Source organism: Streptomyces sp. NPDC059003 (assembly GCF_042740445.1).
Classification (GTDB): domain Bacteria; phylum Actinomycetota; class Actinomycetes; order Streptomycetales; family Streptomycetaceae; genus Streptomyces.
Genome location: NZ_JBHYJH010000061.1, coordinates 1 through 50350, shown reverse-complemented (window position 1 = coordinate 50350; position 50350 = coordinate 1). Strand labels below are relative to the sequence as shown.

Genomic DNA, 50350 nt, shown 5'->3' with positions numbered 1-50350 from the left:
CTCCCCGGCCAGACCGCGGGTTCCGGCACGCTGTGTGACTAGACCGCGCCCTGTGCGCTGCGCGCCGGAGGTCTGGCTTCGAGGCCCGCGCGACAGGGGGGGAGGGGACGCGCGGGCCTCAGCACTGTGTAGTACGTCGGAATGGCTGATCTTGTTACACCTGAGCCATGCGGGGCGCGGCAGCAGCGGGAGGGCGGCTGGTGACGGCGTCCAGGAGCACCGCGTGCTCCTCGTTCGCCCGCCGTACCGCTTCGAGGATGATCGCGGCCTCGGCGACCGCTACGTCACGCTCATCGCGGGTGAGCTGAAACCAGGGGGTGACCTGCGTCCCTGCCACGGCCAGGACCTCGCGGCGGATCTCGTAGTAGTGGCGGGCCAGGGACAGGGTGTTGCCGGGCATGATCGTCATGCTGAAGGGAACGCCACCACGCCGGATTCTGTGACAGTCGGCCCCTCGTCGGAGCGACGGACTGCCGTCGGGTTCCCCCGGCGTGTGGTTCTGTACGGCCGCGACCGGCCGCACATGCAGCGAGCCCGGCCGACTCCTAGGCGACCGGGCTCGTGAACTGCGCGGAGGGTCTGACTCTGGCTGGTACCCGGAGTCGGGCCCTTCATCGTGAACGGTAAGCCTCGCTCACGACGCTTCGAATGCTACTGGATGCGGCACCTCCCGGCTAAGGAGTTCGCGTCATTGCTTCCTGTACCGGAAGGGCCCCTCGTCCAGCGAGGCCGGGGACGGGCCCCCTCCACGGACGTCAGGGCGACCCGCAAGAGACTCCTGAACAAGAAACCCTGAGGCCACAGCGGTTTCCGTTGCCGCTTCGGATTGGCAACGGAAACCCCTGTTGCGGCGACCCCACGGTCCCCACACTCGGCTGCATGCAGACCACCATCCTCCCCGGGCTCACGGCCGACGACTCGATGTACGAGATCGCTGCCGAAGAACTCGCCTTACGCGTTCCCGCTCTGCCTCCGATCACGTGGGAGCAGTTCACCGCGCCCACCTCCTGGTGGCTGGTACCAGACGAGTCCGGACTCGCGAGCCGGGCCGAATTGACCGTGTTGGAGACGCAGCAGTCCACGATCAGGATCAACGTCTGGATGCGGCCGGACCTGCGCGACCCCGGTGGCAAACCGCTCCCGCACTCACACCCGTGGGGCTTCGATTCGTACATCCTGATGGGCGCCTATGACGAAGACCGCTACCGACTCGGCGGCAACCAAGTGCACACCGAGCGCGGCGTGACACACCAGTTCGGCAGCACCAACCGCGTCGACCGCGCCCTCTACCACGAGGTCACCCGCGTCCATGCCCCGGGCGCGACCATGAGCCTGATGGTGTGCGGGCGTGGCGAGCGGGGCGCGTGGGGGTATCTGGATCTGTCCACTGGGCGCCACCTGCCGGTCACTCCTGACCCGGCCTTCCGGGCGAAGCTGCGGAACCTGAACCCTCAGCACCGCTGAAGGCTGCTCACCGGGGCTCAAGCTTCCGTGGCGCACGTCCAGCCGAGTGTTCTCAAACGCCGAGCCCTCACGTGGGGATGCCGACGGTGCCTGAGCGAAGCGAGGGCACCGTAATTACGTGATGGTCTGGGTTGATGTTCTTACTAAAGGGGCCTGATCTGCCGGAACCCGGGTCACCGGAAGCCGGTTTCACCGGCGCCGGTTTTTCAGGCCCCGGTGACCGGCGACTGAAAACCCGGCCCCGGTGGTGCTTCGAGGCCGGGCTGGCGGGCTGGGATGGGTCAGTGGCCGCGGCGTCGCTTCGCCGCGTTCTTCGCGTCACGGGCGTACTTCGGGGTGACGTCACCGAACTCGGCGATGCGGTCTGTGGACCACTCGTAGGGCTCCTCGGTGAGCACGAGCGCGGCGTCCTGCAGGAACGGCAGCGCTGCCTTCCGGCGGGCGTTCGCCTCCGACACGGTTGTGGCCAGAGATGGCAACCGGTCGGCAGCGTTCTCGGTGTGCGGCACGCCCGCCTCCTCCGCGGCCGCGCGCCGCTCATCGGCGGTCATCCGGGCGTTGAGGTCTCCGCCGGGGTTGATCGTTGCCTTCTTGTCGCCGTGCAGGGCGATGCGGCGCATCTCGGAGTACGCGTTGCTGTTCATGCCGAGGACTTTGTCCAGGCCGCGGACGCCGTCGTAGAACCACAGCGACAGTGCGGCCTGGTTGCGCTCCTCGGCGTGCGCGGCGATCTCGAGGTCGGCCTGCTGGACGATCTCGCAGGCCCTCTTGAACCGGTCGTCGGGGCGGGCGATGGCGCCCAGCTCGTCCTTGACCTGGCGCCCGGCCTCCTTGCGGAGCGTCTGGTGGTCGGGGACGGTGAGTTTGTGGTGGCGCGCAGCGGGCATGACTGGCCTCCGGGGTCGGGCACCGGTCTGGTGCCGGCGAAGGCTGGGGCAACCCCATGCCAAACGAACCCGCAAATAGTACAGCGCAGGGCACAGCCCTGTCATCGCGGCTACTCGACACCCCTCCTGAGCAGGGCAAACCCGAACCGGCCGAACATGATCACCCGCCCCCCGACGTCACCCGCTGTACCTGGATCGCAAGGAAGCGGGACCTCGGTCAAGGCGACCCTGCCCACCATCGTGCGGGGGAGGGCACCGCGGCGCAGCACCCCGAGTCCGGACAGGCGCCTCACCGCCACCACACCAGCCGCCCGAGCCCACGACGCGGCCGGGGCAGCGGCTGGAACTCCTCGCTCTCCTTCGCCCACGGGTCGCGCTTCCGCACCTTGTACTCGGCGCGAGAGTGCCGGGTGAACACGGCCCAGGTGCGGCGGCCGAACGTGAGGGCGGGCCCGCCGATTCCGTACGGACGCTCGTCGCGGCCATAGGTGTAGCCGATCGCGAACCAGATCCCGGGGGCCTTCGTGGTCCAGGTGCCGGCTGTCCAGCGGCCGAAGTCGACGAAGCGAGACGCCTCGCGGTTCACCGGGCCGCTCCCACGATCACGGCGCGCACACCATCAGGTGCCAGGCGGTAGGTCTGCCCATCCACGTACCGGACTTCGACCTCGTCCGGGACCTGCGGACGGCGGACCTTCCACCCGGCCTCGTACGACGCCTGAGGGTGGTCCTCGAACCAGCCGTTGCACGGCTCGCAGACCAGCAGGAGGTTGTGCGCCTGGTTGACCCAGGGCGCCCGCGCCCCGCCCATGCCCCGGTTAACGCGGTGGTGGATCGTCAGCCGGTGCAGGGAGCCGCAGCGCACACAGCGCCCGCCATCGCGCTGATAGACGAGGTCCTTCACCGCGTCGGTGGGGCCAGTGCGTCGTCGGGCCACGATCGGTCTCCGTCCTGCCCAGCCACCGGCCGCGGGGAGCGGCCACGGGGAGCGGCGGGGCGAGCGACGGGAGAATGGACGGCGCCTTGGGCTTACGTCGCGCCCTCGTCGGACGCACGCGCCAGGGCATCGAGCACCGCCGCGGCATCGGGGATGGTGGCGAAGGAGATGACGACCTTGCCGTGCCCGAGCGCGCCCAGGGTGAACTCGAACTGCGCGGCCGAGGTCTCGCACTCGTAGACGTACGTGCCCGGTGGCGCATCGCGCAGCGGACCGTCTACGTCGTCGAGGTAGGGGAACATGATTCCGTCGACGGCGCGCGCGATCACTTCGTTGGGGACCTGGCCGAACTCGGCATTCGCGCGGCCCTCGTTGTCGACGCAGACCCGACCGCCGCCGTGCCCGTCCTCCTTGTACTCCAGGCGGAGGTCGTCACAGCCGACGTAGCGAGGACAGTCGCGGAGGCGGGGGAACGCGGCCTTCAGCGCGGCCACTGCTGCGTTCTGCGTCTCGTTCCAGTGTTGCTCCCAGGAGTCGATGGCCTGGAGGACGGCGGGCTGCAATGCGGTGCTCCTTCGTTCACCGGGCCGTCGGCCAGCGTGGAGGGCCATGCCCGGCATGGGGGTAGTGCAGCGGCGCAGCATCCCGGCCGAGAGTCTTTTGCGTCGCGCTCAGGTAGCCGTTGCTTCTCGCGGCGGCTGGCACAAGCAGGTCTCGGAACCATCGCCCGGATCGGTGTGGCCGTACACGTGGACACGGACTCCGGGCACGCCGGGGACGCGCCAAGGGGCGCTGGGGCCGGTGACGTTGTGGCAGCGGCTGAGGGCGACCGCCATGTCGCGGACGGTCTGCTCGTCGGCGCCAGCGATCGTGATGGATACGTGGCCCGGTTCATGTTCATGCAGTTCGTTGGTCATGGTGGACACGACGGCGCCTGACCGGCAGCGGGTTCGTACCGGCCGGGCTCTTCACACGATCGAGGGCGAGGCGCCACATGTTCTGCTGTGGTCTTGCGCCGCCAGGACATCGCCGCCATCAGAGGCTGCAGCAGCATGGGCGGTACTCGGTGGGGGCCTGGTTGTTAGGGGGTGGGGTGTGCGGTGAACCAGTCCTGGAGTTCGCGGTGGCGGAACTGGTAGGCCACGCCGGAGACCCGTAGGAGTCCTGCCTCGTAGGCCCAGTGCAGGAAGGCGCCGAGACGCCAGGGCAATCGGCCTCGGACACAGCACAGGAAGATCAGGTAGCGGCGCCCGGCCCCACCGAGCGAGTTCTGCCCGATCGCGAGCCCGGCGACCAGCCCGAACACGAGCCCGAACATGAAAGCCCTGACGAGTTCGAACGTGGGTCCAAGCGTGAACCCGGCCGCGAGCGCCAGCGTGAGCCCCCACAGGAGCCCGCCCATGAGCCCGAACGCGAGCCAGGCTATGAGATTGTCGCGCACTGGATGGCGTGGGTCTCTTGGCGAAGCACCTCTCAGGGGTTCCACGAGCCCGAACGTGGGCCCACCCGTGAGCCCGAACGCAAGCCCGACCGCGAGCCCGAACAGGAGCCCGAATATGAGCCCGTACGCAAGCCAGGGCAGGAACCCGAACCCGAACGCAAGCCAGAATATGAGCCCGAGCGCGAGCCCGATCGCGAGCCCGATCGCGAGCCAGAACTCAAGAGTCCTGGCGAGCTGTGGACGGTGGGCTGGGCTGCGGAGCCGTTGAAACGGGATTGGTTGAGGCTCTGACACGACGGGACGGCTGGCCTTCCGAACAGCCCCTAGGGCGAGCAGTACGGCTGGCGCGATGCCGAGCAGTCGGTGGGGTGAGGAGCCGACGGAGAGTTGGGTCAGGGCCAGAGCAGTGAAGGCGAGTGCCAGAAGGGCAGTGAGCAGAGTGTCTGTGGTACGGACGCGTCGGGGACCTGCCATGGGCCACAGCTGGTGGAGGACGATGTCGGTGCTGCTGGCGGTGGGCGTGATGGTGGCAAGGTGGGAGGCGAGTGCAGCGAGCCAGCGGTGGGCCTGGTCGGGGTGGTAGCGGCTGGGGCGGGTGGGGTGCTGACGGGCGGCTGCGGTCAGGTACCGGGCGAGGAGGTGTTCGCGGACCGCGCGGGGGGAGGCGAGGGTGAGCAGGTGGTCCGGTTCGCGGAGGTAGGTGAGGGTGTCGGGGTGGCGTTCTTCGTAGGCGGTGGCGGCCAGGTTGAGGTGCCAGGGAGTGGCCAGGGCGTGGGCCAGGGCGCCGCTGGGCGCGGTCGTGAGGGTGTCGATGACCGGCCTCCAGCGGTCGGGGCTGGTGCTGCGGGCGGTGAGATATGTGGTGGCCTGGCCGGGAGTGACGGGGGCGAGTTGAATGCGAGTGGCCTCACGCATCCGTAGGTCCAGGGCGGCCAGGTCCTCGTATTGGGTGGTACGGCAGGTGAGGATGACCGGGGCGCTGCCGGTGGGGTGCTGGTAGTTGTTGAGTTCCTGGAGAGCGCGCGCGGCGCGGCGGCGGCCGGCTGGGGTGGTGTCGGTGTCCATCTCGTCCAGACCGTCCAGGACCGGCAGGATGCGGTGCCGGTCCACCAGCACGGCCGCGTCGGCGAGGGTGATGCCCTGGTCCCGGAACTGCTGGTGGACCTGGTGGGCGAGCCATTCGGGAAGGGGTTGGTCGGTGTTCCAACTGGCCAGGGAGAAGCGGACCGGGACGGGGTCGGTGTCGGTGCGGCCGGGGTGGGTCAGCAGGCCGAGGATGAGGTCCAGGGCGACCAGGGTCTTGCCTGCGCCCGGCTCGCCGATGATGGCCAGGCGGGCGGGGTGCAGGTTCTGGTAGTAGGCGACGACGTTGGTGAGGCGGCCGTGATCGGCGGCGCCGGTGGCGTTGTTGGCGGGCTCGGTGTGCTGGTGGAAGGCAAGGTCGATGCGGTGCGCACCGGGCCCGATCAGCTGGGCGCGCTGCCGGGTCTCGGCCGCGGCCACGGCCGCAGCCAGAGTCCTCGCCTTCGCATCGGTGTCCGCTGCGGCCTCCCGGCGGTCGTCGCGGTAGGCGGCCCAGGCCAGGTAGGCGACCGGCATGGTGGGGGCCAGGGCGACCAGCGTGGCGGACAGCTTCGCCACCTGGTACTGCTTGGACAGCCACAGAGCCAGCGCCACTGCCACCACCTGCAAGACTGCGTAGATGATGGTTGACCGGCGGGTCCGCGACCGTTTCATGGGATGCATGGTCGCCAGCCCGCCGAGCAGCGAGCAGCCGATTGCGCCTTCCGGCACGGAATCGTGACGAGCGGGTACATGCCCGGGTTGAGCACCCATCTCTATCGGCGTTGGTCCAATGGCGGAAGGCGTCACGGACGTAGCTGTCGTTAGCGACCGCACTGAGGGTCCGCTCGTGGCCGACGGGCAAGGGCAGCGGGCTGTCAGCCGCGAGCGATTCGCGCGACCCACCCGGGAGGCCGGAGTTGAGAGCGTGCAGGGATTCCGCCCGGCCTGGCACATTTCCCCCTCGGCGGCGTGGAGCGGCCACCCCCTGACCCCTAGCAGCCCTGGTCGCCGCCTGCCGTTCACGTATACGCCCAGGCTCGCCCTTGGCGTACGCCGACTGCGGCGCCGATCAAACCCGATGTCCGGGCGTGCGCCCACGCCCGGACGCCGGGGCGCAGCGACAGGGGCGGCTCAGCTCGCGCCGGGCTTCGGCGCTACGTCGAGCTCGACGCCCTTGTAGAGGTCGCGCGGCCACAGGGGGACCTGGAGGGCGACCTCCAGGAGGAACACGCTGCGAGCGTCGGTGAGCCCGTCACCGTCCAGGAGTCGGGTGATGGTGGGGTGAGTTGCACCGACGAGTCGGGCAACGGCCCGAGCGCTCAGGTCTCGCTCAACCATGACGGCTTCCAGGGAGGCTGCGATGGCCTGCGCAAGGTGAGCGCCCGCTGGCGCCTGCGGACGGAGCGTCGCGCGCGGCCACTGCCCAGCCTCCACGTAGGAGACCGGCGGGCCCTCACTGTTTCGCACTTCGTCCCATCCCGGCTTGATCCGCAGCGTCAGAGCCATGGCTCCACTCCCTCTCATTCTTCCTGGCGGCGACCGTGGATGCGCGCCGCCCCACGACTGGTTAATCCATTTACCACTGATGGTAGATTCATTTACCACCTGAGGCGTGAAGTGCGCGCTCCACACCCGGATTTGATCGCGACGGCCGTAGCCGCCGGGGGCAGGGCGGCGCCAGACGAAGGAGGGCCCGTGTTCGGGGGTATCGACTGGGCGGCCAACTGGCTGGACTGCGCCGTCGTCGGCCGCGATGGACAGCGCATCGCCCACCGGCGCATCGCCGCCACCGACCCCGCCGGACTCGCCGAGGCCTACGTCGACTTTCTCCGCACGGTCAACCGCACCCGGTGGCGATTCATCCCCACCGGCATCGAGGACCAGAACCTCCTCGTCGTCGAGGCGCTCGGCGACCGCGGGCAAACGGTCGTCCACATCGATCCGACGCGCGTGGCTCGAGCCCGCAAGGCCGCAACCGTCGGCCCCGTCAAGAGCGACACGGCCGACGCCTACCTCATCGCGGACCTGACCCGGCGCGGCATGAGCACCCCGATCATCCCCAGCAGTCCGCAGATGCGCTCCGTGCGCGTCCTCGCCCATGCCCAGGCCCGAGCGGTCGAGGATCGCGCCAGCACCATGAAGAAGCTGCGGGCCTGCCTTGCGACCTACTATCCCGCCGCTATCGACGCCTGGCCCAAGGTCGGCCTCCGTCACGCCCAAGCCCGTGCGGTGCTGGCCGCCGCCCCCACTCCACGGGCCGCCGCCGCTCTCGACCGGCAGCGCTTCTACGAACTCCTCGTCACTGCGGGCCGATGGCGCACCGTCCAGGACGAAGCCGACCGCCTCCTGGTCCATTTCCGCCGCCACCCGGCCCCCAAGCGCCACCCTCTGGAGGAGGCGGCTCGGGCGGAGGAAATGCTCGCCCTGCTCCATCGCCTCAACACGGCCATCACGCAGGCCGAGACCCTGGCCCGCCGACTCGACGAGGCCTTCGCCCCCCACCGCTATGCACCGGTCATTACTTCGGTCCCCGGGATAAGCACGGTTCTCGGCGCCCGGATCGCGGCCGAGGTCGGCGATCGGGTCCACGAACGCTTCGGCGACCCCCGGGCGCTGGCCGCCTACGCTGGCGTCGCCCCGGTTACCTGGGCCTCGGGAGCCGTCAGCAGGATCTCCATGCGCCGCGCCGCCAACACCACGCTGCAGACGACCCTCTACACGGCCGCCTTCAGCTTTCAGATGCACTCACCTGGCGCCCGCGACGACTACTTGCGACGCCGTGAACGCGGCGTCGCCCACGGCACCGCACTGCGTGCTCTTGGCGGCCGCCTCGTGCGCATCCTCTATCACTGCCTCGCACGAGGGCTGCTCTACGACGAACAACTCGCCTTCCCGAAGCCCCGGGCGCAAGCGCCCGCGTAAGGCTGCCGCCCCCGGCCAAGGGCGGCATCAGGGCGGTCGGCGCGAACACGCCTGTTCCATCTCCGGGCCACGAGCCCCTAAGCGGGAATGGCGCCGCGCCGACCGCCTCAACACCCGCGCAACTTGGCCCGGTTCACGGCTGATGTGGTGCCGAACGCACCCCAACGGTAAGGTTATTAACCAGCCGATGGGGTGCGGTCCCGCACTAGTCCCCGCTCGCGCGGGGGTGGCTCCAATAGCGCGATCACCGACATCTCGGTCCTGATGTGGTCCCCGCGCGTGCGGGGGTGATCCGCAGTTCCACACCACCTGCGTCACCGACGGTGGTTGCTGCCCGCGGAAGCGGGCGTGACGCGAGGCCAGACTGGCGTCGCGGCATCGCATGGTCGCCGCCCCCATCGGCAGGCACGAGTCGAAGTCGTTCCGCGCTGCCGCGTCGCTCACGTCGTGATCAACTCCGTTGGGGGCATGCGGGTGCGCATCGAGCCCACACGCCCCCTTCGGGGCCGGGTCAGGCGGACAGGGAGTACTCCCCCCACAAGCTGTCGTAGTGGTACAGGCCGAACAGGTAGTCACGAACGAGCGGCTCCCAGTTGATGCCGTGGATCGCAGCGAGGACGAACGCGGCGACGGCAGGGCAGACGACGTCTGCGGCCTGCTGGAACTGGGAGGAGCGGGAGCCCCGCCACGGGTACGTGGCCCGGAAGGACACCAGGAGTCCGGCTTCGGCGGAGGTGAGGCGCAGCCCGTCGCGTTTGCGGACCCAGGTACGGGCCTTGCCGGTGAGGCACCAGGACGGCTTGTCGGCGGAGAAGCAGTTGCCGCCCTTCGCGCGGCCGGTGGCCGGGTCGAGTGGGCGCTGCCCTCGGGTGTTGATCCGCTCGCCCTCATCCCAGCCGAGCGCTTCGGCCATCGCCGTGACCGGCAGAGCCTCGGTGGGCGGTGTGATGTCGGCCCACTTGTGCCGAGTGGCGATCATGAACGTGCGCTTCCGGCGGGAGGCGACGCCGAGGTCGGCGGCCTCCAGGACGGCCCAGGACGTCCGGAACCAGTCGGCGCACTCGAACTCGATCGAGAGGTCGTCCAGGACCTCCTCGGGCAGGTTGCTGGACTGCTCCATGGCCATCCAAGCGATCGGCGCGCCCGCTGCCTGGAGGCCGAGCGGCCAGATCGCGACCTCGGCCATCAGACCGATACGCGGGTCGGTGAGGCCATCGAGCGTGGCGCGGACCTCAGCCCAGGTGGCGCCGGAGCGCGGGGCGTAGCCCTCGTGATAGCCGAGGTCCGCGCACAGGGGGCAGTCGTCTTCGAGGTCGGGGAACAGTTCGGCGCAGCACACTTCGTCGAGGCGGATGAATCCGGCGGCCTCGCCGACGTGCGCGATGGTCTCGCACAGGATGCCAATGTTCGCCTTCAGGAGCCCGGCCCGCTTGCCCGCTGTCGAGAAGCTGGGGCATGGCGGGCTGATGATGACGCCGCGTGTCCACCGCAGTGCCGGGTGCTCGGGGTCGAGCCGGGCGATGTCGGCGCAGATGCGGGCGTGACCAGCCGCGCGGGCACTCTCGCAGGCGTCCTTGTCGATGTCGACGCCGATGACGTCGAAGCAGGTCACGCCGAGGACCGTCTCCAGCCCTTCACCCCAGCCGCCCGGACCGGCGCAGAGCTCGACGACTCGCTCCGGCTCGCCTTCCTCCCAGGGCAGGAGCCAGCGGCCGGGCCATGGCGCGGCGATCTCGTCGAGCTCGGCCATGACGTGTGCGGGTATCGGGATGCCGGTGCCCTTGTAGGCGAGGGCGGTGGTGACGACGCTCTGTTCGGCTGCTGTCAGCTCGGGCATGCGGGGGCTCATTCGCTTCGGGTCTGTTTGGCGGTTGCTCTCCACCAACACCAGAAATACTACAGCATGCGTCACATGGGTTTCGTCTATGCAGCTCAACTGGCCACGTACGGCGCTCACTGTGATGAGAAGTAGCGGCCAGGCTCAGCGGTGAGCGGGACGCCCGTACTGTGGAGCGGAAGCCAGCCCCGCCCGGCGCAGCACTCGGGCAGGACACGCCCTACAGAGCCGGTACCTCGTACGGAGCGAGATCATCGCGGACGCGGAGAAAGCGCACAGGGTGCCGGTGCCTGCCCTGTTCCACTGCCGAGTCGGTGCGGACCTCGACAACCAGCTCGGGCCGCACGGTGGCGAAACGCAGCTCCTCCTGAGAACCCCACCCCGCACTGAGCCTCACGCCCACCCAAGGGTGCTCGGGCCCGCCCGGCACGAGGAGCGCCCCGACGTCGCGACGCGCGGCGGCGGACAGCGGCGTAGTACGGGCAACGAACCGCAACCGCCCGGCCGAGTCGTAGCGGCCGAGCAGAAGAGAGCGCGGCCCCGACACGGGACCGGTGACACCGGCAACGATCCCTTCCGCTGACTGAAACGAACGCACCTTCCACCAGCCCCGCTGACCAGGCCAGTACAAGCCGGACCCCGTCTTGATCATTACGCCCTCCACGCCCACACGGCCATACGCGGGGTCGAGCCATGCCTCCGCGACCTCCCGCTCCCGTGTGCAGGAGACCAGCGTCCACGGGGGACGTAGAGCGCCGGAGGTGAACGCCGCTTCCAGCCGGGCCCAGCGCTCGCCGTACGGGCGGGTGAGCCACGCTTCGCCGTCGGCCTCCAAGAGATCGAACGCGACGATATGAGCCGGGGTGCTGCGCGCTGCCTCAGCCGCGCCGCGCCGCGTGCGACGGGCCCGCTGCTGGAGCGCGGCGAAGTCGAGGCGGCCACCAGCGAACACCACCAGTTCGCCATCGACGACCAGGTCCTCGTGCACGTCACGGGCGGCTGCGGCCAAGTCGGGGAAGGAAGGTGTGAGGTTCGCTCCGCCGCGGCTCTGTAGATACAGGGCGCCGGACCGGATGAACGCGAGTGCCCGGTACCCGTCCAGCTTCTGCTGCCAGAAGGCGTCCGGCATCTGGCTCGCGGGCGGCAGCGTGTCACGCGGACGCGCCAGCATCGGCGAGATCGGCGGAGTCAGCACCATCCCACCCTCGGGGGCGGGCGGGGGCCGCGCCTGGCAGAGGGGCCAGATGGTCGACGAGATGCCGCCCCACGCCCGACGGCACCGTACCGGCCCATCCAGTCCGCAGCCCGGCGAACTGCCTCCAGTCGGCCGTCATCTCCCGCAGAATCGCTGCATGCACTCGTGGATCAGCGGCATCCTGCTCCCCGCTGCAACGACCCTCTTCATCGGTCTCGTCATCACCCCCCGCCTGGAGGCCCGCAACAAGCGCGTGCGGATCACGCACGAAGCACGCGACGAATTCAGCCGCCGCGTGCTCACCATCTTGTCGGCCTCCGCCCGACTCCGAGACACGCCTGTCCCCGAAGCTCTCGTCGAGCAACGCCCCGACCTCGGGCAGAAGCTGACCGCCGATCGTGACCGCTGGGTCGATCAGCTCGACGAGGCCACGCGCTACATGATCGACAACATGGAGGCATTCGGGTGGAGCTACCCGACGCAGCGGGGTCGGGCACTCGTCGGCCGGTTCGTCACCTATTCCCGGGCCATCGTGCTCTCCGAACGAACTATCGAAGCGAAGGTGGACCGGCTGATCTCTCTCGCAGGCCCCATCCAGAACATCTTCTTCACCCGTCGGTGGCGCATCATCACTATCGGCCGGAGCTTCGCCGAGTTCGACCGGGCCCTGGCCGCTCTCGACGAAGACGTACCCGAACACGCCGCCACGCCCGTACGTCCACCTGGCGATCCCCAGCCCGCAGCCTGACGCATCGCCCTGCCGCACTGCGTCGACCGCCAAGCGTCCGCGCAGCGCCGCTAGGTCAGCGGGCGAGGGTCGCGGCGTGGTGGACCAGGTGGTCGATGCCGACACCGTGCAGCTCGGCGGTCACGGGCGTGGTGTCGCGGACGCGGGCGACCGGGTCGGCGGGCGGGGCGACGTACCCGAACGGGCCGGTCGCGGCACCGAAGCCGAGTCCGCCGTCGTCGAGCTGGTCGACGTCGGTGTACTGCACCAGGTGGGCGGCTACACGGCGGCCCAGTCGGCTGGTGATGAAGCGCACCGGGAACCGGGGGGTCCTGACCGGGAGCTCGGGCAGGAACAACGGCAGTACGTCTTCCACGGACGCGACGGGACCGGTGACGGACAGGTCGCACGCAGGGTTCGCGCCGACGAGCGTCACCGTGTACCGCACCCCGGCATTCCCCCACTCCACTACGTGGCTGTTCGGCTGGTCACCGACGCGGTACAGCGTCGCCGCGCCGTGGGCGCGCACCGCGCTACCGATGAGGTTCAGGTGCCGCAGTCGGGCATTCTCGGCTTCCGTGGGCCGGTCGCAGTACGCGAGGGCGGCGGCGTCGTCCAGGCGCGGCAGGATGAGCCGCAAGGTCTCGCGGGCAACGGGCTCCGGCGCCATCCGGTCGAGGGTGAGGTCCGGCTCGTACGGCTCGCGGTCGTCGAGCTGCCACGCGATCTCGGTGCGCCACGGGTGCGAGGCGAGGATGAGCGCGCCGGGCCGCCCGGCCTGGGTAAGGCGCGCGGCGGGGCAGGTCGTCCACCACGCCGCGTACGGGGCGACCGTCCAGGCCTGGCCGTCGCGGTGCGGCAGGCGCTCGGCGACGTGGTGGGCGAGTGCCGGCGCAGCGGGCACGGGGGCGGTGGCAGTGGTCATCGGGGTGGTTCCTTCGGGTCTTCCGGCGTTGCTCTCGCCGGGGAGTGGACCGGTAGGAGACGGCTTGCGTCGTCTCCTACCGGCAGGCGGGAGCTACTGGTTCAGGGCCCGGTTGAAGCAGGCAGTGACGTTGGGGGCGGTGCAGCCGGGCGGGCACGGCGACGGCGACAGGCGGCTCAAGCGCGCGTGGACGGCGCTGGCACCCTCCACCTTCAGGTCGGCGAAGCCGTGGTCCGAGGGGTACTGGAGGACGGCGCGCAGCACCTTCCCGGAGCGGGCCCCGACCACGATGCGCCCCTTCACGCCGTGCGGGCCGCGTGAGGCCAGGAGCAGCGTGTGCTTGGCCTTGCCGGTCTCCCAGGTCAGGCGCAGTTCGTTGGACGCGGCCAGGTCGACGATGCCGTGCGTGTACGGGGTCAGCCCGTACGGGGCAACCGGCCTCGCGGCCCGGAGGGTATGCAGCTCCAAGGTGGCGCCATCGAAGGTGAGGGCCAGCGTGTTGTGCCCGTCGCGCTCCGCCCGGAGGAGATCGGAGTGCAGGCACTCGCGGGTCTCCGGGTTGTGCAACGGGATCGCGTCGATCACTCGGGAGTCGCCGCCCAGGATGCCGGATGCGTCGTCGCCGCCGGGGCCGTAGCCTTCGGCGAACGCGTCGCGCGGGGCGTTGTGGTGGGCGGAGTTCCCTGTGAGGTAGGTGCCGCTGCCGTCCCTCACCCACCACAGGGAAGCGGGCACGGTATCGCCGGTCTCGCACTGGTCGTACGTGGGGCGCAGCGTGGTGGGCGGGGCGAGCATCGAGTGCGTGGCGACGTCGATGACCTCGGCGAGGCTGAACTTCAGGGTGATCATGGGCGCTGGTCTTTCGCTTCGGGTCTGAGGGCCCGGTTGCTCTCCGGGCGGAAGGGGCGGGGCGCACCGTGCGGTGCGCCCCGCCGGGGCGGCTAGAGCCAGGAACGGATGACGCGCGGGCTCTCGCCGTAGTTCTCGTCGACGACCGTGTAGAAGTCGGCGTCCGGGTCGTCCAGGAGCGTGAGCACGGCGTTCACGATCAGGTTGTCCAGGTCGTCGGCGACGGTGGCCCGTTCCTTGGCGGCGGCTAGGTCGATGCCGTTGTCCACGGCCTGGGAGACCTGCTCACGGGTGTACTGCGGTTCCTCGTCGTCGACGGCCTCAACGTCACCGGTCGCGGAGTAGTAGCGGTTCTTCACCTCAGCCCACGGGGCGGACGGCTGGTCGAGCAGCGTCATGGCGGCGGTCGCCGCCCACGCGAAGCGGTCTGCGTAGCTGGAGATGTGCGCCTCGTCGGCGGCCAGGGTGATGCCGTCGGCGACGGCGGTGCGGACCTGGGAGCGGGAGTACAACTTCACCAGGCCGCTCTCGGTCACGGCCGCGCGGTCACCGGGAGTCAGAGTGCGGGGGTCGAAGTCGATGATCTGGATGCGGCTGTCGTCGAAGGACTCGATGGTCATGGCGGGGCTTCCCTTTTTGTGGTTCGGGTCTGAGGGCCCGGTTGCTCTCCGGGCCCGGAGGGGGCGGTGCGCCCTCAGCGCCTGCACCGGTCGGGCCGGTGGGCACGGGGCGGGACGCACCACCCGGTTGGGGCGCAGGTGCGGGGCGTGACGGGCTAGGCCAACGCGACGGTGACCAGGACGCGGGAGAAGTAGGTGTCCGGCTGGTCCTCAGCGAGCCCGTCAATGCCCTGTAGGGCCCAGTCCTCAGCGATGTCGGCGGCCAACGCGGCCCGGCCCTGGAGCAGGGCATCACCCGCGCTCACAGCGGCTACGTAGAACCAGTCGAGGCCGGAGTCACGCAGTTCCACCCACGGCTCGTTCGAGCTGTCTCCGATACGGACGACGGCGGACAGGACGGCGCGGATCTCGAAACCGGCGGTCTCCCGGTCGGTATAGGCGATGGTGAAGCGACGTTCGGTCTTGGTGAGGTCGATGGGCACGGGACTACCTCTCGGTTCGGGGGTGGCGGGGCCCGGTTGCTCTCCGGGCCCGGGATGCCCCGGCCGGGCGGCCGGGGCGCGGGCGCGCGGGGTCGGGTCAGTCGGTGGTGGTGTGGAGGCTCAGCAGCAGGTCGGCGACACGCTGCGCGAGAGCGTCGAGTCCGTCGGCGGAGCAGGTGTAGTCCAGATCCGTGTGGTTCCCGCCGCGCGCGTCGTCGGCGACGTACAGGTCGCCGTCCTCGTCCACGCCGAGCTTGTATCCGAAGGCCTCGCCCTCTTCTTCGATGTAGGCGCCGACACCCCACGGCAGGGACTCGGCGTGCCAGGTGGGCCCGAGGATCTGCACGGCGGCGCGGCCGATGTCGGAGACAGCGAACGGATACTCGGTGCCGGGCGCCGGGGCGTAGCGGCCGTGCCCGTCGTACGGGAGCGGGGCCAGCGGGAGCCTTGCCGCGCGCTCGAATCCGGTGATGAGCATGGCCGTGGACTCGGTGACGTGGCGCGGCCCGTCGCCCGGCACCTGCGCGGCGGTGGTCAACTCCTGCATGCAGGTGCCGAGTTCCTTGCCGAGGCGGGCCCACTCTGGGCCGTCGGCGTTCTCGGTGGCGAAGTAGGCGTACCCCCACATGTCCTGGAGGCTGCCGTGCAGGGCGTCCTCGGCTTCGCGGACGGGGGCCGCGACGTAGGCGCCGAGAGCCATGCGGGCCTTGGTGGCGATGGTGTCCGGGGTGCGGGGGTAGGTGAGGCGGGTCACTGGGGTTCCGTTCGGGTCTGGGCCGGTTGCTCTCCGGCCGGGAGTGGGCGGGGCGCACCACGGCGGTGCGCCCCCGGGGCGGGGCTTCAGTGCTGGGCGGGGCGCTGGATGGCGGGGCAGTCGTAGCCGGAGCAGTCGCAGGACATGAACGCGCTCCAGAGGTCGCCGTGCCCGCACTGGCAGGTGGCCCACTGGCGGACCGCGAAGCGGACGCTGGAGCTGCGACACTTCGGGCATCGGACGTGCTGCTCGGCCGTCTCGTCCCAGGTGAGGTAGCGGCCGGTGTCGATGTAGTGCTGCCGGGACGCGGACGACTCGGTGTCGTACACGTTCGGGTCCCGCTCGGCGGCGGACCGCTGGTTGCAGGGCCGGGCGTTGTCGACACGCACCGCTCCGGCGAGCTTCATCAGGTCGCGCTGGAGGCTCAGGGCGCTGGGGAGCCACGCGTCCGTGGCGGGCTCGCTCGTGGCCTGGGAGAGCTGTTCGTGGATCTGGGCGAGGCGGTCCCGGAGGTGGGCTTCCTGCTCGGCGAGCGGGAGGCTCACCGGGTTGAGGGGGGCGAGCATCGGCAGGGCGACGCCTGTGAGCGGGGCCTCGATGTAGTCCGTGAAGTTCGCGGGGAACCGCGTGTCGGGCTGGAGTTGGGCGATCTCGCGGGCGTCGCTCAGGGCCTGCGCCGCGCCCCGGGGCGCCTCCCTCTCAAATGCTTCGGCTGCACGGTCCAGGTGGGAGGCGATGTAGCGGAGCGCGGTGATGGTGGCGGGCGGGGCGAACCGGTCGCGGGCGACCTGGGCAGTGATGCGGGCGCGCAGCGCGGCGGCCTCGATGGGGGTGAGCGTGGCGCGAGGGGCGGTGGAGGTCACTGGGGTTCCGTTCGGGTCTGGGCCGGTTGCTCTCCGGCCGGGAGGGGGCGCACCGTGCGGTGCGCCCTGAGGGGTGGTTCAGGCGCGGCAGGCGGCCGAGGAAGGGGCGGCGCAGCCGGTCGAGCAAGCGGAGCGGGGAATGCCGTTGAGCAGGACGCGGACGGCTTTGGTGCCCTCAGCGCGGCAGGCCCCCCGTGCGTCGTTGCCGTGGATCACTTCGGCGCGGAGCACCTTGCCGCTGGTCCGGCCGATGGTGATGGAGCCGAATGCGCCGTGCGGGCCGATGGCGTTGAGCACGATGCGGCGGGAGTTCCCGCGCGGCCGCCCCCAGGCCGGACGCAGCCCCTTGGCTTCGGCGAGGCGGACAATGCCGACCGCGTACGCGGTGAGGCCGGTGAGGTCGATCGCGGTCTCAGCAGCGCCGGGGATGGGCTCGGGAGCGGGAGGGAGGGTGTTGTTCACGGTGACGGTCTCCGGGGATGAAGGGGGGCGCAGCGGGGAGGCTGCGCCCCGGTAGGGGGTTGCGTCCGTCAGGCGGCGATGGCGAGCCGGTCGAAGCGAGCGGCGGCCTTCTTGTCCCTGGGCCGGTAGACGGCGAGGGCCGTGGCCATCTGGGCGCGGGTCCACAGGGCGACGTCGACGGTCTTACGGACGCGGCCCTTGAGCTTGAGGCTCTTGGTGGCAGTCGAGTCGGGGGTGAGGCCGAGGTCCTTGGCCTTCCTGGTGACGGCCCCGGAGAAGCGGCGGGCGGTGGCGGGGTCGAGGCCACCGGCGATCAGGTGGGAGGCCACGGAGGCGTTGCCGGTGGCGACGGCATCGGCGGCGTGATGCGCGGCGCGGTTGTCGCGGGCACGGTTGCGGAGAAGGGCGGCGGCGCGGCGGAAGTTGGCGGAAGCCATGGGAGTCCTCTTTCGGTTCGGGTCTTGTCGGCGGTTGCTCTCCGCCAACACCGGAAATACTACAGCACACGTCACGATGGGTCTAGTTCTGGGCTCCCGCTTCCCGAGATTTACCCAGACGTGCCCATGAAATAGGGCTCGATGCGCCCCGTGAAGGCGCCTCGCTCGGCACTGTGTGACGTGCGCTGAAGTCTGGAGAGATCAGAAGAGCGCGTCACTCTGCGGCTCCATGCGCCCCGCCCGACGGCGTGGCGCAGCCCGACGGACGGGCGTCTCGTCACCGAACAGGGCGGCCGTGCCGTACGCGTCCGGGGTGGCCGGCACACGGGCCCCAGCCCGCGCGGTGCCCTCGTCGGCGAGGGCGAGGGGTGCCGACTCGTCGAAGTCGGCGCGCCCCATCTCCTTCCAGTCCCGTCTCCTCACCGGTCCGCCTCCGCCCTCTTCGCGTCGCGCAGGTCGATCACAGTCGTCTGGTTGTCCTCGTCCGTCACCTCCAGCTCCGGCGGCCACGCGTCCGTGGCGTAGCTCTTGAGCTGTTCGTAGGCGAGACGCGCAGCCTCCTCCGGGCTGGACGCCTCGAAGTCGGCGGACCACATCACGCCGTACGTACGCACACGCGTCCCCGCAGCCTCCTCCGCGCGCGCCACGACGTCGGCGGGGATCACGGCCACCGGCCGGTTACGCAGGACGATGACACATGGCTCGCGGCCCTCGGCGGGAGTCAGGCACAGGAAGCGCCAGTCGACATCCGCAACGCGACTGTGTTCCTGGAGCGTCCAGGCGTCCATGTCGTCACACTCCTCGCACCCCTCGCACGGGCAGGCGCTCACGGTGTGCGGATCGGCGGGAAACGGCTCGGGAACATGCTCGGTCGGACGGACGCCGGTTCCGTCGGAGAACTGGGCGACCACGAGATCACCGGACTTGACCTCGTGGGCGCGCACGGCAACGGCCTGGTCGAGGGTGAGTCCGTACGGCAGCGGCCCAAAGCCGTCATCGTCGGTCGGCCGGTCGGTGAGGGAGAGGAGTTCGGGGCTGTCGGCAAGAGTCAGGGTGCGCATGGCAGGGCCTTCCGATCAGGCGGGGAGCTGGCGGGCGGGGATGACGAGAAGGAGTTCGTCGGTGTTGTTGAGCTGGCACACCGGGTCCAGCCCCTCGCGCGGCCAGACGGTGAGGGCTATGGGCGAGGTGAGGTACGTAAACGGGTCCGCGCGATGCTGGCGGCACAGCTCGCACGGGCATGCCGGGTCGACGGGGCGCGGCCGCGCGGCGTACGGCATGCAGCCGTAGGGCAGGTAGCTGACCTCCGCGACGCGGTCGGGGTCGTGGTCGTAGACCTCGCCGAGCACGACGTCCCCGTGCTGTACGCGGTCGGCGCGCACGATGCGCACGGCGGCCGGGTCGAAGTCGTACGGGTGGCTGTCGACCGGGCGGGCGCTCAACCGCACGGGCCGCACGATCGGGTCGAGGTCGAAGAACGCGGGCATGGAAGTCCTCTCCAGGAGGCCGGGGCGCTCCGGTGCGGCGGCATCCCGGCGGCAGGTGGTCAGTGGTGCTCACGCCGCTCGGCGTCGAGAGCGGGCAACGCGGCCGCGAAATGCTCTTGCCGGGCTGCTCTTCGAGGTCGCGCACCTGGGCGCGCCCGTCGGGGCTGCGCGGGGCGAACGCCCTTTCGGCGCGGGTCTGTTGGCCCGGTTGCTCTCCGGGTCGGTGGTGCGATCGGAACGCTACACAGCTCAAGCAGAAAAGTACAGTGAACGTTCTCTCTGTCGCCTAGCGACTCAAGAAATGCCAGGTGGAACGGCGAACTTCAGGCGCGGCTTCACAATAAGGTGACGCGTGCTGTAGTATTCAATGTGTTGGCGGAGAGCAACCGCCACACAGCCCGGAGAGCAACCGGGCGAAGACCCAAACCGAAAGAGACCGCCATGCCCGTCACCCTCAACAAGACCCCCCGCGCCATCACCGTCCTCATGCAGGACGGGACCGTGTACGGCCTCCTCCTCACCCCCGCCACCGGAGAGGAGCGCCACACCCTCTACATGGATGCCTACTGGGGTGCGTGCCTTGACGTGGTCGCCGTGACCGCCATCGACCGATACGACGCCATCACCCAGGCCGCCGCTCAGCACGCTCGCGAAATGGCCATCGAGGACTACGCCGCGCGCTACCACGTCAGCGAGGAAACCGCGCGTGCCGTCTACCGCGACTGCCGCCGCTGGGCAACCACACTCAGCCCCACGGAGCGCGCCACCCGGCACCGGATCAAGCACCAGTCCACCATCCGGCGCACCGCACTCATCGATGTCATGCGCGAGAACGGCGAGCCCATCACCGCCTGACCGGCCCGCACCGCCCGCCCGTCACGGCGGGCGGTGCGCCCCACCCTGCGCACGGACAACCCAGTGCCGCCGCCCACACCCGTCACACCAGCCTCAACTTCGTGAAATAGCGCGCTCTTACGCGTGCGCGCGCGTAGAGGCCGCTCAAAACGCTCGAAATTCCGTCTGCTCAACCCTGGAGGACCCGTTCTGATGACCGATTCGACGACCACGGTTGGCCTGGCTCCGGCTCAAGTGACCATCACGCTCGACCAGTGGGACCGGCCCGTCATCGTGCTGCCCGATGCCATCGCCGAGCGGCTTGCCGCCTCTTCCCGCATGGACGTGAGGGACTACGGCTACTGCCACTTTGAGTCCCGTCGCTTCGCCTCGGACACCTACGAGACGCGCGCGATCCGCGTGATGTTCGAGGCGGTTCGTGCCGAGTACCCCGCCATGCATGGCCTTGATCAGTACGAGCGGTTCGGCACCGGTTACTTCTACGGCGGGATCGTCGGCACCTCTGGCTGGGACTCGGCCGCGCGCACCTGGAACGACTACGAGGCCACCAAGCACCTCCACGTGCACGGCATCCACCTGCATCCCGACGGGCGCAGCCACTTCGGTTCGTGACCGGCCCCGGCGGCCCTGTCCCCGAAACCCGCTCTACACCGCGCCCATCCCCGACCGGTGGCGGGTGTCGGCCAGCTTCAAGATCTCCCCGTGCGCTGTCAGCGACCGCTCGCTGGCGGCGCACGGGGTCCAACCTGCCGGTCCGGTCACAGGCCAGACCCCGTCCACGCTGAGGTTCCCGTGAGTACACCTGCCAGCACTCTCGCCCATCGCTCCGTATTCGCCGTCCCGGATGCGGAGCTGCTGCTCGACACCGTCCGCAGGGTGTCCGGAGGATGGCTGGAGAAGAAGTTCCCCCGCACCGCCGTGCACCTCGGCACCGGCCATCACCAGCTCGACCCATCGTCTCTGCTGCTGTCGCATGCCGCATACGACGATGGGGGCGCCGAGTACGCCATCCGCATGCAGCTCCGCGAGGACCGGGCCGAGGCGACGTGGCGCACCACGGTCACGGCCGTCCGTTCCACCACGGGCGACGGGGGGACGGTCGGCGTCGACCTGGAATGCTTCCCCAACGGCGGGCACGTCCCGCGACCCAGCAAGCCCAAGCTGATACGCGCCCTAGTGGCGGAGCTGGAGCCGCACGACGGCAAGTCGAGGTTGAGCGTCAACGCGCTGCGCGTCACCCCCGATCGCGTGAGCGCGCTCGTCGGCGTGCTGTGCGACCCCGAACGGACGATGCCCACTGTCGTTGCAGCGCGGCCCATGCAGCCCGATCCCCTGTGGTCGGACCGCGTGGCCGGCACGATGCGACAGCTCGCCGGAGACGCGTCCTCCTACCTGCTGTGGGACCTGGCCGCAGTCGACGCGTTCCGAGAGGCGATCGGCCACGACCACCGTGTCGGCCCAGGCGTGGTGCGCACCTTCCTTCCCCGCGTCGACCCGGGCTGGGCGCCGGACGCTTCCCGGCACCGTCTCCTCGGGCCTACGCGGTGGAGTGATCCGAGTGACCAGGCGTGGCACGGCATCGCCCGCCGCGTGCACGCGCTCGCCCTGGAGCGGCCCCTGCCCCGGCAGCTCTCCGCCGTGGCGTTCCCGGACCGTGCCGCCGAGCAGCACCGTCAGGAGCGCCGTGCATCGATGGGCAAGGCGCGGCTGCTCACGGCCAGTCCCGTACCGCGGTCGAGCGAGTACGACGAGGAGCTGCGCGCCGAGGTGAGCCTGCTGAACGGACTCCTGGAGCAAGCCGACAAGGAACTGTCCGCGCTCGGGCGCGAAGCCGACCTAGGCGAGCGGGCACACGCTTCGACACAGGAACAGCTCCAGACCGTCATCGCCGAGCGGGATGGTGAAGTCGAAGATCACCTGACGACGCTGGACGCTCTTCAGCAGGCACGGGCCGAGGCCGACAGACTCCGGCTCCTGCTACTGCGCCAGGGCCGCTCCGAAGAGGTCGCCGAAGCCGCCGAGAGCCTGCCGGGCATCCCCGCTTCCTTTGAGGAGCTGTGGGGGCGCCTGGGGGAACTGGAGAACCTGACGGTCACCGCTGACCCGCGGATCGCGCTCCGCCTCGACGAACACCCCATGTCCCGCACGTGGGCGGCAAAGGGGTGGACAGGCCTGATCTCCCTCGACTCGTACGCGGCGGCAGCACGCAACGGATTCCAGGGCAGCTTCTACCAGTTCTGCACGACCCCGCCCGCGGGCGCCAAGCCGTACCCAGTGAGGCAGGTCTCGATGGTGGAGAGCGGGCCGACGATGGAGAAGTACGGGCACGAGCGGCTGTTCCCGGTGCCCGGCGGGGAGCGCATGGAGATGCAGGCGCACTTGAAGCTCGCCGCACGCGGCCGGATCGCGCCGCGCGTGTACTTCCTGGACGAGACCAAGAGCGCACGGAACGGCAGTGCTGGCCGCCTGGTCGTCGGATACGTGGGCCCGCACCTGACCAACATGATGACCAACTAGTCCAGCAGCACAGCGCACAGCACATCCGGGCCGAACCACGCTGGATTTCAGGGGCCGCTAGCGTCGCAATGACGTCTGCTGTAGTATTTGAGGTGTTGGTGGAGAGCAACCGCCAACAAGACCCGAACCGAAAGAAGCCCGTCATGACCTTGACCACTCGCAAGACCCCCACCCCCGCACACCGCCGTGCGCTGCTCGCCGCACTCGCCGACGACAAGGGCCGCGTCCCCAGCGGCACCCACACCCGCGTCCTGGATGCCATCTACCTCGCCCGCTGGGTGACCGAAGTGACCAACACCGGACGCGCCGCCGCAGGCGCTCAGTGGGCCGGATACGACGGCCCGACGTTCCTCGTCATCAACAGCCGCGGCCGCCGCGCGCTGCTCACCGACGCCGGGGCCACCGCGCTTCGCGGCGCCGGACCGGACGGGCGCCAGCCGCAGAACACCCCGTGGCCCACGGCAAACACGCTGCACCGTGACGGCCTGGTCGAATACCGCGACGCCGACGGGGCCGTGCACCCCACCGACGGCGACGACGGAGTCCACGGCCCGCTGCACGCCCCGTACACGACCGAACTCGGCCGCCGCCTGATCACCGGCTTCCCCCAGGCGCACCGCACCGCCTGACGCAACCCTGCAGGTCGCGCCGCAGCCCACTGGCGGCGCGACCCCTCCCCACCCCGGCGGAGAGCAACCGCCGACAGACCCGAAGGGAAAGCCCGTCCATGTTCACTGCCACCGTCCTCAAGGCGCTCGCCGCCGCCGACGTCCCCGCCTACTTCGACGAGGAGGAGGAACTGCTCGTCGCGCACCGCGCCGACGTCCCGCAGGACCGAGCGAAGTCCGGCGAACACGTCGTGGTGACCCGTCGCTGGAACGGGAGCGGCTACTACGCAGTGGCGTGGGAACCGGACGGCACGGCGGACTTCATGGCGATCGCCGACGTATACGAGATGCCCGGCAACGACGTGAACCAGTGCGCACGTGCCGTAGCCGAGTGGCTCACCGTGCCCCGGCCGACCGCCGGGAACGTCCTGCTAGCCGCCCTCGCCGAGTGGGGCATCACCGCGCACAGCGACGACGTCGGCATGAGCTACGCGATCCCCGTTGACCAAACCACCCCTGCGGCCGACGCCCGCAACCGCCCGCACCTTTCCATTGCCGACCGCAACCCGTCCGTTGACCATGTCCCGGCCGCACACACCGGCTGGACCCTCTTCCTCCACGACGAGAACGGAGAGCCCATCGGCGACCCGCTGTTCATCAGCGGCGACGGTGGCCCCGTTGACTGCGCCGCCGACTCGGCCGCCGTCGCCCAACTCATCGCCGACATGGTCACTGACCCGATCTCGTGACCCTCCGCCGGGGCGCCGCTCATGGCCGCGCCCCGGCAACCCGCCCGACCCCACCCGAAGGGATCACCATGACTCCGTCCGCCAACTGCGGCCAGGCCCTGCACGTCAAGGAAGCCGAACTCGCCCTGGGCCACGCTCAACGCGCTGTCCGCCACCTCCAGGGCCGCCTCACCCAGGACGCCGCCCGGCTCATCAACTACGAGAATGAGGCCCACCTCTACCCCCGGCACATCAGCGCCAAGAGGACCAGCACGACCCGCGAGCGGCTGAGCATGTGGCGCGAAAGGCTCCAAGAGGCCGAAGCGCTCTTTGCCGCGCGCCAGGTCGTTGCCCATGCCGCACAGCTCACCTGCGGCACGGCGTCTGGGTCCCCCGCGGCCCCCGCGTACACGGCAGTCAGCTCGCGGCAGCTCCGCGACGGGACGTGGGAGGCGGGCGGGCCCGTGCTCCTGAGCGCTGAGCGGGCGGAAGACCTCCTGAAGGCGTGGGAGCGCACCAGGGGAGCTCAGGTGGAGCCCGGCGCGCACGGCGCCTTCACTTTCACCGCCCCGGACAGGGCTATCGACCTTCACCCCATCGCCGGGCCCACACCGACCGAGGGCGACGTACTGCGCTCGGCCCTGGCCGCGTACGGACTGTTCTCACACCAAGGTGGAGAAGGAGGTGCCTCCTTCGTCATAGTGCCTCTCAACGGCAGCACGGAGCACGACGTCTGGACCAGCGCCCGCCTGCTCATCGCATCCGGGGAAGACGCCGAGCGGCCCTTGGCTGAGCACGACGAGCCGTGGTCGGTCCACTTGTACGACGAGGGCGGCGAGTACGTCGACGAGGTGTACGTCGCAGACCTCTCCGAAGGGATCGCTCAGGAGTCCGCCGAGTGCGCTGCGTTCATCGCCTCATGGCTGCGCGCGTACGCCTCTCTGGACGTTTCGAGCTGACTCACCCGCCGGGGCGCAGCACTCGGCTGTGCCCCGGCCCCCTTCCGGCGGGAGAGCAACCCGCCGCAGACCCGAACCGAAAGGCCCCTCGATCGTGGTTGCCGCGGCCCAACCCGTCCTGTTCACCCTGCCCGACCCGCCCGCGTCAGTACCCGCCCCCGCGGCCAGGAAGCGGCCCACGGTCCTGTCGTACGGACTCGGCGCAGACAGTACGGCCATCCTGCTGAAGTTCCTCGCCGACCCCCAGGCGTACGGACTCGAGCGCGACCTATCGGACTTGATAGTCGTGCACTCCGTGACCGGTGACGAGTGGAAGGACTCTTTGTCGTACGTCGACCGGCTGGTCCTGCCGCTCCTGGCGGCCCGCAAGGTGCGCACGGTGCAGATCGCCCGTGGTGGGCGGCGCGACGCCGACGGTGTCGTCATCCTCGCCGACACCCGGACACCGTCACGTATCTGGGAGGCAGGGCCGTGGCGGCTGTCCGACGAGCTGCGCGCCGCCGGGACCGTGCCGCAGATGGCTTCCGGGCGTAGGACCTGCTCAATTCGGTTCAAAGGATGGTGCCTTGATGCTTGGGCGGCGCACGAGTTCGGCACCGCGGCCTTCCGCCGCGTTATTGGCTACCACGCAGGCGAGCGTTCCCGCGCGGAGAAGGACACCGAGATCCAGGATCGGATCAACGCCGAGGCGGGCCGCATCGTGTGCGAGCCGTACTACCCGCTGATCGAGGCGGACGGCATGGATCGGGCAGCCGTCGAGGCGTACGTGTACGCCCGGCTCGGCGAGAAGATCAAGAAGTCATACTGCGCACAGTGCCCGTTCAGCGGCGTGTGTGCCTCTCGGGACCGGCACGAGGAGCGGCTGAGAGAGCACCCGCAAACCGGCGCGGCGGTGCTGATGATGGAGTACGCCTCGCAGGCCCTCAACGAGAAGGTCGCGCTGTACGGCGAGCGGTCGCTGTACCAGCAGCTTGCCGAGGACCAGGCCAACGACGAGGTCCTGACGAGGTTCGAGAAGGCTCTGGACCGGGCGCCGTTCGCGCTGTACGAAGTGCGCCGCCTGTACCTGCCCGGCCGGACGAAGGACTGCCGCACCTGGCACGGCCAGCGGTGTACCGAGCCGCGATGGTGGTGCCACATCAAGCGGTCGGCGACATGCCGGCGCGAACACCGCGCAGGGTTCGAGCTGCCCTCGGGCTGGGTGGAGACCGCCCCGTGGTGCGAGGGGTACCGCGACGGCTGCCGCGGGGAGCAGGCCAAGGGGCAGGCGTGGCGGTCGGTGCGTACCGTATGGGAGGGGTCCCGGCACGAGGCGGACCTGACACTGATGCGGTGGGGCCGCGAGGCGGGCGCGCGGCTGCGGTCCGGGCGGAACTCGGTGATCAAGCGGGCGCACTACCTGGACGCAGGGGATGGCTATCCGTCGGCGGCCGCGTACCTGGTGGCCGCTCCGGCGGGGATCGAGGACAAGCAGCGCACGGCGAAGAAGCCGAACGCGGGTTTCGAGGCGAAGTGGACCGCCGTCACCGGCCTGGTGGGGACGCGATGGGCGCCGATCCGCCCGCTCGTGATCCCGGAGCGCGGGCGGTCCTCGGGGCCCGTACGGGTGCGCCCTCTCCGTGGGCGGAAGGGGCAGTGTGCGTCGGGCGTGGAGCTGATGGCCTGATTCCGTGGCACAGCTAGACCCTGCGTGACGCGTGCTGTAGTATTTGGGGTGTTGGTGGAGAGCAACCACCGACGCAGACCCGAACTGAAAGAGAACTCCTCGTGCAGTCTGTCGCACTCTTCGACATGCCCGCGTCCGCGGTTGCCACTCCCGCGCTGCCGCCCGGCCCCGTAGACCCCGGCCGCACCTACCTCCAGTACGGCGAGACCGACCGCTGGTCGTACCTGGGCACGCACCAGCCGTCCTGGCTGGAGCGGCCCGAGTTCGGCGGCAGCATGGCCGTGCCGCTGTGCGTATCGCACCGCCGCCTCGCACCGCGGCGCGCCCTCCCTCGCGCGGTCACCTCGTGGATGCTCGACAGCGGCGGATTCACGGAGCTGAGCCTGTACGGCGAGTGGACCGTGCCCCCAGCCCAGTACGCGGCCGCCGTGCGCCGCTACACCGACGAGATCGGCGAACTGGAGCGTGCAGCAATCCAGGACTGGATGTGCGAGCCGCAGATCCTCGCCAAGACGGGCCAGACGGTCTACGACCACCAGTGCCGCACCGTCGCCTCCTACCTGAACCTGCTGTGGCACGACGACGATCTGCCGTGGATGCCCGTGCTGCAGGGCTGGACGCTCGACGACTACGTGCGGTGCGTCGACATGTACGCGGCCATGGGCGTCGACCTCACCCTTGAGCCGCTGGTCGGTCTCGGCTCGGTGTGCCGACGGCAGTCCACCAAGGAAGCCGTCCGGATCGTGGAGACGCTGCACGGGCTCGGCATCCGCCTGCACGGGTTCGGCTTCAAGGTGACCGGCCTGCGCGAAGTCCACCATCTGCTCTACAGCTCCGACTCCCTTGCCTGGAGCTTCAACGCCCGTCGCCACGCACCGCTGCCCGGCTGCTCGCACAAGACGTGCTCGAACTGCCCCCGGTACGCGCTCGCCTGGCGCAACCGCCTCCTCGCGTCCCTTACCGACTGGCGCCAGGACGGCGCGGTCTCCCCGCACGACCTGGCTGCCTGACCCCGCCCCGCCGGGGCGCCGCCCGCGCCCCGGCCCCCTTCTCCTTCACTCCGGCTCCCGAGAGGCCCTGAGCGCCATGACCATGCCGTACCTGTCCACCTACCTGCCCAGCAGCGACCGCAACCGGGACAGCCTCGCCGAGGCCTGGAACCGGATGCGCGAACTCGCCTACGCCCCCCGTACCGAACCGGTCGCCGAGCCCGAGGGCTGCACCCGAAAGCGATGCGCCGGAGCCCACGACGGCTACGCGGGCAGTGAGCACCGCTGGGCCCTGCACTGCCTGCTCTGCGACGTCGACATCGCCCCGTACCCCAGCCACATGCGGGACCGGAAGGGCGAGAACCCGGCCCCGCCACGCCGTCACAAGGGCTGCAAGTTCTCCGGCCCCGGCAAGGCCAAGGCGCGCGCCACCCGCTACGCCGCGCTCGGCCTCCCCCTCCCCGACTGGGACAAGGACGCGCACGCCGCGCTCACGGCCTGACCCGTCCCTGCTCCTCACCCGCCGGGGCGCCGCCCCCGCCGCCCTCCCGCCACGACCTCACCCGCAGAAGGAAGACAACCGTGAACACCGCTCCCGCCCTCCCCTGGTACAGCCGCGTACTGCGCACCTCCGACGGCCGGTACGGCAACGTCACCGGCTACGGCACCGACCTCCGCATGATCATCACCTGGGACCGGGCCCTCCTCCCCGACCCGCGCCACTACGCCCTTGCCGAGCTGACCGCCCCCGACTTCGAGGTCTTCCCCGCAGTCACCCACTGCTCGGACTGCGGCCACATCGTCGACGACGACGAAATCGAGGACAGCTACACCACCTGCTGCAACGAAGGGGCGTGCAGCCTCTGCGCCGCGGTCAACGGTGAGTACCAGTGCGGCACCCCCGTGCCCACCGACTCCGACGCGTAGAACTCCCGCCCCAGCCCCGGGCAGACACCCCACTCCCCGAGACCGGCAAGGCGCCGCGCTCGTGGTTGACCCCCGGCACTCTGCCCCGGCGCCTCTGCCCGAACACCAACACCTTCCACGCCGAGGACATCGTGAGCGCCCAACTCGCCCTGTTCGCCGACGCCTCCGTACCGAGGAAGAGGCGTCCCCGCCGCATCCACCCGTCCGTACCCCAAGCGCCGACCACAACCGTCCCGACCGCGCTGCTGCGCTCCGCCGACTGGATTCTCCTGAACTCCAGCGGTGGGAAGGACAGTCAGTCGATGGCCTCCCACGTCTGCCGTCTGGCCGCCAAGCTCGGCTTGCTGCACCGCGTTGTGATCGTCCACGCAGACTTGGGCGACGTCGAGTGGAGCGGCACACGCCAGCTCGCCGAGGACCAGGCGCGCCGCCTCGGGGTCCGCTTCGAGGTGGTCCAGGCCGAGGGCGGCGATCTCCTGGCGCGCACCATCTCCCGGTTCTTCAAGCTGAAGGCGAAGGCGGAGAGGGAAGCACGCGAGGAGGGGCGCGACCCGGCGACGGCGAAGGTCGCCCCGGCTTGGCCTTCATCAGCAGCTAGATGGTGCACTTCGGATTTGAAGCGGGGCCCAATACGGAAGCTGATGACCCGGCTCGTCGCCGAACTCGGCGACCTGGGCCGCCCCGCCAGGATTCTGAATTGCATGGGCCAGCGGGCTGCGGAGAGCGCGCCGCGCGCCAAGCTTGCCGCCGTGGAGATCGACCGTCCGGCGAGCAACGGGCGGCGGCACGTCACGACATGGAGGCCGATCCACGGCTGGACGGACGCGGAAGTCTGGAAGGAGATCGCCCGCTCGGGCCTGCCGTACCACGAGGCCTACGACTGGGGCATGAGCCGACTGAGCTGCAGCTTCTGCGTCCTGGGGTGCGAGGCGGACGTCGTGCTCGCCGCACGGCTGCGCCCGAAGAAGGCCGCCGAGTACGTCGCCGTTGAGAAGAAGGTCGGCGCCGACTTCAAGCACGGCTTGTCGATGCGGCAGATCGTTGAGCGCGCCAAGGCGCTGGACACCGAGTACGGGGAACTGCGCCGTCCCCCGCGTGGCACGGCGCTCTCCGGCTACGTCGGAAAGAAGGCCACCCGCCAGTACCTCGTCCGCGTCGAGCAAGGCCGTCTTGACCTGGCGGCCTGACCCGCCCCGCCCCGGCCACCCGGCCGAGGCCCCACGGCCCGGAGAGCAACCGGGCCGACCAGACCCGAACGAAAGGCCCCGCCCCGTGACCACCGTGCCCGCCCTGCCCGCGCTCCGACTCGACCGCGAGAGCGGCAGCAAAGAGACGTGGCTCCTGCTGCGTGTCGGCAGTGCGCTCGTCGCCTACCTGGACGTCATCGACTGCGGCGACGAGCTGTGGGTGATGGAGGTCGGCGTCCACCCCCATCACCGTGGCCGCGGGTACGGCACGCGGCTGCTGAAGACCCTCCTCGATGACAACCCCGACGCCCAAGTCGCCCTCTCGTGCAGCTCGTTCGCACCGGGCCACGTATGGCGTCATGCCCCCGAGGGCCTGCCCGACCCGGCGCTCACCGCCTGGTACACGCGGCACGGATTCCGCCCCGACGGCGACGACGAGGACAGCCGCCGCATGGTGCGCCTGCCCTGACCCCGGCTGAGGCCGGAGAGCCACCGGCCCCACCAGAACCCCTTGGAGCCCCCTCATGTCCCGCACCACCCGCACGCACACCATCGCCAAGCACCTCACGGCCGGTGGCCTCACCAACCTCCACCTCGCCGAGGCCAGGCAGAAGGAAGGAAGCCCCGGCCGGCACGAGCGCGACGGGTTCGCGCTGCGCCAAGTCCACGACACGGCCGGGACGCTGGTCGTCGTCGCGGGCGCGTACGGCCCGGACTGGTTCGCCACGATGCGCGAGATCCGGCACCGCCTGGAGCAGCCCTACGTGAAGTGCACCGTCCTGTCCGATGCTCCAGGCCTCGCCGACCACGAGGTCCTGATCCGGTGGGCGACGTCGCAGGAGCTGCAGGACCGCAAGCGCGCCCTGGCCCAGCAACAGGCCCCGCTGATTGCGCTGCTGCGCCAGCAGGACGCTGCAGAGAAGGCGGCGGCACAGCGTCAGGTCTTGGAGGACGCGGGTCAATCCGGTCTGTGGTGACCGTTCGTCTGCCAACTACGCTTGCACTCGCCGTGGAACCACGACTGGGAGACCAGGCCGCGCGCAGCCCTCGGTGGCGCTGTCACTGAGCAGTGGGCTCCGTGCCAACTGGATAAAGCGCCGATGTTGCCTCCGCTTGAAGGCAACGAAGGGGGCCTGGGATCACCAGGTCCCCCTTCGTCTTGTTTGGGCAGCGTCGCGGGGCTACGCCACGAGGAACGCCGCGGCGGTGGCCGCGCCGAGCGAGGCGCCCGCCACCGTCTGGGCCACGGTGTGGTAGGTCAGGGCGACGCGCGACCAGCACACGGCAGCGACGAGGGCGTATGCGGCGATCCACCACGGTGAGTGGACGACCGCGAGCATCGCAACGACCGCGGACGCGACCGCCGAGTCCACGCTGATCTTCCACGCGGTGTTCACGGCCAGGAGGATGATGGTCATCGCCCACAGCGCGATCATCGCAACGGAGATCCCCGCGGGGGCGTGGCCGAGGGCCATCACCACGAATCCGACGCCTATGGAGCCGAGGATCACGAAGAAGATCGGGGCCCGCTTCGTACGGTCGACGACGTGGCGGTCGCCCCAGGTGCCGCGCTTGCGGTGCCACTCGATGTAGGCGGCGGGGATGATCCCTGCGCACAGCGCGCCGAGCAGGCCCCAGGGGATGCCGGTCCAGTTGCCCGCGGCCGCCAGGCCGATACCAACCATGCCGACCACGAGGACATTGCGGGGCTGGAACACATCAGTGACAGTTCGGGCCGCAGAAACGTCATTCGTCATGCGTCTGCCCCCGCAGCAGCAAGCAGGCTTTGCGCCTGACCTGGGTTGCTCTTCTTGTATGCCCTAGCCACTCGGCGGAGCCATGCGACCTCACCGGCCTGGTCCGTGGCCACTGGCTGCTCGAACGCAGCGACAGAGCCCGCGGGTGCTCCTCCCTCCTTGGCTGCAAGCGCGGCCTTGATCCAATACGCCTGAGCGACAGCACTGTGGTCCGTGCTCTCCTTGGCGGCCGCCATCAGGTTGTTCGGGACGTGATGCCGCAGCTTCTCGATCGCGTCGGCGACATCGTGAATCCACCGGTCGAGCCGGAGCTCGGCGTCCATGTCTCGGCGCGTCAGTTCCTGGAACCGGGAGCGCGGCGGCTCCATCGGGACGTTGGGGAAGGCTTCCATCAGCTCGCGCCACATCGGGTACAGGCGCGCGAGGGACAGCCAGGAACGGACCCGAAGGAGACCCTTCTCCGAGGCTGGGACCGATACCCCAAGTGCGAACAACACGAAGAGGAGAAGCTGCATCGCCTCGGTGGAGGACTCGACTTTCTGAGCAACCCCTTCACTGGGTTGAACGGCGAGCCAGAACCACATGGCCAGCATGCGGCCGAAGGCGTAAATGACACCGAGGAGCATGGAGCAAGCCATCATGCCCAGGCCGACGCGCAACAGCCCGCGTTCCTCACGGCGGAACGCTCCGGCCCACTGGTAGAGGCAGTTAGCGGATGAGCAACCCAGGTACACGTAGAAGACGGTCATGTAGGCGGTGGCGCCCCACTGACCAGCATGATCGCTGACGAAATGGTTGCTCGGTTTGGACCGGTCGACGATCGTGAAGAACATGACCGTCATCAGGGCAAAGCTGGCGAGTGCCGTCTTGGTGGCTGCAAGGTGAATGAAGCGGCTTGCACGTGCAGCGCGAGCCATTTCGCCATCAGCGGGGTAATGCCCATACACGGCGACGATGTAGTACATGATCGCCAAGAGTGCCGCGCCGGCTGAGTAGTGCTTGAGCAGGACCGAGGCATCGGTGATCGAGCTGTTGTTGAGCCCGATGCGCACGACCTCGGTCTTAGTCCACAGAGATATAGAGAAGCCCAGGAAACAACCCCAGAGGGATCTCCGGCGGGCATCGGAACCGCCAATCGAACGCCAGATGGCGACAGCGGTCATCAGGGCTGCTACGAAGTAGCCAGCTATGTCGAGCACAGGGGTCCTTGCATTATGAACGGCGGAATAGATTACGAAGGCGACGTCTAGGCCGGTAGCCGCTACCACCGGCGGGCCGGGAAAGGGTGTCGTCCAGGCGCCCGCGCATGTCGTCACTCGGTACGTCGCGGGCCATACGGGGGATGAGGGAGGCGCCGAACTCGGCGATCTTCTCCTCGACGGTGCGGTAGTTGGCGCGTGCCTGAACGGTGGCCTCACCGACCATGACACGTTTGATCAGATCCGGCCCGAAGACAGGTATCAGCGCCTTGAGTTCGTCGGCATCAAGCTGGGTGCCGTGGTCCAACCACTCGTGGACCAGCTCATGCAACATGACGTGCTCGGTCAAGTAGGCCGACGGACGTTCACGGTAAAGAACGACACTGAAGTGGGTGTCCTTGATCCTCAGCCCGCACGCCGCGCTCGCGGTCATCAATGAGTCAGGGATGGGCTGCATGATGATGCGGCGGCCGCGAGCCTTTTCCATATTGATCCGCAACTGCTCTACGGAGAAAGGATTGGGGATCGGAAGGTCGGCCAGACCTTCCCTGCACCGCTCCTGCACCTCGCCCAGAGACGGCTCAGAAGATGCATCCGTCATGTCTCGGCCGGACGCTCCTGCACCTCTTGGCGCGCCTTCTCTACGAGGTCAAGGGCGAAGTTGAGCAAGTCAGGCGAGATTCCTTCTTCGGTGATGCCCCGCCCGGCGATTCCACTGATGCCACCGGCACGTTTGTCGGCCAGAAAGCGGAGACCGGCAGCAACTTCCGCCTCGATCTGCGATTCCGGCTTGAAGAAGCGCCAATCGCAGTCGAAGCCCAAGCCCAGGGCCTTCAGAGTCTCGTCCCGGACCTCGGTGAGCTGGCCCTTGCGCAGCTTGCCGAAGTAACTGTGTGACAGGGCGCCGCCTTTGGCCTCTACGATTCGACAGAACTCGCGGTCGCTCGGGACTCCGTCCGGGAACGACTCCTTCAGCAGGTAGTTGATCTTCTCCTGCAAGGTGCGTGGCTCATGCCTCTCGCCAGCGCTCATGGTCGCTCCCAAGGTATCCATGCCCGATCTGCACCGTATGTCTGAAATGACCTCGCCACTCTAGTCTGCACTCTCCGTCGCGAGTGCGACTTGCGTCTACGTCTCGTCTACGTCGTGAGCTGCGGATTTTGCTGGCTACTGTCTGGCTTGCGTAAGTACTCTACGTCACTGTTAACTCAATGACACACGGGACCGCTCCGCAGGGTGGACGGGCCAGACCTTGCCGTGCCCGAACTCGGGCCACCCGACGCGATGGAGTGATGGACGAGCCATGACGATCTCCGACGCAGTGCCTCTTCCCTGGGCCTCCAGCCTGGAGTCTTCCGCGACAAGGGGGAGCAGCGCCGAGCCGCGAGTTCTCGGCACGGTGAATTCGCTCGAGTTCCGCGTTGGCCCTGAGCGCAGTCCCGCCCAAGTGGTGCACAGCTCCCGCCGGTTCGCCACCATGGTGCTGCCCGCCCTGCTCGGTGAGCTGCCGCAAGCCGAAACCCTCGCCCAGCAGGTACTCGCAGTACTCACCGAACTCGTCGATGTCACCGCACGGCACCGCGGGAGTGTCGACCTGGGGGGCCGAATCTCGCGCGACGAGGGCCACGTCTTGGTCACGGTCGGGGAGATGGGTCGGCCGTTGCCCGACCCGGGGGAGGAGCCGGGCCTGTTCCTTGTGCAACGGCTGGTCGATGACATCGGGCAGTACCGTGGCGAAGAGGGCGGCTACACAACCTGGGCGTCAGTGCCGGCACGGTCGCACTTCGGTGGTCTTATGTAGCCCCGCATTTCCGCCCGCTCGCCGATTCGAATAGGTCGACCTCTGTTCTCCGGGGTCGACCGCAAGCTCTTGGTCGAGGCAAGTGCCTGCCGTCGAGCGCGCCACCGGACTTGCACCGTCGGCGCCTGCCGGGGCGTGGATCGAAACCAATCCGTCAACGTTCGGTCACGCAATCCGAGATCAAGCGATTGCTCGTCCGGATTGGACTTTCGCGTGGCGCAGCTTGGGGTCCGGGATTGTGTGCTCGGGATGCCGAGAAATTGCATGCGCGTGATGCAAGTCACAGGATCTGTCCGCATGTTGGACTCGCGGTTAGGGTCGAGGTGCCTGCGCGACTGCCCTTCCGTCCCCTACCCTGAGGGGCGGGCGATGCCTGGAGTTGGGCCCGGCGGACGTCGCAACGTGGGTCCAGGGCCAAGCCGGACGGGTAAGTAGCCGCCAAAGTAGCCATGAAGGCGACTTTCTGGGGCGTTCATGCAGGTCATAGCGTTGCGGTGATAGTCCCCGGCGTACAGCCCGACTCGTCTGCCGGTCCGCGTTGGGAGAGCCCCTGACCAGGTATTCCACCTGGTCAGGGGCTCTTCTCGGCTCAACGGCAGCTATGAGGCCTGCTCGCTCCGCGAGCCGTCTCCACCTGCGTGCCTATGGTTCGGACTTTTGACGCCTGGCGACGCGGAGTTGTGCCCCAAGTCACAGCAAGTGACCTGGCGCCATGCTTAAGTGATCTTCACTGAACGGGCACAGGGTCGTCACCTCCACAAGGTGCGGGCGTCACTGTCGTGCCCGGAACACTGCCTTGGAGGGGGACCCCCGGGACTGTGTCCACTGCCACGACCAGCCGTCGCTTCCCCTCATTTCTTCACAGAGCGGCCCCGTCTCCTTGAACCTTCGCACCCGACTGCGCACCACCCCGGCCGTGTGGACCGCGCCCATCTGGCTCGGCATCGTCGGCTTCTACTACTTCTACGCCCTGCACCTCGAGGACTCGTACGAGGAAGTCATCGCCGGCCCGCTATGGGCGCCCGAGCAGGTCGAGTTGGCTCTGTCCTACTTCTACGTCTTCGCCTACGCCATCACGGCCGGGCTCGCCGTGTGGGAGGGCGGGCGGCTGAAGCGGGACGGGGTGTGGCAGCTCGCTCCCGGTCGGTCGCGGTATCGCGTGGCCGCTCACACGCTGCTGCCCGTCGTCGTCGCCGGATGGCTGGTGCTCGTACTTCCCGTGGTGATGCGCCTGATCGAAACCCGGCTCGCGCCGACCCCGGCCGCGCTCGCGCCCCTGTTCATGGCCATGGCCATCGTGTGCGCGTACGCCGTGCTCGGCTGCGCCCTCGGCCACCTCACTCCCCGGATGATCTCCGCCCCGCTGATGGCCGTCGCCGTGTTCTATGTGATCGCCGAGACCGTGAAGTACGACGACCCGGTGTGGCCACGGCACATCTCGGGCCAGCCGGACACGGACCTTGCGTTCGGCGAGGAGTACGGCGCAGCCACGCTGCTGCTTCCGCTCCTGTTCGCCGTGGCCCTGGCGGCAGCGGTGGCAGTGTGGTGGATCCGCACGGCGCGTGGAAGCCGGTGGGCGATACGCGGTGCGGCCGGTGTCGCGGCCGTGGCGGTCATGGCTTCGTGCGCCGACGTCGCATCGGGGTGGGCCATTGCGGACGGCCCCATCACCTCGGGACACGCCGCCGCGCGCTGCACCGGCAGCGCCCCGCGCGTGTGCATGGCTGAGACCGGCGGCGCGGTCGGGAAACTCGACCAGGTGCGAGGGGAGATCGTGAAGTCGGTGGCCGAACTCCGCACCGCGGGCGTGCCGGTGCGCATGCCCGACACCGTGTCCGACAGTCTGCTGAACGGCCGGCACAAGAAGCGGCCGACGGACACCACGTGGTGGCTCCCCCTCTCCCGGCAGGCCGGAAAGCTCGGCGGAGGAATGACCTCCGTCCGCTACGCCGTCCTGCGCACCGGCGTCACCTTCCCCTGCGCCTTCCCGGTCTCGTTCGACGAGGCCTCCTCCGCCGACTACGTCGTCAACCGCGACGCCGCGATGCTGTGGGCCGCCACCGTCATCGACGCCGACCGGCCCTACCTCGCCTGGCGCAGGGCGGAGTACGGCGGCGCGTTCGAGAACCCCCGCCAGGTCCTGGCCAAGGTGAAGGAACGCGCGGGCAACGCCCTGAAGCTCCCCGCCGAGCAGCAGGCCCAGTGGTTCCACAAGGAGCAGGCGAAGGCCTGCCGCCTCGTCGACCGGGGAGCGAAGCCGTGATCTGGTGGTTCAAAGCCCGCCGCCTGCTGCCCGTGCTCCTGCCGGGCCTGGTCGCGTTCACGCTGATCGTCGCGGTCGCGCACGACCGGGCCGTCGAGCTCCCCGGCATGCTGAGCGCGGGCGGAAACCGGGTGTTCCTCCTGCAGATCGTCCCGCTCGTGATCACCTCGACGCTCGCCCACAGCCTCGACCAGCGGCTCGTCGAGGCCGAGGCGGTGGCCACGCGCGATGTGCGCCGTCTGGACACACTGCTGGTCACAGCCTGTGTGCTGACCGCGGTCGCGGCCGGCCTGATCATCGGGGCACTCTCCGGTTCCGACGAAGCGACCATGGTCGGCCGCAACACCGCCTTCCTCACCGGGCTCATGCTGCTCGCCGGGGCAGTGCACCCGAAGGCCTCCACGGTGGCTCCGGTGGGGTGGGTGTTCGCCATCATCTTCCTCGGTTACGCCGACTTCCACCGCCCCTGGCCCTGGGTCGTGACCCTGCACGCCCCGTCCAGCATCCCCGCGCTCAGCCTCTGCTTGCTCGTCCTCGCCGGCGGCCTGGTCGCCCGGACCCGCGCCCGCCGCTCCCTGTGAAAGGCCCCGTTCCCATGCCCGTTGAACTCGACGCCGTGTCGTACACGTACGGACGCAACAAGCCCCACATCCTCAACCGGCTCTCCTACACCACGCCCGACGGGTTCACCGTCCTCCTGGGCCCCAACGGCGCCGGAAAGTCGACCTTGTTGAAGCTCGCCGCCGGCGTGAACCAGCCCACCACAGGTGCCGTACGCCTGGGCCGCCTGTCCTCGACGTCCCGGGAGTACCGGACCAGGGTCGCGTGGATGCCGCAGACGATCACCGCGATGACCGGCCTCACCGCCCGTGAGCAAGTCGCCTACACCGGCTGGCTCAAGGGCATGAGCCGCGCCGACGCCTGGACCGCAGCCGACACCGCCCTCGGCCGGGTCCGGATGAAGGACCGCGCCGACGTGAAGACCAAACAGCTCTCCGGCGGCCAGCTCAGGCGCGTCGGCGTCGCCTCCGCCCTCGTCCACGACGCCCGCGTCCTGCTCCTCGACGAACCCACCGCCGGAATGGACCCCACCCAGCGCCGCGTCTTCCGCGACCTGATCCTCCACCTCGCCACCGACGAGGTACAGGTGCTCATGTCCACCCACGACGTCGCCGACCTGGCCGAAGAAGCCGACAGCGTCACCGTTCTCACCGAAGGGTCGATCACCTTCACCGGCCCCACCCGCGACTTCCTCGCCCACGCACCGGCCGACACCCCAGAGGGACGCCGAGCCGAAGCCGCCTACACCGCCGTGTCCACGTACTCCTCGATCTCCGGCTAGTCGACCGCGCCCCCCCGACCCGGCTCTTTGCCTGGCCGGGGGCGTTTCTCGGTGGTGTCACATGTTCTCGCCGGAGTCGCTGAGCAGCGGTCGTACCTCGACGAAGCCGAACGGGGCGTCCGGGAGGCGGGCGGCTATCTGTTCTGCTCGGTCACGGTCGGCGCAGTCCAGGATGAACCAGCCTGCCAGCTGCTCCTCCGACGAGGGGGCCAGTGGGCCGTCGGCCACCCTTGTGGTGCCGTTGCGGACACTTACGGTCCGGGTGGTCGTCGGGGCGGGCAGGGCCTCGCCGCCCACGAGTTCGCCGGACGCGCTGATCTCGGCGAACAGCTCGTTCATCTCCTGGAGCAGCTTGTCGCGCTCCGGCTCCGGCAGGGCCTGCGCCTCCTTCGTCCGGAGAAAGACCGGGTGTCCCCAGCTCTCCGCCTTGCAGTAGATCATCAACGCGAACCGCATCGTGTGGCCTGCTTCCTTCGTTCCCGGCCGTTCCCAGCCGGCACCCGGCTTCTGGACATCACCAGGACCGCTCCCGCGTACGAAACTCATCGCGCCGCACAGACATGGCAGACAGCGGACAGCAGGTAGCAGGTAGCAGATATGGGTGTCGGCACGTATGGACGCCTGGTCCGTGAGGTCCGAGGCTGTTCCCGGCATGTGTGTCGCGGTCGCTGATGCGGGTCTTTGTGCGGACATGCCCGGTAACAGTGGTGTGCGTCCGGTCCGGGAGGATGGGGGTGCTGTACGGAGAGAGGGAGTGCGGGTGTCGCTGTTCTGGCGGATCTTCTTGATGAACGCCGTCGTCCTCGTCGTGGCCGCGCTCCTGCTGCTGAGCCCCCTGGTGACCGTGTCCAGCCCCGTGCTGCTCGGTGAGGCCCTGGTGGTGCTCGGCGGTGTCGCCGCGATGCTGGTGGCCAACATCGTCCTGCTGCGCGTGGGGCTCGGCCCCCTGCAGCGGCTCTCGCGGGCCATGGCCGCCGCCGACCTGCTGCGGCCGGGCGCCCGCCCTGCCGTCGCGGGCCAGGGCGAGGTCGCCCAGCTCATCGGGACGTTCAACGCCATGCTCGACCGCCTGGAGAGCGAGCGCGCCACCAGCAGCGCCCGCGCCCTCTCCGCCCAGGAGGCCGAGCGCCGCCGCGTCGCACGCGAGCTGCACGACGAGGTCGGGCAGACCCTCACCGCCGTCCTGCTCCAGGTCAAGCGGGCCGCCGACCAGGCTCCCGAACCGCTGCGCGAGGAGCTGTGCGGCGTCCAGGAGACCACCCGCGCCAGCCTCGACGAGATCCGCCGCATCGCCCGGCGGCTGCGGCCGGGGGTCCTTGAAGATCTTGGTCTGGTGAGTGGGCTGCGGGCCCTCGCGGGGGAGTTCAGCGAGTCGGGGCTCGTCGTCCGGCACCGGTTCGACGGCGGTGCGCCACGGCTCGGGCAGGAGGCCGAGCTCGTCGTCTACCGGGTGGCCCAGGAGGCGCTCACCAACGCGGCCCGGCACGCGGGCGTCAGCCACGCCGACCTCGAACTGCGGTCCACGGAGGACGTCGTCGAGCTGATCGTCCGTGACGAGGGCGGCGGCATGCGCGGCGCCGTCGAGGGTGCGGGGGTGCGCGGCATGCGGGAGCGCGCTCTGTTGGTCGGCGCCGACCTCACGGTGGGGGCGGCGGGTTCCGGTACGGAAGTACGCCTCCGCGTCCCCGTCGTCCCCGTCCCCGTCCCCGTCCCCGTCGGCCCCGACCACCCCGCCCGCCCAGGAGCCCTCACATGACCTCCCCCGCTCCTCCCGCTCCCCCCGCCCGGATCCTGCTCGCCGACGACCACGCCCTCGTGCGTCGCGGCGTGCGGCTGATCCTGGACGGTGAGGGCGATCTGGGCGTCGTCGCGGAGGCGGGCGACGGGGCCGAGGCCGTCGCGCTCGCCCGGGAGACGCGGCCCGACCTCGCGGTGCTCGACGTCGCCATGCCCCGCCTCACCGGACTCCAGGCCGCCCGCGAGCTGTCCCGGCTCCCGGACCCGCCGCGCATCCTGATCCTGACGATGTACGACAACGAGCAGTACTTCTTCGAGGCGCTGCGCGCGGGGGCCTGCGGGTACGTCCTGAAGTCCGTCGCCGACCGCGACCTCGTCGCCGCGTGCCGCGCCGCCATGCGCAACGAGCCGTTCATCTACCCGGGGGCGGAGAGCACGCTGATCCGCAAGTACCTGGACCTCGTGCGCCAGGGCGGGGCGCTGCCGCGCAAGGCCATCACCGACCGGGAGGAAGAGATCCTCAAGCTCGTCGCCGAGGGCCACACCTCCAAGGAGATCGGCGACCTCCTGACGATCAGCGCCAAGACGGTGGAGCGGCACCGCGCGAACCTGCTGCACAAGCTCGGCCTGCGCGACCGGCTCGCCCTGACCCGGTACGCCATCAGGGCAGGCCTGATCGAACCGTAACCCCCAGCGGGACCCGGCCGAACGGCACGCACGACCGCCGTTCGGCGATGCCGTGCTGCCCGCACACATCTCGTACGGCTCACAAATCTCACCACCACAACACCCGCACACAGCAAGGGGAGACTGTGCACCACCGCAGTGACCACGCACCCGTACCCGAGGACACCGGGTACCGAAGACGCCGCCGGTACGGCGACGGGCCCGGGCCGAAGGGGATCGCCACCGGGCTCGCCCTGCTCATGGCCGTGTCGTGTCTGTACGGCGCGGAGAGCGCGACGGCCGCCCCCGAGGAGAGGGCCGGCGTCGGCAAGGCGAAGGAGACCACGGTCACCGCCGCCGCCGACATCCCCTCGGCCCGGGTCACCGCCCGGCTCAGGGGCAAGCGCATCGAGGCCCTCTCGGAGCGCACCGAGACCTCGACGACCTGGGCCAACCCGAACGGCAGCCTGACCACCGAACTGACCGCGGGCCCCACCCGGTTCGAGGACGACGAGACCGGCCAGTGGCGGGACGTCGACCTGCACCTGGTGAAGAACGCCGACGGGTCGGTGGAGCCGAAGGCCCACCCGCGCGGCCTGGAGCTCGGCAAGCCGGGCGGCAAGCGGCTCACCCGCATGTCGCAGCAGGGCACGGCCCGCGACCTGGTCACCCTCGGCGAGGGCGACGAACGCATCACGCTCCAGTGGCAGGGCGGCCTGCCCGCGCCGAAGCTCGACGGCACGCGCGCCACGTACGAGAACGCCGTGCCGGGCGGCGACGTCGTGGTCGAGGCGACCCGGACCGGGTTCGAGCAGTTCGTCGACATCAAGAGCGCGCCGAAGGAGAAGGGCTACAGCTATACGCTGCCGCTGCGCGCCGAGGGCCTGAAGGTCAAGGCGCACAAGGACGGCAGCCTGTCGTTCACCGACCGCAGGAGCAAGAAGTCCGCGGTGATGCCCGCGCCGGTGATGTGGGACGCCACCGTCGACCCGGTCTCCGGTGAGCACACCCGCCGCGCCCCGGTGAAGATGAAGGCCGTCCGGGCCAAGGGCGGTGTCGACCTCGTCGTCACGCCCGACGCGGAGTTCCTCGCCGACCCGAAGACGAAGTACCCGGTGACCGTGGACCCGTCCACGTCGTCGCTCGGGAACGTCTTCGACACGTACGTGCAGCAGGGCGAGACGCGGGACTGGTCCACCGACACCGAGCTCGACTTCGGCAACCCGGGCACGAAGAACGCGAACGGCACCCCGCGCACGGCGCGTTCCTTCATCTCCTGGGACACCAGGCCCGTGCAGGACGCCCTGGTCATCGACGCCAAGCTGTCGCTGTGGAACTTCCACTCCGGCAACAACACCGACTGCAAGGCGCAGCCGTGGGAGGTGTGGTCCACCGGGGCCGCGTCGACGTCCTCGCGCTGGACGGCGCAGCCGAACTGGACGGCGAAGAAGGCCACGTCGACGCAGACGCGCGGCAACCCTTCGTGCACGGCCGCGCCCGACGGGTGGATCGACGCCGACGTGACCTCGCTCGTGCAGGAGTGGGCGTCGGCGAAGGCGGCACGGGGCCACATGGGTCTGCGGGCCGCGAACGAGTCGGCGGTCGCGCAGTGGAAGCGGGTCAACTCCGCCAACGCCGCGACCAAGCCGCCGAAGCTGTCCGTCACGTACAACTACCGGCCGCGCACCGGCACCAAGCAGGAGGCGGGCCCGCCCTACTTCTCGTACGGCGGCGCCTATGTGGTCAACACGCTGACGCCGACGCTGCGGGACACCTTCGTCGACGCCGACGGCGACAAGGTCAACGGCACCTTCCAGATCTTCGACTCCGCGACGGACAAGCAGGTCGGCAACGTCCTGGTCTCCAAGTGGGTGCCGTCGGGGCAGGTCGCGTCGGTGACCGTGCCCGCCGGGGTGCTCGCCCACGGCAGGACGTACAAGTTCCGCACCTCGCCGTACGACGACTCCCACTACAACACCGGCTGGTCGGCGTGGAAGACCTTCACGGTCGACACCTCGGCGCCGTCCGCGCCCACGAAGATCACGTCCACGGACTATCCGACGGGATCCTGGGTGAAGGGCGCGGGCAAGGCAGGCACGTTCACGGTGACGCCGCCGTCCGCCGACCACAACTGGCTTGAGTGGACGCTGGACGGCGTGACCTGGACGAAGGTCCCCACCGGCGGGTCGAGCGCGGCCAAGGGCATCTCCGTGACGCCGCCGAAGGACGGCACGCACACGCTTCAGGTGCGGGCCGTGGACAAGGCGGACAACAAGTCCGAGGCGGTCGAGTACACCTTCCACGCGGGACCCGGCGGGTTCCTGCAGCCGTCCGACGGCGAGCGCACCGCGCGGCGGCTTCCGCTGGCCGCCGAGGCCGACGGCGAGAAGTTCGACAAGGTGTCGTTCTCGTGGCGGCGGTCGGAGGCCGACGCATGGGTGCGGATCCCCGCGAAGGACGTCACGAAGGGCGGCTCCGCGCTCGACGGCTGGCCCGTCGCGCTGACCAAGGGCCGCAGCGACCAGCTGGTGTGGAACGCCACGGACACCGTCGACCCCGACGGCAGCGTCCAGATCAAGGCCGACTTCACCGGTCCGAAGGACGCCGAGGGCAGCACCGAGCCGATGACCGTGGTCGTCGACCGCGGCGCCAGCGGTGCCGCGGCGGCCGACCTGGGCCCCGGCTCGGTGAACCTGCTCACCGGTGACCACACCCTGTCCGCCACGGACGCCTCGGCGTTCGACCTGTCGGTGACCCGCACCGCCTCCTCGCGCACCCCCGACAAGGGCGCCAAGCAGGCCGATGAGGGCAGCCAGGCGCCGATCTTCGGCAAGGAGTGGGTGTCGGGGACCGCGGCCGAGCTGACCGACTCCGACTTCTCGCACCTGCGGAAGATCTCCGCGACGGCCGTGGCGGTCGTCGACTCCGACGGCGAGGAGACCCACTTCACCGCCAACGCGGCCAGGACCGCGTGGATCCCGGAGCCCGGCTCCGAGGACCTCACCCTCAAGGGCAGTGTCACGGGGGCGTTCACGCTCACCGACACCGAGGGCACGGTCACCGAGTTCACGCGGACCGACTCCGCGGCCACCACCTGGCAGGTCTCCAGCACCCTCCTCGACGGGCTCGCCAACTCGACCACCACCGTCGTGTCCGAGTCGGTGACCGTCGACGGCAAGAAGCTGGCCCGGCCCAGGCGGGTCGTCGCGCCGACGTCGGCCGCGACCGCCGCGACCTGCACCGCGACGCCGTCGACGAAGGGCTGCCGGGTCCTGGAGTTCGTGTACGCGGACCGCACCACCGCCTCCGGTGACACCTTCGGCGACCACGAAGGCCGGGTGAAGGAGCTCCGCCTCTGGTCCACCGCACCCGGCGCGGACGCGGCCACCGCCAAGTCCGTGCAGAGTTACGCGTACGACGCCTCCGGGCGGCTGCGCGAGGCGTGGAACCCGCAGATCAGGCCGGCGCTCAAGTCCGCGTACGCGTACGACAGTGCGGGGCGGGTCACCACGTACACCCCGCCCGGCGAACTGCCGTGGACGTTCACCTACGGCAAGGCGGGCGGCGCCGCCACCGCCGGTGACGGCATGCTCCTGAAGGCGACCCGGCCCGGCCTGAAGCAGGGCACCACGGGCACCACGGAGGGCATCGCGGCCAGCAGCGTCGTGTACGACGTGCCGCTGACGGGCGCCAAGGCCCCGTACAAGCTGGGCGCCGCGGACGTGAAGGCGTGGGGGCAGCTGGACGCGCCCACGGACGCCGCCGCCGTCCTCCCGGCCGACGCCGTGCCGTCCGCGCACTCCGGCGACCAGCTCACCGCCGCCGACTACAAGCGGGCCGACGTGCACTACCTCGGCGTGTCCGGGCGCGAGGTCAACGCGGCGACGCCCGGCGGGCACATCTCCACCACCGAGTCCGACCGGTTCGCCAACACCGTCCGGGAGCTGTCCGCCGCCAACCGGGCCGTCGCGCTCGGCCTCACCGCCGACGACCGTGCGACCCAGGCCGACCTGGGCCTGGCCGGGCTCACGTCGGCGGAGCGCGCCGACCTGCTCGCCACCCGCTCCGTCTACAACGGCACGGGCACGCGCAAGCTGGAGGAGTTCGGCCCGCTGCGCCGGGTCGAGCTGACCGCGGACCTGAAGTCCGGGTCCAGCACGCTCGTCCCGGCCGGGACGTCGGTGGCCGCGCGCAGCTGGACCGTCAACGAGTACGACGCGGGCCGCCCCACGGACGGCACCGCCAAGGTCAAGGACCAGGTCACCAAGGCCACGACCGGGGCGGAGGTGCGTGAACACCCGGGCGTGCACGGTGAGCGGCGCGTCACGCAGACCGTGTTCGACTGGGCCAAGGGCCAGCCGAGCAGGACCGTCCAGGACCCGGGCGGGCTCGCGCTCACCACGACGACCGAGTACGACGCGCAGGGCCGCGTCGTCAAGCAGCTGCTGCCCGGCGCGGACGGCTCCGACGCGGGCACCCGCGTGACCACGTACTGGTCGGCGACCGGCACCGGACGCTGCGCGGGCCGCCCCGAGTGGGCCGACCTGGTCTGCTCGGTCGCGCCCGGCGGTGACATCACCGGCGGCGGCACGCAGCCCAAGGAGCTGCCGACGACCACCACCGAGTACGACTGGTGGGGCAGCCCCGCCAAGGTCACCGAGACCGCGAACGGCGTGACCCGCACGACCACCACCGGCTACGACGACGCGGGCCGCCAGACCGAGGTCGCTGTCACCGGCGGCACCGGCGAGCAGGTCCCTCAGTCCACGACGGAGTACGACCCGGCCACGGGCCAGGCGGTGAGGACCACGTCGCCCACCGGCGGCACCCTCACCAAGTCCTACGACAAGCTGGGCCGCCAGGTCGCCTACACCGACGCCGACGGCGGCACCACCACCACCGAGTACGACCTACTCGGCCGCCCGGTGAAGGTGACCGACTCGGTGCCGTCCACGGTGACGTACACGTACGACACCGCGGCCGAACCCCGGGGCCTGGCCACGAAGACCACCGACTCGGTGGCGGGCACGTTCCGGGCGACGTACGACGCGGACGGCTCCGTGGCGAGCGAGCAGCTGCCCGGCGGCTACACCCTCAAGCAGACCGAGGACACCACCGGCGCGCCCACGGACCGCACGTACACGCGCGACAGCGACGGCACGACCGTCTACTCCGACACCGTCACCGAGTCCGTCCACGGCCAGGTCACCGGCCACGCGGGCTGGTCGGGGCAGGCGTACAAGTACGACGCCACGGGCCGTCTGACCACGGTCGAGGACACCGCGGACACGGTGTGCACGCGCCGCTCCTACGGCTTCGACGCGCGCGCCAACCGCACCTCGCTCACCACCGCGACCGGCACGCCCGGCGCGGACTGCCCCACCTCGGGAGGCGCCACCGCCAAGCACACCTACGACAGCGCCGACCGGATCGTCGACCCGGGTTACGCCTACGACGCCTTCGGCCGCACCACCGCGGCCCCCGGCAACGGCAGCCTCGGCTACTACGCCAACGACCTGGTGCACCGGCAGACCGAGGGCGGCAAGCGGCAGACCTGGCAGCTGGACGCCGCCCTGCGGTTCCGCTCCTGGACGGTCGAGTCCGGCTCCGGGTCCGCCTGGACGAAGGAGCAGTCGAAGGTCAACCACTACGACAGCGACGGCGACAACCCCCGCTGGACCGTGGAGGACACCGCGTCCGGCGCGCTGACCCGCATGGTCGACTCGGCCTCCGGCGACCTCGCCGCGACCACCGGCAAGAGCGGGGACACCGTCCTGCAGCTCACCACGGTCCACGGCGACGTGGCGCTGCAACTGCCCCTGGACAAGGGGCAGGCGGCGGTCGCGCTCGACTCCGACGAGTACGGCAGCCCGCGCGCGGGGCAGGCCCCGGCCCGCTACGGCTGGCTGGGCGGCAAGCAGCGCTCCGCCGAGACCCTCACCGGTCTGACGTTGATGGGCGTGCGCCTGTACAACGCGGCGACGGGCCGCTTCCTGTCCGTCGACCCGGTCTACGGCGGCGGCAACAACGCCTACGAGTACGTGGGCGGCGACCCCGTCAACCGCTACGACCTGGACGGCAAGTGGTGGAAGAAGATCAAGCGCGGCATCAGGCGCGTGGGCAGGAACGTCCGTAAGAACTGGCGGACCTACGCCGGGTACGGCGCGACGGCCGCGTGCATCGTCGCCTCGGCGGGCACCTGCGCGGTCGCGAGCGTCGCGGTGTTCGCGGCGACGTCCTTCGCCGACGGCCGCGGCGGCCGCTGGCGGACGAAGAAGTACTGGAAGTCGACGGCGAAGGGCGCCGCCTGGACGGCCGTCGGCGTCGGCGCGGGCCGCTTCGCCGCGGGCTCCTGGTGGAAGTCCAGCAAGGGCTTCGCCCGGGGCGGCAAGCGCGCCGCGGGCCGGGGCCGCCACGCCAAGCGGTTCTCGTACCGCAGGACGGCCTGGAACTACGCGGGCAACGCGTGGACCGGCACGCTGACCTGCGGCATGAGCTGGAAGATGCGGTACTGCTAGCCAAGTGGTCCGCCCGTTTCAGGGGGTGCCGTGCCGTGGACGCGGCACCCCCGCCGGGCGACCGGAAGAAGGAGACGAACCAGACCGTGCACTACTGCAACAGGCCCGTCCGGCGGGCCTCGTGGGCGATCGTGGCGCTGATGGCGGCGGTCGCCGTCCAGTTCCTCTTCGGGGCCGGCGAGGGGCCGCGCGACGCCTGGGACGTCGTCCTGGCCCTCGCCCTGCCGTGCGGCGTGACCTGGGTCCTCGTCCGGACCGGTCTCACGCCGTACGTGGCGTGGGACGAGCGGCGGCTCGTGGTCCGCAACCCGTTCTTCGTGTACGAGGCGTCCCTGGCCGACGTACGGCTGCTCGGCCGGGCGGGGCGGGGCGGGGCGCTGGGCGTCGAGGGGCTCGGCACGGTGCTGCCGTGGGCGATGACGCGGTCGGTGTTCGACGGGCGCCGGGCACAGGGTGCGCGGCGGGAGCTGCGGCACGCGGTGCGGCGCGCTCCGGAGGCGGTGGCGGGGGAGGGGGCGCGGCGCCGCTTCCGGGTGGAGTGGACCGACGTCCTGGTCCTGCCGATCGTCGCGGCGTTCGTGTGGGCGTTCCTGCCGTAGCCGCCGCGGGGCCCGTCGGACGAGGGCCACTGGACGAGGGGCGCCGGTCAGATGAGGGGCGGGCGCCCGAGCTTCGTCATCAGCCACACCGTGCGCCAGCGCATCGGCCTGCGCTCGCCGCCCGACGTCCGAAGCCCCTCGACGAAGCCGCCCGCCCAGGCGCGCAGGCCGCCCGCGGACCTCGTGCGGGCGAGGGTGAGCAGCGTCCACACGGCGAGGTAGACGGGGACGAGGGGGAGCGGCAGGCGGCGCCGGGCCAGCCAGACGCGGTTGCGGGCCGTCATGCGGTAGTAGACGGCGTGCCGGGCCGGGGACGTCTTCGGGTGCTGGAGCAGCAGGGCGGGCTCGTACAGGACCTTCCAGCCGGCGTCGAGCGCGCGCCAGGCCAGGTCGGTCTCCTCGTGCGTGAAGAAGAAGTCGGCGGGCCAGTCGCCGGTCTGCGCCAGCATGTCCATGGAGAAGGCGTGGCCGCCGCCGAGGAACGACGTGACGAGGCCGCGGCGCATCGGGTCCTTGGCGCGCAGGCGCGGCACGTGGCGGCGCTGGGTCTCGCCGAGCTCGTCGGCGATGCGGAAGCCGACGATGCCGAGGCGCGGGTCGCCCGCGAACAGGTCGCGGACGGTGCGGAACACGTCGGGGGCGACGAGGAGGCCGTCGTCGTCGAGCTCGATCGCCACGTCCACGTCGCCGAACTCGCGCAGGCGGGCGAGGGCGACGTTGCGGCCGCCGGGGCAGCCGAGGTTCTCGTCGAGCTCGATCGCGGTGACCTCGCCGGGGTAGGCGGGGAAGTCCGGCAGCTCGGTGCCGTTGCCCACGATGACCACGCGGGCGGGCGGGACGTCCTGCTTGGCCACGGACTCCAGGAGGGCGTCGACGTCCTTCGGACGGTTGCCCATGGTCACGATGGCCACACCCAGGCGCGGTTCGGACATGGTGGCCCCCTGGTCGGATGGTCGGATCACGGCGGTGGTGTCCGTGATGGTAACCGTTCACCGGAGCGACGCTTTCGATAAGGGGCCCGTTCACGCCGGTTCATGGGCATGCGGCGGCCGAGGGGCCGTGGCACGACCGGTTTTGGTCGTGACATGACAAAAATCATGAAGGTGTGCCTTGTGGGTGCCGGCGGGCTGTGTCTCAATGCCACCGACCCGCATCGCTGACGCACCGTCAGCCTCCGTGGCGCCGGGGCGTGTTCGGCGAGGCGGCACCCCACACTCCCCCCATCGAAGGCAGGCCACCCCATGAGGCATGGCAGATTCACCCTGTGTTCGGCACTCGGGACCGGCGCACTCGCCGCGGTCGCACTCGTCCTCGCGCCCGCCGCGGGCGCCGTGGACCCGCAGGAGGCGACCATCGACTTCGAGTGCGGCTCGTTCGGCTCGGGCTCGGCGAAGCTCACGGCCACCCAGAACGGCACGAGCGCGACCATAGAGGTCTCCACGTCCGCGATCACCGCCCCGGTGGACGTCGGCGCGGGCGCGGTCAACTCCACTCTCACGCTCACCAAGAACGGCACCGGCACCACCACGTTCACCGGCAACGCCAACCCGGCGATCCCCGCGGGCAGCCCCGTCTCCACGGGCCCCATGAACGGCACCGTCGCGTCGGGCGACCGGCTCTCCGCCACGTCCCTGAAGATCGTCGTCTTCGGCATCACGGTGACGTGCAACGCGACGTCGGAGCAGAAGCCGGGGCCGTTCGTCTTCTGACGGCCGCCCTGTGACGGCCGCCCTGTGACGGCCGTCCTCCGGCCGTACGCACAGGCGCCGGACGGGCCGTGGGCGGCCCGTCCGGCTCGGTGGGCTCAGTCGACCGGCACCAGCGTCAGATAGGCGAGGCCGAGGACGCGACGGTAGCCGCGCAGCCAGGCCGACCGGTGGCGGTCGGCGCGCTCGCGGACCTCCGCCGCCGCGGGGTGCGTCGCGTGCGCGGCCAGCCACTCTTCGGTGTCGGCGCGGTACGCGGACTCGAACTCCTCCCACTCCTCCTGGCTCGCCGTCTCCACCCACAGCGGCCTGAAGCCCGCGTCGACCGCCGCGTCCGCCAGGTCCCCGAGGTACAGGTGCTCGTCCTCCCGGGCCCCCGGCCACATCGCGGCCAGCTCCGCCGCCGTGGGCGTGCGCTGCCAGAAGCCCTCGCCGAGCAGGACGCGGCCGCCGGGCCGCACCAGGGTGCGCAGGGCGCGCAACGCCTCCGCGGTGTGCGGGGGTTCGGCGTCGGCCGCGCGCAGGGCCTGGGCGGAGCCGAGGCACAGGACGACGTCGGCGGGGCCGCGCCGTGTGTCCGTCGCGGACTCGGCCACGAACTCCACGCGGTCCGCGAGTCCCCGCTCCCGCGCCGCGGCCCGGCCGCGGGCCAGGTCCTCCTCGTTCAGGTCCACGCCGATCGCGGTGGCCGTGGGGGCCGCCTCGAGGATGCGCAGGGTCAACTCGCCCCAGCCGCAGCCGAGATCCAGGACGGTGGCCTGGCCGGGGGGTCTGGTGCGGAGGGGTTCGGCTGTTCGTTCCACGATGCGGGTGGCTCGTGCCTCGGACAGGGGGCCGTGGAAGGTGAGCCGGGTCAGGCGGGGAGGGGCGTCTTGGGTGGTCATGGGGGGTGAGGGTAGTGGGGTGGCCTGGCGGGGGCCTCGCGGGGGCGCCCCTGACCCGCCCCTTCCCGAACTGGGGCTCCGCCCCAGAC

The 50350-nt window shown here is 70.3% G+C and carries 53 protein-coding genes; 25 read left to right on the top strand and 28 right to left on the bottom strand.

Annotated features, from left to right (window positions below):
• Positions 1-154: 154 nt before the first annotated feature.
• The gene (locus ACFWZ5_RS22010; protein WP_384891210.1) at positions 155-400 is read right to left on the bottom strand and encodes a hypothetical protein; all 246 of its coding nucleotides are present in this window, start codon (positions 398-400) and stop codon (positions 155-157) included.
• A 479-nt stretch (positions 401-879) separates the two neighbouring features.
• Between ACFWZ5_RS22010 and ACFWZ5_RS22005 the strand changes: the two genes are divergently transcribed.
• The gene (locus tag ACFWZ5_RS22005) at positions 880-1464 is read left to right on the top strand and encodes a hypothetical protein (RefSeq protein WP_384891207.1); all 585 of its coding nucleotides are present in this window, start codon (positions 880-882) and stop codon (positions 1462-1464) included.
• Between the two features lie 281 nt (positions 1465-1745).
• Here the strand turns inward: ACFWZ5_RS22005 and ACFWZ5_RS22000 are convergent, their stop codons facing one another.
• The 7 genes from ACFWZ5_RS22000 to ACFWZ5_RS21970 form a co-directional block, all read right to left on the bottom strand.
• A complete protein-coding gene (locus ACFWZ5_RS22000) occupies positions 1746-2351 on the bottom strand; it encodes a hypothetical protein (protein ID WP_384891204.1) in 606 nt (201 codons plus the stop codon).
• A gap of 289 nt (positions 2352-2640) precedes the next feature.
• Positions 2641-2937: a hypothetical protein gene (locus ACFWZ5_RS21995; RefSeq protein ID WP_384891201.1), complete on the bottom strand. Its 297-nt coding sequence runs from the start codon at positions 2935-2937 to the stop codon at positions 2641-2643.
• Positions 2934-3287 carry an HNH endonuclease gene (locus tag ACFWZ5_RS21990; RefSeq protein ID WP_384891198.1) on the bottom strand — a complete coding sequence of 118 codons (354 nt, stop codon included), beginning with the start codon at positions 3285-3287 and terminating at the stop codon, positions 2934-2936. The genes ACFWZ5_RS21995 and ACFWZ5_RS21990 overlap by 4 nt, the downstream gene beginning before the upstream one ends.
• A 92-nt stretch (positions 3288-3379) precedes the next feature.
• Complete coding sequence (locus ACFWZ5_RS21985) at positions 3380-3850, bottom strand: hypothetical protein (RefSeq protein ID WP_384891195.1); 471 nt, start codon at positions 3848-3850, stop codon at positions 3380-3382.
• Positions 3851-3958: 108 nt separating this feature from the next.
• The gene (locus ACFWZ5_RS21980) at positions 3959-4204 is read right to left on the bottom strand and encodes a DUF6207 family protein (RefSeq protein WP_384891192.1); all 246 of its coding nucleotides are present in this window, start codon (positions 4202-4204) and stop codon (positions 3959-3961) included.
• A gap of 164 nt (positions 4205-4368) precedes the next feature.
• Positions 4369-6405: an NACHT domain-containing protein gene (locus ACFWZ5_RS21975; RefSeq protein ID WP_384891189.1), complete on the bottom strand. Its 2037-nt coding sequence runs from the start codon at positions 6403-6405 to the stop codon at positions 4369-4371.
• A 519-nt stretch (positions 6406-6924) separates the two neighbouring features.
• Positions 6925-7299 carry a hypothetical protein gene (locus ACFWZ5_RS21970; RefSeq protein ID WP_384891187.1) on the bottom strand — a complete coding sequence of 125 codons (375 nt, stop codon included), beginning with the start codon at positions 7297-7299 and terminating at the stop codon, positions 6925-6927.
• A 189-nt stretch (positions 7300-7488) separates the two neighbouring features.
• Between ACFWZ5_RS21970 and ACFWZ5_RS21965 the strand changes: the two genes are divergently transcribed.
• Complete coding sequence (locus ACFWZ5_RS21965; protein WP_384891184.1) at positions 7489-8715, top strand: IS110 family transposase; 1227 nt, start codon at positions 7489-7491, stop codon at positions 8713-8715.
• Positions 8716-9226: 511 nt separating this feature from the next.
• Here ACFWZ5_RS21965 and ACFWZ5_RS21960 read toward each other — a convergent pair.
• Together ACFWZ5_RS21960 and ACFWZ5_RS21955 are read right to left on the bottom strand one after the other, a co-directional pair.
• Complete coding sequence (locus tag ACFWZ5_RS21960; RefSeq protein ID WP_384891181.1) at positions 9227-10552, bottom strand: DNA cytosine methyltransferase; 1326 nt, start codon at positions 10550-10552, stop codon at positions 9227-9229.
• A 220-nt stretch (positions 10553-10772) separates the two neighbouring features.
• Entirely contained in the window at positions 10773-11750 is a 978-nt protein-coding gene (locus ACFWZ5_RS21955; protein ID WP_384891178.1) for an ATP-dependent DNA ligase, read from the bottom strand.
• Positions 11751-11904: 154 nt separating this feature from the next.
• Here ACFWZ5_RS21955 and ACFWZ5_RS21950 point away from each other — a divergent pair, with 154 nt between their 5' ends.
• On the top strand, positions 11905-12495 hold the full coding sequence (locus tag ACFWZ5_RS21950) for a hypothetical protein (protein ID WP_384891175.1): 591 nt from the start codon (positions 11905-11907) through the stop codon (positions 12493-12495).
• Positions 12496-12550: 55 nt separating this feature from the next.
• On the opposite strand, the gene ACFWZ5_RS21945 is transcribed toward ACFWZ5_RS21950, so the two are convergent.
• From ACFWZ5_RS21945 to ACFWZ5_RS21895, 11 genes are all read right to left on the bottom strand, one after another.
• Positions 12551-13399: a hypothetical protein gene (locus ACFWZ5_RS21945; protein WP_384891173.1), complete on the bottom strand. Its 849-nt coding sequence runs from the start codon at positions 13397-13399 to the stop codon at positions 12551-12553.
• 93 nt (positions 13400-13492) lie between these two features.
• Entirely contained in the window at positions 13493-14248 is a 756-nt protein-coding gene (locus ACFWZ5_RS21940) for a hypothetical protein (RefSeq protein WP_384891170.1), read from the bottom strand.
• Between the two features lie 92 nt (positions 14249-14340).
• Positions 14341-14868 carry a hypothetical protein gene (locus ACFWZ5_RS21935; RefSeq protein WP_384891167.1) on the bottom strand — a complete coding sequence of 176 codons (528 nt, stop codon included), beginning with the start codon at positions 14866-14868 and terminating at the stop codon, positions 14341-14343.
• A gap of 155 nt (positions 14869-15023) precedes the next feature.
• A complete protein-coding gene (locus ACFWZ5_RS21930) occupies positions 15024-15350 on the bottom strand; it encodes a hypothetical protein (protein ID WP_384891164.1) in 327 nt (108 codons plus the stop codon).
• 97 nt (positions 15351-15447) lie between these two features.
• Positions 15448-16104, bottom strand: a complete 657-nt coding sequence (locus ACFWZ5_RS21925) for a hypothetical protein (protein WP_384891161.1) — start codon at positions 16102-16104, stop codon at positions 15448-15450.
• A gap of 86 nt (positions 16105-16190) precedes the next feature.
• Positions 16191-16967, bottom strand: a complete 777-nt coding sequence (locus tag ACFWZ5_RS21920) for a hypothetical protein (protein ID WP_384891158.1) — start codon at positions 16965-16967, stop codon at positions 16191-16193.
• Between the two features lie 78 nt (positions 16968-17045).
• A complete protein-coding gene (locus ACFWZ5_RS21915) occupies positions 17046-17429 on the bottom strand; it encodes a hypothetical protein (RefSeq protein WP_384891155.1) in 384 nt (127 codons plus the stop codon).
• 68 nt (positions 17430-17497) lie between these two features.
• Positions 17498-17866, bottom strand: coding sequence for a hypothetical protein (locus ACFWZ5_RS21910; protein WP_384891152.1), 369 nt, complete (start codon positions 17864-17866; stop codon positions 17498-17500).
• 201 nt (positions 17867-18067) lie between these two features.
• A complete protein-coding gene (locus ACFWZ5_RS21905; protein WP_384891150.1) occupies positions 18068-18289 on the bottom strand; it encodes a hypothetical protein in 222 nt (73 codons plus the stop codon).
• A complete protein-coding gene (locus ACFWZ5_RS21900) occupies positions 18286-18927 on the bottom strand; it encodes a hypothetical protein (protein ID WP_384891147.1) in 642 nt (213 codons plus the stop codon). The genes ACFWZ5_RS21905 and ACFWZ5_RS21900 overlap by 4 nt, the downstream gene beginning before the upstream one ends.
• Positions 18928-18942: 15 nt before the next feature.
• Positions 18943-19353, bottom strand: a complete 411-nt coding sequence (locus tag ACFWZ5_RS21895) for a hypothetical protein (RefSeq protein WP_384891145.1) — start codon at positions 19351-19353, stop codon at positions 18943-18945.
• Positions 19354-19794: 441 nt separating this feature from the next.
• Here ACFWZ5_RS21895 and ACFWZ5_RS21890 point away from each other — a divergent pair, with 441 nt between their 5' ends.
• The 13 genes from ACFWZ5_RS21890 (at position 19795) to ACFWZ5_RS21830 (ending at position 30766) form a co-directional block, all read left to right on the top strand.
• Positions 19795-20208, top strand: coding sequence for a hypothetical protein (locus tag ACFWZ5_RS21890; RefSeq protein ID WP_384891142.1), 414 nt, complete (start codon positions 19795-19797; stop codon positions 20206-20208).
• 192 nt (positions 20209-20400) lie between these two features.
• Complete coding sequence (locus tag ACFWZ5_RS21885) at positions 20401-20820, top strand: hypothetical protein (protein ID WP_384891139.1); 420 nt, start codon at positions 20401-20403, stop codon at positions 20818-20820.
• Between the two features lie 180 nt (positions 20821-21000).
• The gene (locus tag ACFWZ5_RS21880; RefSeq protein WP_384891136.1) at positions 21001-22725 is read left to right on the top strand and encodes a hypothetical protein; all 1725 of its coding nucleotides are present in this window, start codon (positions 21001-21003) and stop codon (positions 22723-22725) included.
• 143 nt (positions 22726-22868) lie between these two features.
• Complete coding sequence (locus ACFWZ5_RS21875; protein ID WP_384891133.1) at positions 22869-23354, top strand: hypothetical protein; 486 nt, start codon at positions 22869-22871, stop codon at positions 23352-23354.
• 98 nt (positions 23355-23452) lie between these two features.
• The gene (locus ACFWZ5_RS21870) at positions 23453-24082 is read left to right on the top strand and encodes a hypothetical protein (protein WP_384891130.1); all 630 of its coding nucleotides are present in this window, start codon (positions 23453-23455) and stop codon (positions 24080-24082) included.
• Positions 24083-24150: 68 nt separating this feature from the next.
• Positions 24151-25020 carry a hypothetical protein gene (locus tag ACFWZ5_RS21865; protein WP_384891127.1) on the top strand — a complete coding sequence of 290 codons (870 nt, stop codon included), beginning with the start codon at positions 24151-24153 and terminating at the stop codon, positions 25018-25020.
• Positions 25021-25114: 94 nt separating this feature from the next.
• Entirely contained in the window at positions 25115-26686 is a 1572-nt protein-coding gene (locus ACFWZ5_RS21860; protein ID WP_384891124.1) for a hypothetical protein, read from the top strand.
• Positions 26687-26787: 101 nt separating this feature from the next.
• On the top strand, positions 26788-27696 hold the full coding sequence (locus ACFWZ5_RS21855) for a hypothetical protein (protein ID WP_384891121.1): 909 nt from the start codon (positions 26788-26790) through the stop codon (positions 27694-27696).
• Between the two features lie 76 nt (positions 27697-27772).
• A complete protein-coding gene (locus ACFWZ5_RS21850) occupies positions 27773-28177 on the top strand; it encodes a hypothetical protein (RefSeq protein WP_384891118.1) in 405 nt (134 codons plus the stop codon).
• A gap of 80 nt (positions 28178-28257) precedes the next feature.
• Positions 28258-28602: a hypothetical protein gene (locus tag ACFWZ5_RS21845; RefSeq protein ID WP_384891115.1), complete on the top strand. Its 345-nt coding sequence runs from the start codon at positions 28258-28260 to the stop codon at positions 28600-28602.
• Positions 28603-28667: 65 nt separating this feature from the next.
• Positions 28668-29789 (top strand): phosphoadenosine phosphosulfate reductase family protein, encoded by a 1122-nt coding sequence (locus ACFWZ5_RS21840; protein ID WP_384891113.1) that lies wholly within the window; start codon positions 28668-28670, stop codon positions 29787-29789.
• Between the two features lie 85 nt (positions 29790-29874).
• Positions 29875-30258, top strand: coding sequence for a GNAT family N-acetyltransferase (locus ACFWZ5_RS21835; RefSeq protein ID WP_384891110.1), 384 nt, complete (start codon positions 29875-29877; stop codon positions 30256-30258).
• A gap of 55 nt (positions 30259-30313) precedes the next feature.
• Complete coding sequence (locus ACFWZ5_RS21830; RefSeq protein WP_384891108.1) at positions 30314-30766, top strand: hypothetical protein; 453 nt, start codon at positions 30314-30316, stop codon at positions 30764-30766.
• Positions 30767-30970: 204 nt separating this feature from the next.
• Here ACFWZ5_RS21830 and ACFWZ5_RS21825 read toward each other — a convergent pair whose 3' ends face one another.
• The 4 genes from ACFWZ5_RS21825 to ACFWZ5_RS21810 are packed head-to-tail and all read right to left on the bottom strand — an operon-like array spanning position 30971 to position 33777.
• Positions 30971-31546, bottom strand: a complete 576-nt coding sequence (locus ACFWZ5_RS21825) for a hypothetical protein (protein ID WP_384891105.1) — start codon at positions 31544-31546, stop codon at positions 30971-30973.
• Positions 31543-32709, bottom strand: a complete 1167-nt coding sequence (locus ACFWZ5_RS21820; RefSeq protein ID WP_384891101.1) for an MAB_1171c family putative transporter — start codon at positions 32707-32709, stop codon at positions 31543-31545. The genes ACFWZ5_RS21825 and ACFWZ5_RS21820 overlap by 4 nt, the downstream gene beginning before the upstream one ends.
• Before the next feature lie 49 nt (positions 32710-32758).
• On the bottom strand, positions 32759-33346 hold the full coding sequence (locus ACFWZ5_RS21815; RefSeq protein ID WP_384891098.1) for a toxin: 588 nt from the start codon (positions 33344-33346) through the stop codon (positions 32759-32761).
• Complete coding sequence (locus ACFWZ5_RS21810) at positions 33343-33777, bottom strand: hypothetical protein (RefSeq protein ID WP_384891095.1); 435 nt, start codon at positions 33775-33777, stop codon at positions 33343-33345. Before ACFWZ5_RS21810 ends, ACFWZ5_RS21815 begins: the two co-directional genes overlap by 4 nt.
• Before the next feature lie 271 nt (positions 33778-34048).
• On the opposite strand from ACFWZ5_RS21810, the gene ACFWZ5_RS21805 reads away from it, so the two are divergent.
• From ACFWZ5_RS21805 to ACFWZ5_RS21790, 4 genes are all read left to right on the top strand, one after another.
• Positions 34049-34546 (top strand): hypothetical protein, encoded by a 498-nt coding sequence (locus tag ACFWZ5_RS21805; RefSeq protein ID WP_384891093.1) that lies wholly within the window; start codon positions 34049-34051, stop codon positions 34544-34546.
• An 880-nt stretch (positions 34547-35426) separates the two neighbouring features.
• Entirely contained in the window at positions 35427-36809 is a 1383-nt protein-coding gene (locus ACFWZ5_RS21800) for a hypothetical protein (RefSeq protein ID WP_384800312.1), read from the top strand.
• Positions 36806-37390, top strand: a complete 585-nt coding sequence (locus tag ACFWZ5_RS21795; RefSeq protein ID WP_384800315.1) for a hypothetical protein — start codon at positions 36806-36808, stop codon at positions 37388-37390. Before ACFWZ5_RS21800 ends, ACFWZ5_RS21795 begins: the two co-directional genes overlap by 4 nt.
• A gap of 14 nt (positions 37391-37404) precedes the next feature.
• A complete protein-coding gene (locus ACFWZ5_RS21790; protein ID WP_384800318.1) occupies positions 37405-38151 on the top strand; it encodes an ABC transporter ATP-binding protein in 747 nt (248 codons plus the stop codon).
• Positions 38152-38208: 57 nt separating this feature from the next.
• Here ACFWZ5_RS21790 and ACFWZ5_RS21785 read toward each other — a convergent pair whose 3' ends face one another.
• Entirely contained in the window at positions 38209-38607 is a 399-nt protein-coding gene (locus tag ACFWZ5_RS21785; protein WP_384800321.1) for a YciI family protein, read from the bottom strand.
• A 304-nt stretch (positions 38608-38911) separates the two neighbouring features.
• On the opposite strand from ACFWZ5_RS21785, the gene ACFWZ5_RS21780 reads away from it, so the two are divergent.
• The 4 genes from ACFWZ5_RS21780 to ACFWZ5_RS21765 all read left to right on the top strand — a co-directional run bounded on the left by ACFWZ5_RS21780 (position 38912) and on the right by ACFWZ5_RS21765 (position 47671).
• Positions 38912-39907: a sensor histidine kinase gene (locus ACFWZ5_RS21780; protein ID WP_384800324.1), complete on the top strand. Its 996-nt coding sequence runs from the start codon at positions 38912-38914 to the stop codon at positions 39905-39907.
• Complete coding sequence (locus ACFWZ5_RS21775; protein WP_384800327.1) at positions 39904-40575, top strand: response regulator; 672 nt, start codon at positions 39904-39906, stop codon at positions 40573-40575. Before ACFWZ5_RS21780 ends, ACFWZ5_RS21775 begins: the two co-directional genes overlap by 4 nt.
• A 239-nt stretch (positions 40576-40814) precedes the next feature.
• A complete protein-coding gene (locus ACFWZ5_RS21770; protein WP_384800342.1) occupies positions 40815-47072 on the top strand; it encodes a DNRLRE domain-containing protein in 6258 nt (2085 codons plus the stop codon).
• Between the two features lie 35 nt (positions 47073-47107).
• Positions 47108-47671, top strand: a complete 564-nt coding sequence (locus tag ACFWZ5_RS21765; RefSeq protein ID WP_384800330.1) for a hypothetical protein — start codon at positions 47108-47110, stop codon at positions 47669-47671.
• Between the two features lie 47 nt (positions 47672-47718).
• On the opposite strand, the gene ACFWZ5_RS21760 is transcribed toward ACFWZ5_RS21765, so the two are convergent.
• Entirely contained in the window at positions 47719-48603 is an 885-nt protein-coding gene (locus ACFWZ5_RS21760) for a glycosyltransferase family 2 protein (RefSeq protein ID WP_384800333.1), read from the bottom strand.
• 309 nt (positions 48604-48912) lie between these two features.
• Here ACFWZ5_RS21760 and ACFWZ5_RS21755 point away from each other — a divergent pair, with 309 nt between their 5' ends.
• Complete coding sequence (locus ACFWZ5_RS21755; protein WP_384800336.1) at positions 48913-49380, top strand: hypothetical protein; 468 nt, start codon at positions 48913-48915, stop codon at positions 49378-49380.
• Positions 49381-49475: 95 nt separating this feature from the next.
• Here ACFWZ5_RS21755 and ACFWZ5_RS21750 read toward each other — a convergent pair whose 3' ends face one another.
• Entirely contained in the window at positions 49476-50261 is a 786-nt protein-coding gene (locus tag ACFWZ5_RS21750) for an SAM-dependent methyltransferase (protein WP_384800339.1), read from the bottom strand.
• Between the last annotated feature and the right edge of the window lie 89 nt (positions 50262-50350).

Excerpts from the sequence above, each read along its gene's own strand:
- ACFWZ5_RS22010 (WP_384891210.1), bottom strand. The coding sequence starts at position 400 with ATGCCCGGCAACACCCTGTCCCTGGCCCGCCACTACTACGAGATCCGC.
- ACFWZ5_RS22005 (WP_384891207.1), top strand. The coding sequence starts at position 880 with ATGCAGACCACCATCCTCCCCGGGCTCACGGCCGACGACTCGATGTAC.
- ACFWZ5_RS22000 (WP_384891204.1), bottom strand. The coding sequence starts at position 2,351 with ATGCCCGCTGCGCGCCACCACAAACTCACCGTCCCCGACCACCAGACG.
- ACFWZ5_RS21980 (WP_384891192.1), bottom strand. The coding sequence starts at position 4,204 with ATGACCAACGAACTGCATGAACATGAACCGGGCCACGTATCCATCACG.
- ACFWZ5_RS21970 (WP_384891187.1), bottom strand. The coding sequence starts at position 7,299 with ATGGCTCTGACGCTGCGGATCAAGCCGGGATGGGACGAAGTGCGAAAC.
- ACFWZ5_RS21960 (WP_384891181.1), bottom strand. The coding sequence starts at position 10,552 with ATGCCCGAGCTGACAGCAGCCGAACAGAGCGTCGTCACCACCGCCCTC.
- ACFWZ5_RS21955 (WP_384891178.1), bottom strand. The coding sequence starts at position 11,750 with ATGGTGCTGACTCCGCCGATCTCGCCGATGCTGGCGCGTCCGCGTGAC.
- ACFWZ5_RS21950 (WP_384891175.1), top strand. The coding sequence starts at position 11,905 with ATGCACTCGTGGATCAGCGGCATCCTGCTCCCCGCTGCAACGACCCTC.
- ACFWZ5_RS21945 (WP_384891173.1), bottom strand. The coding sequence starts at position 13,399 with ATGACCACTGCCACCGCCCCCGTGCCCGCTGCGCCGGCACTCGCCCAC.
- ACFWZ5_RS21940 (WP_384891170.1), bottom strand. The coding sequence starts at position 14,248 with ATGATCACCCTGAAGTTCAGCCTCGCCGAGGTCATCGACGTCGCCACG.
- ACFWZ5_RS21935 (WP_384891167.1), bottom strand. The coding sequence starts at position 14,868 with ATGACCATCGAGTCCTTCGACGACAGCCGCATCCAGATCATCGACTTC.
- ACFWZ5_RS21910 (WP_384891152.1), bottom strand. The coding sequence starts at position 17,866 with ATGGCTTCCGCCAACTTCCGCCGCGCCGCCGCCCTTCTCCGCAACCGT.
- ACFWZ5_RS21900 (WP_384891147.1), bottom strand. The coding sequence starts at position 18,927 with ATGCGCACCCTGACTCTTGCCGACAGCCCCGAACTCCTCTCCCTCACC.
- ACFWZ5_RS21895 (WP_384891145.1), bottom strand. The coding sequence starts at position 19,353 with ATGCCCGCGTTCTTCGACCTCGACCCGATCGTGCGGCCCGTGCGGTTG.
- ACFWZ5_RS21890 (WP_384891142.1), top strand. The coding sequence starts at position 19,795 with ATGCCCGTCACCCTCAACAAGACCCCCCGCGCCATCACCGTCCTCATG.
- ACFWZ5_RS21885 (WP_384891139.1), top strand. The coding sequence starts at position 20,401 with ATGACCGATTCGACGACCACGGTTGGCCTGGCTCCGGCTCAAGTGACC.
- ACFWZ5_RS21875 (WP_384891133.1), top strand. The coding sequence starts at position 22,869 with ATGACCTTGACCACTCGCAAGACCCCCACCCCCGCACACCGCCGTGCG.
- ACFWZ5_RS21870 (WP_384891130.1), top strand. The coding sequence starts at position 23,453 with ATGTTCACTGCCACCGTCCTCAAGGCGCTCGCCGCCGCCGACGTCCCC.
- ACFWZ5_RS21865 (WP_384891127.1), top strand. The coding sequence starts at position 24,151 with ATGACTCCGTCCGCCAACTGCGGCCAGGCCCTGCACGTCAAGGAAGCC.
- ACFWZ5_RS21850 (WP_384891118.1), top strand. The coding sequence starts at position 27,773 with ATGACCATGCCGTACCTGTCCACCTACCTGCCCAGCAGCGACCGCAAC.
- ACFWZ5_RS21830 (WP_384891108.1), top strand. The coding sequence starts at position 30,314 with ATGTCCCGCACCACCCGCACGCACACCATCGCCAAGCACCTCACGGCC.
- ACFWZ5_RS21825 (WP_384891105.1), bottom strand. The coding sequence starts at position 31,546 with ATGACGAATGACGTTTCTGCGGCCCGAACTGTCACTGATGTGTTCCAG.
- ACFWZ5_RS21820 (WP_384891101.1), bottom strand. The coding sequence starts at position 32,709 with ATGACCGCTGTCGCCATCTGGCGTTCGATTGGCGGTTCCGATGCCCGC.
- ACFWZ5_RS21815 (WP_384891098.1), bottom strand. The coding sequence starts at position 33,346 with ATGACGGATGCATCTTCTGAGCCGTCTCTGGGCGAGGTGCAGGAGCGG.
- ACFWZ5_RS21810 (WP_384891095.1), bottom strand. The coding sequence starts at position 33,777 with ATGAGCGCTGGCGAGAGGCATGAGCCACGCACCTTGCAGGAGAAGATC.
- ACFWZ5_RS21805 (WP_384891093.1), top strand. The coding sequence starts at position 34,049 with ATGACGATCTCCGACGCAGTGCCTCTTCCCTGGGCCTCCAGCCTGGAG.
- ACFWZ5_RS21790 (WP_384800318.1), top strand. The coding sequence starts at position 37,405 with ATGCCCGTTGAACTCGACGCCGTGTCGTACACGTACGGACGCAACAAG.
- ACFWZ5_RS21785 (WP_384800321.1), bottom strand. The coding sequence starts at position 38,607 with ATGCGGTTCGCGTTGATGATCTACTGCAAGGCGGAGAGCTGGGGACAC.
- ACFWZ5_RS21775 (WP_384800327.1), top strand. The coding sequence starts at position 39,904 with ATGACCTCCCCCGCTCCTCCCGCTCCCCCCGCCCGGATCCTGCTCGCC.
- ACFWZ5_RS21770 (WP_384800342.1), top strand. The coding sequence starts at position 40,815 with ATGGCCGTGTCGTGTCTGTACGGCGCGGAGAGCGCGACGGCCGCCCCC.
- ACFWZ5_RS21760 (WP_384800333.1), bottom strand. The coding sequence starts at position 48,603 with ATGTCCGAACCGCGCCTGGGTGTGGCCATCGTGACCATGGGCAACCGT.
- ACFWZ5_RS21755 (WP_384800336.1), top strand. The coding sequence starts at position 48,913 with ATGAGGCATGGCAGATTCACCCTGTGTTCGGCACTCGGGACCGGCGCA.
- ACFWZ5_RS21750 (WP_384800339.1), bottom strand. The coding sequence starts at position 50,261 with ATGACCACCCAAGACGCCCCTCCCCGCCTGACCCGGCTCACCTTCCAC.